General features: G+C 72.1%; 54 protein-coding genes and 1 pseudogene (2 of these 55 only partly in view). 29 read left to right on the top strand and 26 right to left on the bottom strand.

The genetic code is table 11. From position 1 onward, the window contains the following. Window positions 1-2,696: the 5' portion of a CHAT domain-containing protein gene (locus AB0K10_RS20375; protein WP_363685589.1), read on the bottom strand. The gene continues 103 nt to the left of window position 1, outside the view; 2,696 of the gene's 2,799 nt are visible here — the first part of the coding sequence; its start codon is at window positions 2,694-2,696; the stop codon falls past the left edge of the window. A gap of 72 nt (window positions 2,697-2,768) precedes the next feature. Here AB0K10_RS20375 and AB0K10_RS20380 point away from each other — a divergent pair, with 72 nt between their 5' ends. The 3 genes from AB0K10_RS20380 to AB0K10_RS20390 all read left to right on the top strand — a co-directional run bounded on the left by AB0K10_RS20380 (window position 2,769) and on the right by AB0K10_RS20390 (window position 4,503). Then, window positions 2,769-3,170 carry a hypothetical protein gene (locus tag AB0K10_RS20380; protein ID WP_363685591.1) on the top strand — a complete coding sequence of 134 codons (402 nt, stop codon included), beginning with the start codon at window positions 2,769-2,771 and terminating at the stop codon, window positions 3,168-3,170. Beyond that, a complete protein-coding gene (locus AB0K10_RS20385) occupies window positions 3,167-4,069 on the top strand; it encodes a hypothetical protein (protein ID WP_363685593.1) in 903 nt (300 codons plus the stop codon). The genes AB0K10_RS20380 and AB0K10_RS20385 overlap by 4 nt, the downstream gene beginning before the upstream one ends. Before the next feature lie 89 nt (window positions 4,070-4,158). Beyond that, entirely contained in the window at window positions 4,159-4,503 is a 345-nt protein-coding gene (locus AB0K10_RS20390; RefSeq protein WP_363685595.1) for a GlsB/YeaQ/YmgE family stress response membrane protein, read from the top strand. A 93-nt stretch (window positions 4,504-4,596) separates the two neighbouring features. On the opposite strand, the gene AB0K10_RS20395 is transcribed toward AB0K10_RS20390, so the two are convergent. From AB0K10_RS20395 to AB0K10_RS20410, 4 genes are all read right to left on the bottom strand, one after another. Further along, on the bottom strand, window positions 4,597-5,376 hold the full coding sequence (locus AB0K10_RS20395) for an alpha/beta hydrolase (protein ID WP_363685597.1): 780 nt from the start codon (window positions 5,374-5,376) through the stop codon (window positions 4,597-4,599). Window positions 5,377-5,853: 477 nt separating this feature from the next. Then, entirely contained in the window at window positions 5,854-6,276 is a 423-nt protein-coding gene (locus AB0K10_RS20400) for a hypothetical protein (protein WP_363685599.1), read from the bottom strand. 11 nt (window positions 6,277-6,287) lie between these two features. Next, window positions 6,288-6,545 carry a hypothetical protein gene (locus AB0K10_RS20405; protein WP_363685601.1) on the bottom strand — a complete coding sequence of 86 codons (258 nt, stop codon included), beginning with the start codon at window positions 6,543-6,545 and terminating at the stop codon, window positions 6,288-6,290. Then, entirely contained in the window at window positions 6,545-6,922 is a 378-nt protein-coding gene (locus AB0K10_RS20410) for a DUF2089 domain-containing protein (protein WP_363685603.1), read from the bottom strand. Before AB0K10_RS20410 ends, AB0K10_RS20405 begins: the two co-directional genes overlap by 1 nt. A gap of 333 nt (window positions 6,923-7,255) precedes the next feature. On the opposite strand from AB0K10_RS20410, the gene AB0K10_RS20415 reads away from it, so the two are divergent. The 3 genes from AB0K10_RS20415 to AB0K10_RS20425 all read left to right on the top strand — a co-directional run bounded on the left by AB0K10_RS20415 (window position 7,256) and on the right by AB0K10_RS20425 (window position 10,574). Next, window positions 7,256-7,840 carry a helix-turn-helix domain-containing protein gene (locus AB0K10_RS20415; protein ID WP_363685605.1) on the top strand — a complete coding sequence of 195 codons (585 nt, stop codon included), beginning with the start codon at window positions 7,256-7,258 and terminating at the stop codon, window positions 7,838-7,840. After that, entirely contained in the window at window positions 7,840-9,096 is a 1,257-nt protein-coding gene (locus AB0K10_RS20420) for an MFS transporter (protein WP_363685607.1), read from the top strand. The genes AB0K10_RS20415 and AB0K10_RS20420 overlap by 1 nt, the downstream gene beginning before the upstream one ends. A gap of 458 nt (window positions 9,097-9,554) precedes the next feature. Continuing rightward, window positions 9,555-10,574, top strand: a complete 1,020-nt coding sequence (locus AB0K10_RS20425) for a hypothetical protein (protein ID WP_363685609.1) — start codon at window positions 9,555-9,557, stop codon at window positions 10,572-10,574. Between the two features lie 102 nt (window positions 10,575-10,676). Here AB0K10_RS20425 and AB0K10_RS20430 read toward each other — a convergent pair whose 3' ends face one another. Beyond that, window positions 10,677-11,438, bottom strand: coding sequence for an SCO2525 family SAM-dependent methyltransferase (locus AB0K10_RS20430; protein WP_363685751.1), 762 nt, complete (start codon window positions 11,436-11,438; stop codon window positions 10,677-10,679). Between the two features lie 175 nt (window positions 11,439-11,613). Here AB0K10_RS20430 and AB0K10_RS20435 point away from each other — a divergent pair, with 175 nt between their 5' ends. Continuing rightward, on the top strand, window positions 11,614-12,510 hold the full coding sequence (locus tag AB0K10_RS20435; protein WP_363685611.1) for an SCO2523 family variant P-loop protein: 897 nt from the start codon (window positions 11,614-11,616) through the stop codon (window positions 12,508-12,510). Beyond that, window positions 12,507-13,475, top strand: a complete 969-nt coding sequence (locus tag AB0K10_RS20440) for an SCO2522 family protein (RefSeq protein ID WP_363685613.1) — start codon at window positions 12,507-12,509, stop codon at window positions 13,473-13,475. Before AB0K10_RS20435 ends, AB0K10_RS20440 begins: the two co-directional genes overlap by 4 nt. Here the strand turns inward: AB0K10_RS20440 and AB0K10_RS20445 are convergent. From AB0K10_RS20445 to AB0K10_RS20460, 4 genes are all read right to left on the bottom strand, one after another. Then, entirely contained in the window at window positions 13,454-14,398 is a 945-nt protein-coding gene (locus AB0K10_RS20445) for an SCO2521 family protein (RefSeq protein ID WP_363685615.1), read from the bottom strand. The genes AB0K10_RS20440 and AB0K10_RS20445 overlap by 22 nt on opposite strands. 25 nt (window positions 14,399-14,423) lie before the next feature. Then, a complete protein-coding gene (locus AB0K10_RS20450) occupies window positions 14,424-15,308 on the bottom strand; it encodes a S41 family peptidase (RefSeq protein WP_363685617.1) in 885 nt (294 codons plus the stop codon). Window positions 15,309-15,390: 82 nt separating this feature from the next. Next, a complete protein-coding gene (locus tag AB0K10_RS20455; RefSeq protein WP_363685619.1) occupies window positions 15,391-16,089 on the bottom strand; it encodes a DUF4396 domain-containing protein in 699 nt (232 codons plus the stop codon). A 94-nt stretch (window positions 16,090-16,183) separates the two neighbouring features. Further along, entirely contained in the window at window positions 16,184-17,275 is a 1,092-nt protein-coding gene (locus AB0K10_RS20460) for a winged helix DNA-binding domain-containing protein (RefSeq protein WP_363685621.1), read from the bottom strand. A 235-nt stretch (window positions 17,276-17,510) separates the two neighbouring features. Between AB0K10_RS20460 and AB0K10_RS20465 the strand changes: the two genes are divergently transcribed. After that, on the top strand, window positions 17,511-17,891 hold the full coding sequence (locus tag AB0K10_RS20465) for a hypothetical protein (RefSeq protein ID WP_363685623.1): 381 nt from the start codon (window positions 17,511-17,513) through the stop codon (window positions 17,889-17,891). A 13-nt stretch (window positions 17,892-17,904) separates the two neighbouring features. Continuing rightward, window positions 17,905-19,464: a hypothetical protein gene (locus AB0K10_RS20470; protein WP_363685624.1), complete on the top strand. Its 1,560-nt coding sequence runs from the start codon at window positions 17,905-17,907 to the stop codon at window positions 19,462-19,464. 19 nt (window positions 19,465-19,483) lie between these two features. On the opposite strand, the gene AB0K10_RS20475 is transcribed toward AB0K10_RS20470, so the two are convergent. After that, window positions 19,484-19,867 (bottom strand): hypothetical protein, encoded by a 384-nt coding sequence (locus AB0K10_RS20475; protein WP_363685626.1) that lies wholly within the window; start codon window positions 19,865-19,867, stop codon window positions 19,484-19,486. Between the two features lie 154 nt (window positions 19,868-20,021). Between AB0K10_RS20475 and AB0K10_RS20480 the strand changes: the two genes are divergently transcribed. Both AB0K10_RS20480 and AB0K10_RS20485 read left to right on the top strand, forming a co-directional pair. Then, the gene (locus AB0K10_RS20480; protein ID WP_363685628.1) at window positions 20,022-20,492 is read left to right on the top strand and encodes a hypothetical protein; all 471 of its coding nucleotides are present in this window, start codon (window positions 20,022-20,024) and stop codon (window positions 20,490-20,492) included. Between the two features lie 71 nt (window positions 20,493-20,563). Continuing rightward, window positions 20,564-21,007 (top strand): DUF5990 family protein, encoded by a 444-nt coding sequence (locus AB0K10_RS20485; protein ID WP_363685630.1) that lies wholly within the window; start codon window positions 20,564-20,566, stop codon window positions 21,005-21,007. A 602-nt stretch (window positions 21,008-21,609) separates the two neighbouring features. On the opposite strand, the gene AB0K10_RS20490 is transcribed toward AB0K10_RS20485, so the two are convergent. Together AB0K10_RS20490 and AB0K10_RS20495 are read right to left on the bottom strand one after the other, a co-directional pair. After that, window positions 21,610-22,428, bottom strand: a complete 819-nt coding sequence (locus AB0K10_RS20490; RefSeq protein WP_363685632.1) for an alpha/beta hydrolase — start codon at window positions 22,426-22,428, stop codon at window positions 21,610-21,612. Between the two features lie 26 nt (window positions 22,429-22,454). Continuing rightward, complete coding sequence (locus AB0K10_RS20495; protein ID WP_363685634.1) at window positions 22,455-23,120, bottom strand: DUF4097 family beta strand repeat-containing protein; 666 nt, start codon at window positions 23,118-23,120, stop codon at window positions 22,455-22,457. Window positions 23,121-23,360: 240 nt separating this feature from the next. Between AB0K10_RS20495 and AB0K10_RS20500 the strand changes: the two genes are divergently transcribed. Next, complete coding sequence (locus tag AB0K10_RS20500) at window positions 23,361-24,089, top strand: helix-turn-helix domain-containing protein (protein WP_363685636.1); 729 nt, start codon at window positions 23,361-23,363, stop codon at window positions 24,087-24,089. On the opposite strand, the gene AB0K10_RS20505 is transcribed toward AB0K10_RS20500, so the two are convergent. The 4 genes and pseudogenes from AB0K10_RS20505 to AB0K10_RS20520 all read right to left on the bottom strand — a co-directional run. Next, window positions 24,090-26,132, bottom strand: a complete 2,043-nt coding sequence (locus AB0K10_RS20505) for a glycogen debranching N-terminal domain-containing protein (protein WP_363685753.1) — start codon at window positions 26,130-26,132, stop codon at window positions 24,090-24,092. It lies immediately after the preceding gene. Between the two features lie 5 nt (window positions 26,133-26,137). Beyond that, window positions 26,138-26,509, bottom strand: coding sequence for an SCP2 sterol-binding domain-containing protein (locus AB0K10_RS20510; RefSeq protein ID WP_363685638.1), 372 nt, complete (start codon window positions 26,507-26,509; stop codon window positions 26,138-26,140). 102 nt (window positions 26,510-26,611) lie between these two features. Next, a complete protein-coding gene (locus AB0K10_RS20515) occupies window positions 26,612-26,878 on the bottom strand; it encodes a hypothetical protein (protein ID WP_363685762.1) in 267 nt (88 codons plus the stop codon). Window positions 26,879-26,880: 2 nt separating this feature from the next. Further along, window positions 26,881-27,057, bottom strand: a pseudogene (locus tag AB0K10_RS20520) (hypothetical protein); the annotation flags it as partial. A gap of 120 nt (window positions 27,058-27,177) precedes the next feature. On the opposite strand from AB0K10_RS20520, the gene AB0K10_RS20525 reads away from it, so the two are divergent. The 5 genes from AB0K10_RS20525 (at window position 27,178) to AB0K10_RS20545 (ending at window position 31,131) form a co-directional block, all read left to right on the top strand. Next, window positions 27,178-27,702 (top strand): DUF6584 family protein, encoded by a 525-nt coding sequence (locus AB0K10_RS20525; protein ID WP_363685640.1) that lies wholly within the window; start codon window positions 27,178-27,180, stop codon window positions 27,700-27,702. Window positions 27,703-27,795: 93 nt separating this feature from the next. Continuing rightward, the gene (locus AB0K10_RS20530; RefSeq protein ID WP_363685642.1) at window positions 27,796-28,746 is read left to right on the top strand and encodes an SRPBCC family protein; all 951 of its coding nucleotides are present in this window, start codon (window positions 27,796-27,798) and stop codon (window positions 28,744-28,746) included. A gap of 30 nt (window positions 28,747-28,776) precedes the next feature. Beyond that, window positions 28,777-29,949: a zinc-dependent alcohol dehydrogenase gene (locus tag AB0K10_RS20535; protein WP_363685644.1), complete on the top strand. Its 1,173-nt coding sequence runs from the start codon at window positions 28,777-28,779 to the stop codon at window positions 29,947-29,949. Window positions 29,950-30,033: 84 nt separating this feature from the next. Continuing rightward, window positions 30,034-30,600 (top strand): GNAT family protein, encoded by a 567-nt coding sequence (locus AB0K10_RS20540; protein ID WP_363685646.1) that lies wholly within the window; start codon window positions 30,034-30,036, stop codon window positions 30,598-30,600. 144 nt (window positions 30,601-30,744) lie between these two features. Continuing rightward, a complete protein-coding gene (locus AB0K10_RS20545; RefSeq protein WP_363685648.1) occupies window positions 30,745-31,131 on the top strand; it encodes a DUF2267 domain-containing protein in 387 nt (128 codons plus the stop codon). A gap of 13 nt (window positions 31,132-31,144) precedes the next feature. On the opposite strand, the gene AB0K10_RS20550 is transcribed toward AB0K10_RS20545, so the two are convergent. From AB0K10_RS20550 to AB0K10_RS20560, 3 genes are all read right to left on the bottom strand, one after another. Then, window positions 31,145-32,623 (bottom strand): glutamate--cysteine ligase, encoded by a 1,479-nt coding sequence (locus tag AB0K10_RS20550; protein WP_363685650.1) that lies wholly within the window; start codon window positions 32,621-32,623, stop codon window positions 31,145-31,147. A 172-nt stretch (window positions 32,624-32,795) separates the two neighbouring features. Further along, window positions 32,796-33,656 (bottom strand): alpha/beta hydrolase, encoded by an 861-nt coding sequence (locus AB0K10_RS20555; protein ID WP_363685652.1) that lies wholly within the window; start codon window positions 33,654-33,656, stop codon window positions 32,796-32,798. A 48-nt stretch (window positions 33,657-33,704) separates the two neighbouring features. After that, entirely contained in the window at window positions 33,705-34,253 is a 549-nt protein-coding gene (locus AB0K10_RS20560; protein ID WP_363685755.1) for a hypothetical protein, read from the bottom strand. A gap of 142 nt (window positions 34,254-34,395) precedes the next feature. Here AB0K10_RS20560 and AB0K10_RS20565 point away from each other — a divergent pair, with 142 nt between their 5' ends. Genes AB0K10_RS20565 through AB0K10_RS20575 form a run of 3 tightly spaced genes read left to right on the top strand, consistent with a single transcriptional unit; the run spans window position 34,396 to window position 38,423 of the window. Then, on the top strand, window positions 34,396-35,520 hold the full coding sequence (locus AB0K10_RS20565; RefSeq protein WP_363685654.1) for a Vms1/Ankzf1 family peptidyl-tRNA hydrolase: 1,125 nt from the start codon (window positions 34,396-34,398) through the stop codon (window positions 35,518-35,520). Next, window positions 35,513-37,267, top strand: coding sequence for a thiamine pyrophosphate-binding protein (locus AB0K10_RS20570; protein ID WP_363685656.1), 1,755 nt, complete (start codon window positions 35,513-35,515; stop codon window positions 37,265-37,267). The genes AB0K10_RS20565 and AB0K10_RS20570 overlap by 8 nt, the downstream gene beginning before the upstream one ends. A 49-nt stretch (window positions 37,268-37,316) precedes the next feature. After that, entirely contained in the window at window positions 37,317-38,423 is a 1,107-nt protein-coding gene (locus AB0K10_RS20575) for an iron-containing redox enzyme family protein (protein ID WP_363685658.1), read from the top strand. Window positions 38,424-38,572: 149 nt separating this feature from the next. Here AB0K10_RS20575 and AB0K10_RS20580 read toward each other — a convergent pair whose 3' ends face one another. Continuing rightward, window positions 38,573-38,860: a CDGSH iron-sulfur domain-containing protein gene (locus AB0K10_RS20580; protein WP_363685660.1), complete on the bottom strand. Its 288-nt coding sequence runs from the start codon at window positions 38,858-38,860 to the stop codon at window positions 38,573-38,575. 185 nt (window positions 38,861-39,045) lie between these two features. Here AB0K10_RS20580 and AB0K10_RS20585 point away from each other — a divergent pair, with 185 nt between their 5' ends. Continuing rightward, on the top strand, window positions 39,046-40,437 hold the full coding sequence (locus AB0K10_RS20585; protein WP_363685757.1) for a hypothetical protein: 1,392 nt from the start codon (window positions 39,046-39,048) through the stop codon (window positions 40,435-40,437). Window positions 40,438-40,658: 221 nt separating this feature from the next. Further along, complete coding sequence (locus AB0K10_RS20590; protein WP_363685662.1) at window positions 40,659-41,801, top strand: SigB/SigF/SigG family RNA polymerase sigma factor; 1,143 nt, start codon at window positions 40,659-40,661, stop codon at window positions 41,799-41,801. 66 nt (window positions 41,802-41,867) lie between these two features. On the opposite strand, the gene ctaD is transcribed toward AB0K10_RS20590, so the two are convergent. From ctaD to AB0K10_RS20615, 5 genes are all read right to left on the bottom strand, one after another. Continuing rightward, the gene (gene ctaD / locus AB0K10_RS20595; RefSeq protein ID WP_363685664.1) at window positions 41,868-43,859 is read right to left on the bottom strand and encodes a cytochrome c oxidase subunit I; all 1,992 of its coding nucleotides are present in this window, start codon (window positions 43,857-43,859) and stop codon (window positions 41,868-41,870) included. A 123-nt stretch (window positions 43,860-43,982) separates the two neighbouring features. Then, window positions 43,983-44,711 carry an STAS domain-containing protein gene (locus AB0K10_RS20600; RefSeq protein ID WP_363685666.1) on the bottom strand — a complete coding sequence of 243 codons (729 nt, stop codon included), beginning with the start codon at window positions 44,709-44,711 and terminating at the stop codon, window positions 43,983-43,985. A 112-nt stretch (window positions 44,712-44,823) separates the two neighbouring features. Further along, window positions 44,824-45,270, bottom strand: coding sequence for a DUF4383 domain-containing protein (locus tag AB0K10_RS20605; protein ID WP_363685758.1), 447 nt, complete (start codon window positions 45,268-45,270; stop codon window positions 44,824-44,826). A gap of 98 nt (window positions 45,271-45,368) precedes the next feature. Beyond that, on the bottom strand, window positions 45,369-46,526 hold the full coding sequence (locus tag AB0K10_RS20610; protein ID WP_363685668.1) for a glycosyltransferase: 1,158 nt from the start codon (window positions 46,524-46,526) through the stop codon (window positions 45,369-45,371). Between the two features lie 46 nt (window positions 46,527-46,572). Next, complete coding sequence (locus tag AB0K10_RS20615) at window positions 46,573-47,556, bottom strand: glucosyl-3-phosphoglycerate synthase (protein ID WP_363685760.1); 984 nt, start codon at window positions 47,554-47,556, stop codon at window positions 46,573-46,575. 223 nt (window positions 47,557-47,779) lie between these two features. Between AB0K10_RS20615 and AB0K10_RS20620 the strand changes: the two genes are divergently transcribed. The 6 genes from AB0K10_RS20620 to AB0K10_RS20645 all read left to right on the top strand — a co-directional run. Beyond that, window positions 47,780-48,790: a Gfo/Idh/MocA family oxidoreductase gene (locus AB0K10_RS20620; RefSeq protein ID WP_363685670.1), complete on the top strand. Its 1,011-nt coding sequence runs from the start codon at window positions 47,780-47,782 to the stop codon at window positions 48,788-48,790. Next, window positions 48,783-49,871, top strand: a complete 1,089-nt coding sequence (locus AB0K10_RS20625) for a zinc-binding dehydrogenase (RefSeq protein WP_363685672.1) — start codon at window positions 48,783-48,785, stop codon at window positions 49,869-49,871. The genes AB0K10_RS20620 and AB0K10_RS20625 overlap by 8 nt, the downstream gene beginning before the upstream one ends. Before the next feature lie 49 nt (window positions 49,872-49,920). Beyond that, on the top strand, window positions 49,921-51,699 hold the full coding sequence (locus tag AB0K10_RS20630; RefSeq protein ID WP_363685674.1) for an ABC transporter ATP-binding protein: 1,779 nt from the start codon (window positions 49,921-49,923) through the stop codon (window positions 51,697-51,699). Between the two features lie 88 nt (window positions 51,700-51,787). Continuing rightward, a complete protein-coding gene (gene secA2 / locus AB0K10_RS20635) occupies window positions 51,788-54,079 on the top strand; it encodes an accessory Sec system translocase SecA2 (RefSeq protein WP_363685676.1) in 2,292 nt (763 codons plus the stop codon). A 179-nt stretch (window positions 54,080-54,258) separates the two neighbouring features. Beyond that, on the top strand, window positions 54,259-54,999 hold the full coding sequence (locus tag AB0K10_RS20640; protein ID WP_363685678.1) for a GAF and ANTAR domain-containing protein: 741 nt from the start codon (window positions 54,259-54,261) through the stop codon (window positions 54,997-54,999). A 220-nt stretch (window positions 55,000-55,219) separates the two neighbouring features. Next, window positions 55,220-55,482: the 5' portion of a DUF2231 domain-containing protein gene (locus AB0K10_RS20645; protein ID WP_363685680.1), read on the top strand. The gene runs 229 nt beyond the window's last position; only the first 263 of its 492 coding nucleotides appear in the window; its start codon is at window positions 55,220-55,222; the stop codon falls past the right edge of the window.

Raw genomic sequence — 55,482 nt, forward strand, 5'->3', positions numbered from 1 at the left:
GTCGCGTCGCCGTGCGCGTAGAAGGCGGTGGTCAGGGCCAGGGAGATCGCGTCGTCGACCTCCCACAGGGTGCCGATGACATGCCGGAACCCGGCGAGCTGGAAAGCCCCGGTGATGTGCAGCGCCTCGTCGACAAGGGTCGGCGGGGCCTGGGCGGTCGCGCAGGCCGACAGGAAGACGAACTCCGCGTCCAGGTCGAGCCGGGACAGGTCGGCCACGGTGAGCGGGCTGGCCTGGTGGTCGTGCACGAGCAGCCGGCCCTGCGCCGGGTCGTGCGGATCGGCCACCGCGTGGCACGCGAAGTGCGCGTACGCCGAGTCGGCCAACCGGTCCAGGACCTGTTCCCGGGTGGCCGCCGCGTCCAGCCCGACCCACGCTCCGGGCAGCGCCCGCGCCGCCGACGCGGCCTCACGTTCGGCGCTGGGCAGCGCCCCCGGGCCGCCCGGGGTGGCGCGCATCGCCACGACGCACGACCGGGCGTCCGGCCGGGACTGGCGCGCTCCGGTGCGTTTGCGGGCGAGCGCGGTCACCGTCGGGGTGTAGGAGGAGACCACCCGGTCGAGCGCCGACCGGCCGGCGCCGGCCTGCGCGGCGTGCAGGGGAAAGAAGGCCAGCGGACCGACCGGGCACCACCAGACGCGCGGCAGCTCGCCGGCCGCCCCGGGCGCGTCGACCCGGTCCAGCACCGGCCCGACCAGGACAGACCACAACCATTCGAGTACGCCGCTGAGCGCCGACTGGGCGCGCAGCCTGCTCCGGGCGTCCGCCGCCGGGTCGTACGCCGTGGTGGTGGCCTCCTGGAGCAGCCGCAGCTGCGTCATCGCGTCGGTGAGCGACAGATCCGGCAGCGGCAGCACCGTCACGCGATGCCCCCGCAGGATGAGCGCGTCGCAGCGCAACTCGCTCGCGATCGGCACGACCACCGTGCCGTCGACCTGGTCGAGGAGCTGTCGGGCGCTGGGCGCCCGCAGGAAATCGCCCAGACCGGGCAGCTTGCGGATCGTCGCCAGCAGCACGGCCCACTCGGTCTCCCGGTCCCGGCCGAAGGTGGTGGGCCGCGACGTTTCGGGGGCGGGCGCTTCGAAGTCCTGGCGCATCCGCTGGAAGTCCGCCGCCAGACGCCCGTCGACGCGTTGCAGCGCCGCCCACTCGCCGTCCGCCGTCAACCGCTGGTGCAGCAGCAGGCCCCGGCCACGCTCCAGCAGCTCCAGGGCACGCTCCGGCTGCCCCGCGCCGATGGCGCACGATGCGGCGGTCGCCGCCAGCCCCGCCGTCGAGCCGAGATCGGCGTACTGGTCGTGTCGGGTACGCCCCCGCGACGCCAGCCGGGGCAGCAACGTGATGGCCTCGTCGAAGGCATCCGTCGCCTCCTCCCACCGGCCCAGCGCGGTAAGCGTGTAGGCCGCCTTGTCGAACGCCTGGATCCGGACCGGCACGGCCCCGGAGTCGATGCGCCCGGCGGCGCGCGCCCGCTCGGCGGCCTCGGTCAGCAGCGCCTTCTCACCGGTACGCAGGTAGGTCGCCCGCAACGCCTGGGCGATGGACAACCCGGTCTCGACACGGTGCGGATCGCGCTCGGGCAGGGCGTCCAGCGCCTGGCGCAGCAGGACGAGCGCCTCCTGGAGATAGGCGGGCTCCCCGGTGGCGTCGTAGAGCAGCCGCAGGCTGTAGCCCAACTGGTCCGAGTACAACGCGTGGTTGGGCTCCCCGCGTACGGACAGCGCGAGCGCCCGGCGCAGCAGACCGATCGCCGTCTCCAGGGCGGAGATGTCCCCGGTCAGCTGGTGCGTCTTCATGCCGACCGTGGAGAGGCTGGCGAGCGCCGTCCGATGGTGCGGATGCCGCTCTCCGACGGTGCTCAGCGCGGCGGCGAACTCCTCCCAGGCCTCGCGGAGCAGCTCGGCACGGCCGGTGCGGTCGACAAGGGTGAGTAACGTCTGCCCGGCCAGGAAACGCGCGTCGACGCTCTGCGGGTTGTGCTCCCGCAGCACCGCGACGGCCCGTTCGACATCTGCCGTGTGGGTAGTCCCGGACGCCCGAGTCAGCAGGCAGCGGGCGCGCAGCAGAACGATCTGCTCCTGGTTGGGCCCGGTGGCGTCCACCGAGGACACCAGCTCCAACGCCTCGTCGACGTAGTCCTCCACGCCGGTGAGCTGGTAGGCGCGCAACAGCGCCTCGGCGTGAATGCCCCGCAACGCGGGCAGATGCTCCGCGCTGATCCACTGCTCGGCCATCTTGGCGATGGCCGTGAGCCGGTAGAGCGTGTCGACCGAACCGTCGAAGTCGTGCCGGACCCGATGGACCTGGCAGGTCTTGAGCATCAGCACCGCGCTGTTGGCGAGGTCGGCCGAGGCGTCCTCGGCGAACCGCAGATACTGCTCCGCGATGTCCAGGAGCTGCGGCTCACTCTCGATGCGGGCTCGGGCCAGCAGCACATCCGTGTACGTGGCAAGCGCGCGCACACCGTGCGGCGTACCCAGATCCGCAGCCAGGAAGGAGTCGGCCATCGTGCGGATCGCGGCCTCCAGCACGACGGTGGCCTCGATCAGGTCCTGCCGCGCCTGGCCCGCGTGGTAGCGGTCGAGCAGCGCGGCCCCCAGCTCCACCTGGGCCTCGGCCCACCGCCTGTCGCCGCGCGGCCGGCCGGCCGCGGCACGACGCCAGTGGTCCACGGCGTCCCTCGTGAAGCGACCCACCGGCGCACCTCCCCGTCGCGGTTGCCCCCAGCCTGCCAGCCGCGCGCCACATCGACAGGAGATAATCAGCCGATGAGTCAATCGGCGCCGGACAGGCAGCTCGACGACGACCGGGCCACCCGGCTGGCCCGGGTCTGCGCCGACATCGCGCAGGTGGCTGACCTGCTCGGCCCGGAACCGGCTCGGGCCCTGGCGCGGCTGCGCGACCGGTCGGTGTCCGATGAGGGCGTGGACGCGGTGCTCGCCGAGGTGACCGAGTTGATGCGCCTCGGCGGCCTGGTCGGCGGCGACACGACCGTCCGGGGAGACCGCTACCTGCCGCTGGCCGGCATCCACGGCCGCCGCCCGGAGGTGGTGCGGGTGTGCCCCGGTGACCTGTGCGACCGGGTGGAGATTCCCCGGCCGGACGCCGGGCCGCCGCCGCGCTGCGCGGTGTGGGACTGCCCGCTGCCGACCTTTCGGATGGACCGGTGAACGCGGTCATCGCCTCGCTCGGCGGCAAGCTGGCCGAGCGGTGGCTCTCCGGCCTGGCGCTGCCCGGTCTGGTGTTCGTGGCGATGGCTGCCGTGGCGGTGCGGCTCGGCCACGCCCACTGGTGGGACCTGCGGCTGCTGCGGCAGGAGGTGGACCGACTCGCCCTCGGGTCGCCGTCGCGAAGCACCGGGTCCGCGCTGCTGATCGTGCTCGGTGTCGTGCTGGGCAGCGTCGTCGCCGCGCTGGCCGCCCAGAGCCTGGAACGCCTGATCACGGCCCTGTGGACCCAGGACTGGGGCCGGGCCGGCGAGGCCCTGACCCGCCGGCGGCGACGCCAGTGGAACGCCGCCATGGACCGCTACGAAAACGCCCTGCGGGACAAGGCACGCCGGTTGCGGTCCGCCGACGACACCACCGGGCCGCTGCCGGACACCCAGGCGCTCGCCCGCGCCTGCGACCGGATCGCGCTGACCGAGCCGGACCGGCCGACGTGGATCGGCGACCGCATGCTCGCCACGGCCGTACGGGTGCGCGCCTGCTACGGCCTGGACCTGGCCGCCGCTTGGCCCCGACTGTGGCTGCTGCTGCCCGAGGAGACCAGAGCCCCGCTCGCCCTCGCGCAGGCCGACTTCGCCGCCGCCGCCCGACGGGTGGGCTGGGGCCTGCTGTATCTGGTGCTCGGCCTGCTGTGGTGGCCGGCGGTGGTCGTCGGCCTCGGCCTGTGCCTGGCGGGATGGCGACGGGGCCGCGGCACGGTGTCGGTGCTGGCGGACCTGGTGGAGGCGGTCGTCGACCTGCACGTCCGCACCCTCGGCGCGGCGCTCGGGCATCCCACCGACGGCACCTTCGGCACGGCCGACGGGGAGGCCGTGACAGTCCTGCTGCGCAAGGACCGGTGATCCCCGGGGGTCGGTGTCGGCCAGGGCGGGTTTCCGGGACCGTGCGAATCGGGCATGTACCTCGGCACTGCTGGAGGGGAGAGACGGCAATGCTGGTAACCGGTTATCTCGGCGCGGTGCTCATCGGTGCGCTCGTCGGCCTGCTCGGCCGACTCATCCTGCCGGGCAGGCAGCGGATCGGCCTCTTCGCCACGTTCGTCATCGGCGTCGGCTCGGCGGTGCTGGGCACCGTGGTCGCCAGGGCGCTGCATGTCGACGACGGCGCCGGCGCGCGAGTGTGGGTGCTGCGCTGGGACTGGGTAGTGCTCGCGATCCAGGTCGGCCTCGCGATCATCGTCGTGGCGCTGGCGAACATGCTCACCTTCACCCGGCTTGCCGGCGGCGACGACAACACCCCCCGTCGGCGGGCCCGTCGCAGCCAGGCCAAGGGCTGACGAGCCGGGGATGCATTCCGAACCGGATCCCTCACCGGGAGCGAACCTCTACATCGAACTGTCGGTCGCCACGCCCGACACGGAGATCTGTCTCTAGAGGGCGCCTCGCCAACCCGTCCGGTCGAGGAGGAACACCGCCGTGGTGTCGATGACGTCGTCGAAGTGCGTGCTGTTGCCGGGGTAGTGGAATCCGTGTTCGGCGTGTTCGTACTCAAGGAGCGTGCACTCGTTGCCGGAGCGGACCATCGCGTCCCGAAACTGCCGCACCGAGCCGAGCGGCTCGACCTCGTCGCGGGTGCCGTGGTGGATCTGCGTCGGCGGATTCCCCGGCCGCACCAGCTCGATCAGCGAATAGTCGATGAGTCTGCCTGCGGCGACACCGATCTGCTTCTCGAGGCGACGTTGCGCCTCGGGCTCCATGGCGCGCAGGTGTAGCCCCGCCGGATTGAGGGCCACAAGGGCCGCGAGCTGCGGTGTCGTGGTGGACTCCGGGGTCAGCGCCGTGAGAAGCGCGAGGTGAGCGCCCGCCGAGCTGCCGCCCGAGGCTAGCTGCGGCGTTGCGAGCCCACGCGACGCCGCCAGCCGGCCGAACTGCTCGACCGCGCGTCGCACGTCCGCGAGGCAGTCGTCGATGCTGGCAGCGCCACGGCCGAACAGCCGGTACCCGGCCGACACCGCGAGAATTCCCCGCGACGCCAGTGCCCGGCAGTGCGGGACGAGCCCGTCGGGCGATCCGCCGCGCAGGGCACCGCCGTGGAAGAGGACGACGCCGGCGCGCGGCGGGGTGTCGTCGCCCGGCTCGAAGACCAGCAGGGGCAGCTCACTGCCGTCGGCAGCCCGATAGCGCGTCGAGAATTCCCGGCAGGCCCTCATGACGGCATCCGATCATCGGCCGCGTACGTCGGCAAGTCGGTCCGGACGCTTCGTCATGCCCGATCTGTCGCAGCCGACAGGGGTTACAGGGCCGTGGCCGGCCCGGGAGAGGCCCGTCGCGGCCGAACGGCGCTGCCCAGTCCACGCCGCAGGTGAAGGCCTGGTTGTTCGAGGTCGTTCGGGTGCGTCAGGGGGTGGTTTTCCGTTACGGCGGCTCAGCTTTCCAACCGCCGATCGAGATCGCCTGGCTGACCCGGCAACCATCCTCGGAGACGGCATCGCCTCAGCATGTCCGCCATGGGCGAAGGAACACGTGGACGGCGCGGAGGGACCACCCGTCCGAGTGGTCCCTCCGCTGGTCTGCTAGTGAGTGGCTAAGCTTCAGGTTGGCAGTTCACCTGTGCTCTGCTGCGGCAAGCGCAGACCTCGGGAGGGTGTTCCCGCACCCTCTCGAGGGGCCGTCCCATCAGACGGCGCCTACTCGCAGAAGACCCGCACGGTGGCATCGGGTGAATCCACCTCCACGGTCATCTCGTCGAGGTGCTCCACGAGCGCCTCCAACTGCTCGGGCTTGAGCTGCGTCAGGTCGATCGGCATGCCCGAGTCGCTGAGTGACGCGTTGGCCTTGACCAGGGCCTGCGGCGGGACCAGCGCCGCCAGCCGTACGCCGGCCCGCAGCAGTTGCAGTGGCACCCGGACGTTGACCCGCGAGGGCTCGCCGTTGTCGGTGGCGTCCACCACCACCCGCAGGTACTTCACCTTGCCCTTCGGCCGGGCGTCGAGACCTGCCGCCGCCGGTGCCTGATCCCGTTCGAGTGCGGCGATGAGCTGCTCCGCCTCCTCCGCGGTGATCTTGCCGGCGGCCAGCATGTCGAGGATGTCCTTGCGCTGTTCGGTCATTCGAACCTCTCCTATCGGATGGCCACGAGCACGGCCGTGCGGCCCTGCTCGATGTCGAAGCGGGCGCCGGGCAGCGCGGCGATGACGCGCCAACCGGCGCCGAGCGCCCGCACCGCACCGATGCGGAACATCAGGCAGGCCACGATCGCCGCCAGCACGACCAGGACCACGACCGGGAAGAGCAGGAGCGCCACCGGGAGCACCGGAACCCAGAAGCGGATGGGTCGGCGGTCCGGGCGGTTGACCCTGACGGTCACCAGTTGCGGCATCACGGCCGGCCTTCCAGCTCGGCCAGCGCCTGCTGGGCGGTGATCTCACCGCGGCGCAACCGGTCGATGATGTCGGCCCGCGACGGCGCCGGGTCGGTCTCGACGAAGTCGAGCATCTGCGTGATCCGATTGAGCCGTGACTTGATCGTCGGGTAGCTCACCCCGAAGATGCGTTCCATCTCCTTGATCGAACCGTGGCAGCGCACGAACGCCGTGACGAAAACCTGATCCTCGACGCTGAGCTGAGCCAGTTGGGGTGGCTCGAACTCGCCCTCGATCGCGACGCCGTTGCTCGTCAGGCGCACCCGCTCGACGACGAAGGGCTGCCCTCGCGTCAGGCTGGTGAGTTCCTGCCAGTCCATCGCCTGCTCTGTCATGCCTAAAGTTGTATCTTAAGAATGTTGAGATTCAAAGAGTATGAACTTAACTTTCTTGAGATTCAGCTCCCGCTGGCGAAGATGAGTGGCGGGGTGCGGCGGGCGGGAGGGGTGAGCTGGCACGTGATCCACTCGCCTTCATGGAAGTCGGGGTGTCCCGGCTCGGCGGACCCCCCGCCTTCAGGGAACCCGAGTTGATCTCTCGTCGCCGATCAGGAGCACGGGACCGCGGTGGCCAGGGAGAGGTCCCGTCTCGTTTGATGCGAAAGACTTCTTGCGTAAATCCGCTCCCAGGACGTATAACCGAAAGGAGTCTTTCACTAGGGAGTGCTGATGGAGCGGAACGAGCCGGAACGTCGGGTGCGCGTCCAGGACGCGACAAAGCTGCGGGCGCTCGCGCACCCGTTGCGCCTGCGGCTGCTGCGCTACCTGCTGGCCGGCGGCCCGAGAACCGCCGCGCAGTGCGCCGAGGCCCTGGACGACACCGGCTCGAACTGCAGCTACCACCTGCGTCAACTGGCCCGCCACGGCCTCATCGAACGGGCCCCCGCCGAGGGCGCCAACCGGCGTGACCGACCGTGGCGCGCCGCCGCCACCGGGCTCGAACTCGTCCCGGATCCCGATGACGCCGAGGGGCAGCAGATCATCGATGCGCTGACCGCCCTGGAGCTCGACGAGGGGTTCCGATCGTTGCAGCGCTACCAACATCAGCAGCACAAACTGGCCGACGAGTGGCGGGAGAGCGCCACGTTCCACAGCTACACGCTCTCGCTCACTCCGGAGGAGTTGCGACACCTCACGCTGACCCTGGACGCCGTCATCCGGCCGTACCTGCGCCCCTTGCGAAACGCGCCCCCGAGCGATGCCCGGCCGGTCAGCCTCAACCTTCAGGCGTACGCCACACCGGAGTTCATCTGATGGTGACGCTGCTGCGACACCGCGGATTCGCCCTGATCTGGGCTGCCGGGCTCTTCTCCAGCGTGGCGAGCTGGCTGCTGCTCACCGGGCTGCCGATCTACGTGTTCGGGGTGACCGGTTCGGCGCTCACCACCTCCGCCGTCTTTCTCGTCGAGCTGCTGTGCGGCATCACGCTGGGATCGTTCGCCGGCGCTCTCGCCGATCGTTACGACCGGTTCCGGCTGATGAGCGGCGTCGCCGTGCTCCAGGCCACGGTGGTGATCCCGCTGCTCGGCCAACCCGACCACCACCTGTGGGTCGTCTCCCTTGTCGCCGGGGCCCAGGCGGTACTGACGCAGACGTTCGACTCCGCCCGCAACGCCGTGCTGCCACGCCTCGTCGAGCCCGCCCACCTGGTGCGCGCCAACAGCGTGATAGCGCTCAACATGAGCGTGGGCCGGCTCATCGGAGGCTCGCTCGGCGGGTTCGCGATCACCCGCGACGGAACCCGCTATCTGGCCGTCGGCGCCACCGTGGCCTTCGTGATCACGGCAGCCCTGATCTCCGCCGGCCGCCGCGCCGCCCACCACGCAGTCGCGGAGTCGACGACCCCGGACCGTACGTCTTCGTTCCTCACCGCCTGGCGACACGGCCTCACGGCGATGCTGCGCAACCGCTCGGTACGCATGACGATCGTGAGTGTGGCACTGGGCGGCATCGCACAGGGCCTGTTCGTGGTGCTCTTCGTGGTCTTCGTCAGCCGCGCGCTGCACGCCGACGGCACCCTCACCGGTGTGCTGCGGGGCGTCCAGGCGATTGGAGGGGTGGCGGGTGGGCTCATCGTCGGCATGCTGGGCGCCCGGCTCAGCCCCCGACTGCTGATGAGCCTCGGGGCGACCACCTTCGCCCTGATCAGCCTGGTCATCTGGAACGGACCGGCGGTCACCCGTCAACCGGAGTGGTACGTCGGGTTGTTCATCCTGGTCGGTGCGCCTGGCGTCGCGTACGCCAGCGGAGCGTTCGCGCAGATCCAGCAGAGCGTGCCCGACACCGAGCTGGGCCGGGCCTTCGGCGTCTACTACGCGATCTTCAACGCGTCGCAGGGGCTGGGCATGGCGGGCGCCGGTCTGCTCGGCGACGTGCTCAGCGTCGTACTCGTGCTCAACGTGCAGGCCCTGCTGTACCTGGCCGCCGGCGCGGTCGCCTACGTAGGCCTGCGTGACGTCCGGCGGCAGCGCGCCGCCGTGCGGGAGCGCGCCACCGTAGACGTCGGGTAGAGAGCACAAGCGCGGCTGAGGTTCGATACGCAGAACCGCGACCCTGTCGCCGATCCGAACGATTTCCGAGCTCATGACAGCGGCTGGTCGCACGGGAATGGGCGGGACAGGCCTTCTGCGCTGCCGAAGCGTGTCGCATCCTCGCCCGAATCTGTCGGAAGTCTTACTCGGACCGATCGATCGAGGTGGCGGTGGTGCGGTTGGCGGGCGACCTATAACAGGCGCATTCGCCGACATAATCACGTCTCGGCGATTTGGCCGGCACGGTGGCGTTGATCACTGGTCCTGCGCTGGTGAAGCCGCTCGTCGCAACTCGATCAAGCGACCGACGGCCGGAAACGGCCGTCCGAGAATGTGGAGATCGATTCTCCGGACCTGCGGTGAGGGATGAACGTGGGGACGACTGCTCGCCAAGCGAGTGCTTGCCCTCCCTCAAGTAATGCGCTGCAATTTGGGGTATGGCGGCGGACGAGCAGGGACGACGGGGCTCTCGGGCGGGCGTTGGCACCCCGAGCGAGGAGGCCGTGACCGTGGTTGCCGCGCCGTCCAGCGTGACACGCAAGATGGCCGTCACCGCCGCGACGGGTGCTGCCACCTTTCTGATCACCAATGCGTTGAAGCAGCCGGTGACGACGAGCATTACTCTGTCCATTCTCATCGGCGGAATCACGCTACTGGTGCGTTTTCTCGTGGACTTCGAGCAGCGGCTGGCCGTCGTGGAGGCCTCCTCACGCAGTGGCCAGGTGCGCATGGAGAGGCTGGTCGGGGACGCGTTCGCGAAGATCAATGACGCGACCCGATTGTTTGGGTCGATCGAGGCGTCGGCCGTGCAGACCGACCTGGTGACTCAGTTCGTGCAGCACTCGACCGAGATCAGCCCCGATTCGCCTCCGCTGATCTACAATTTCGTGCGTACTCAGATCCGCGACATGTCCGACTTCATCAAGGAGATGGCCGAGGGCGGCGACGTCACCTATTACGGCGAGGACCGGGACTGGCTGCTGGGGCTGACCCGGCACGTGTGCGAGTCGATCGACGCGATCAGCCTCGCCTCGGTGGACGGGGGGCTGTGGCGCAGCGAGTTCGGCCAGCGCTATCTGGATGCGCAACGGCAGGCGGTCGAGGAGAACGAGGCCCGCATCCGGCGGATCTTCATCGTGGACGACCGCAGGGACCTGGCGCATCCCGACATGCAGCGCGCCTGCCGGCAGCAGGAGGAGTTCGGCATTCAGGTGCGGGTGCTCGACCGGGAACGGACCCCGCCGGTGCTGCGGCCGCAGGTCGTCGACTTCATCGTCTTCGACGGGGTGCTGTCCTACGAGACCACCCCGGCGTCCTCGCTGGTCAACGACGCCATGCCGGTCATCGCGGAGACGCGCCTGGTGCTGCGCACGCCCCGGGTGATGGAACGCGTGCAGGTCTTCCGTGCGCTGTGGGCCGCGGCCTACCCCATCGACGAGGAAGAACGGCCGCAATAGGTGCAGGCGGTCGGCGGCGAAACTCTCGACCGACGGCCGCGCCTCCGGCGGCACGGTGATGGCGTTCGCGCCGCGTGCGCTCCCGGGGCTCCGGAAGGGGCGCTAGCTCTTTGTCGAGGCGCCCCGTGAATGCCCGAGCGCGAGGACCATGCCGACGTTCGGGCGCAACGGGTGCTCGGAGTCGATCGGGACCACCTTGACGTCGGTGGCCAGCGGCTGCAGCGTCTGCTCGACGATCACCGCGTCGACCGGAACTGCCGGGAAGCGCACGCCATCGACGTCGTAACCGTCGGAGCCGGTCATGAAGGCCGTCGCGAACGGCGCGTCGGGCCGCAGAGCACGGGTGAAGCAGCGTACGGCCCGGTCGAACTCGTCACGGTCGGCCGACAGGGAGCAAGCCACGAAGAACATGGTGCCGATGTCCCATCGCTGCTGTGGCAGGTCGAAGATGCTGCCCTGCGTGACCGTGGCTTTGGCCCGGAACTCCGCGAGCGGGCGACGGCCGCGCATCGCCGCGGCGTAGCGGTCCCGCTCCGCGTAGAGCTGCCAGAACTCGTCCCACCCGTGATCGAAGCGCCGCCATCGACTCTGCCGGGACCGCAGCCACCGGACGTTGGCCGGCGAGTGTTCGACGAGGTCGACGTGTTCGCAGAGAGGCATCATGGCGAAGGCGGGATAGAGGTTGGCGCCGGCACCCACGTCGAGGCCGCGGGCGGGATGCGAGGGCAGGTTCGCCGTGGCGAAGAAGTCTCTGGTGGCACGGACGATCTGAAGGTCGTCGGGACGCACCGAACGGTAGTTGTGCGCGTGATAGGCGCGTGGCTGGAACGTGTTCCAGTCGACGTCGTTGTTGCGGGTCGGCATTGGCTGCACCTCGTACACCTCGGCCTCCAGGGCGCCGGTCCGCTCCAGACAACCACGACCCGGCGCAGTCGTAGCCCGAAGGCCGCGGACTTCGTGCAATTCGCGGGAGCAGACATTTACCACTGTCATTGGGACTGTGTGGCCGGGTTAGCCTGTGCCGGGGAAGGGGGTGGCTGTGTTCATCTTCGCAACCTCCGGCAAGGGCGGGGCCGGCCGCTCGGTGGTCGGCGCCAACGTGGCCTATCGCAGCGCCCTGACCGGGCGGGACACGTGCTACCTCGATTTCAGCTTCGCGTCGCCGACTGCCGGCACTGTCTTCGCCGTGTCCGCTGTCGCGGGCGGCACGTCGCGTGGGGGGACGCAGTCGTACCTGCTCGCCGAGACCAGTGCACCCGACCGCGTCGACGTGTGGGCCGGATCGGATCACCCGGCCCTGCGCCGTCGACCGCCGGGCGCCGGTCAGCTCGTCCTGTTCCCCGGTGACCGCAACGGCTCGGAATTCGTCACCACGCCCACGATCGACGAGCGGTGCGCCAAACTGCTCCTGCATCTGGCGGAGGAGTTCCAGGTCGTGATCGTCGATCTGAGTGCAGGCCGCTCCTTCGCCGTCGACATGGCCCTGGCCGCCACGGCGATGCCGGTAGTCCGGAAGGTCCCATCGCGGTGGCTCGTGTTCCACAAGTGGACCCGCGACCATGTGACGGCGGCCGCCGGCCTTGTCCACGACGATCGCGGCCTGCTCAAGGTGGCTCGCCAGCGCGGCCACGACGCCGAGGCCTTCGAGGAGGGTCTGCACTTCGTACGGACCGGGGTGATCGATCCGTACGCCGAGGGGGCGACGCTCGGCCAGGTGCAGACGGAGTTCCTGCGGGCCTGTGACCGTGATCTGACAAGGCTCGCCGGCGGCATGGGAGCCGATCGGACGACTGTGCCGTTCGATGCGCTGCTGCACGGGCGTGAGCAGCTGATCTGCGACGACGACCAGCACGAGCAGAAGATCGCCGGAGCCGGCACGGTCGCCTCCTTCGAGCGGCTCCTGACGATCGTGGTCGAGGGCGAGGAGGCCGGATGATGGGTGTGGAGGTCACGTTCGCCGAGGCGACGGCCGGGCGGCGTACGGAATCCGTTCCGCTCTCGCACCTGTCCGTTGAGGTGGGTCATCTCTACGCGGAAGGTTTCGTGCCCGGCGACGGCGAGATGCTGCGGCATCTCGCTCGGAGCGAGCCGTGGCTCCGGGCGGCAGGCGAATCCTGCCGCCGCCGGTTGCCACCCCGTGTCCGACCCCGCGTGAGCACCTGCATCCTCGTCGACGACTACGCGAACGAGATCCCGCCGCCGGACGAGGTGATCAAGCAGCTGAACGTCGCCTGCGAGCAGACGGGAGTCGTCATCGACTACCTCGCTCGCGAATCTGCGTGCGCCGAGGCGGACGGGGTCAGGCTCGCCCGGCTCGTCGCCGACCGCCTGGTGCCCGACCCGGCTTCCCGGGTCACCGGTGCCGGCTCGCTCACCACCGAATCAGGCTGGCTCTGCAACGGACGGCGCTCTCCGGACGAGATCCGGCCAGCCATGCGCCCGCCCGTGCCCTGGGCGCCGCCCGTGGAGAGCACCGCCCCCCGGCACAGCATCTTCGTCGACGTCGAGCTGTGGTCGCAGGACGCCGGAGTGCCGACGTGGTCGTGCGCCCTGTTGGCCTCGGTCTGGCAGTTGGTGCGGCTTGGGCTGCTCCGCCGTCACGGCGCCGTGGTGGCCCGTCCGCAGCGGTTCGATCCGGCCGCGACGCTGCCGCCCGACTGGACCACGATGCCACCGGTTCTGCAGCTCAACCCCGACGCCGAGGCGTTCACCGCCTATCAGACGTGCTCGGTGCTCCGCTCGCCGTTGCTGCCGGTGGAGCACGCGGTGCGGACCATCCTGAGCCAGATCGCCGTGGACACTGGCCTCCTGAACGAACTGCGGCACCGGAGCGCGGCGGAGGACATCGAGCTGCCGCAGCGGATCGTTGATCGGATCGCCTACATCTTCGTCAACGACTGAACGGCGGTGGCAGCGGCGAGCTGGTCGCGGATCCACTGCACGCAGGCCGTCCACTGGCGGGTGAGGCCCGCCTGCCGGTCCAGCTCCTGCGCCAGGGCACTCATCGAACCAGGCACTCGGGCGCCGGGCATCCACAGGCGCGTGAGGTGTTCGACGAGCAGGTTGAGCCGCCGGACCCGGACCGGCGTTGGCCACGAGGTGGCGGCGAGGTCGTCCACCACCGATGACACAGTGGTCACCAGCCAGTCGTGCAGCGCCAGGTCCTCGCAGAGGAGTCGGGCGGCGGCCAGGTCATGCCGGCTCAGCGTCACCTCGAGGGTGCGCGCCTGTCCGGCCCCGACCGTGAAGCTCGCCCGGTCGTCCACCGATGACCGGTCGTCCACCATGATCGACCAGCGCAGGGTCGTACGCGGAGCCCGCAGCGGTGGCCGCCGGTCCAGCAGGTCGCCACGCTGCACCCGGTCGAGCAGCTGCATGGCCACGGCGTCCAGGTCGAGGCTCGTGTGCGGGACCTCGGGGCGGCCAGCGCCGCCACGCAGGTACCCGTCGACCACGGCGGGCGCGCTCACCTTGCCGATCGCGTCCAGCTGCCCGGGCCGGCCGAGGTAGATCTGCCACGGCAGGCGAGTGCTGATCGCGGCCCGTTGCAGCCGGGTATCCACCGAGGACTGCGCGATGCGGCCACCGGTGACGCTCACCCGGCCGATGACCGTGCCGACGACCCGTACGCGACGTCCGGTGCTGCTGGGCGCGTCACAGTCGACGCCGGTGAGCATCTCGGGTGAGGTCGTGCAGGCCATCGGGCGGCGGACCGACACCACGGCGGCGCCCTCGACGAGGTCGAGCAGTTCGGCCGCACGGTCGAGCGGCAGCGCACCGGAATGCTGCACAATACCGGTGTGGACCGCGCCGAGGGCCAGCATGTGTCCATTGTGCCGCCTGATCCGGCTAGGCGCCCGCGATGGCCTTGAGTGCCGTGTCGAGCGCTTGGTCCGCCGGGACGGGCACGTCGGGCACCACTCCGACGCCCTCCCAGTTGGTGCCGGTGACGCTGTTGATGGTCCGGGCGGTCGGCACGGTCACGAGGATGTGTTCGGTGACGGGGTGGCGGGCCGTCGGATGCGCGCCGCCACGCGTCGTCTCACCGACGACGACAGCACGGCCGTGCGCCTGCAGGGTGTACGCCACGTCCTCGCCCCCGGAGAACGTCATCGCGCTGGTGAGCACATGGACCGGACGCTCCGCGTAGCGCGGCGCGGGAAGGTGCGCGGTCGTCCAGAACTGGCGCGTGGCGCCGGTGGACCGCTCGTAGAAGTCGTTGAGGTGCACCTGGTCGTCGCGGAAGAAGTAGCTGCACCACATCGCGGCGCCCTCCGGTGTTCCGCCGGAGCAGGCGCGCAGGTCCAGGATGAGCGCGGAGCTGAGGGCGACGAGCTGCATGGCCGCGCCGATCGCGGCGGCGCCGTCGTCGGCGTACGCGATGCGCCGCACGTCGACGAGCCCGACGTTCCCGTCCAGGTGCTCGACGCGGCGGATCCCCTGGTTCTCCGCGCGCAGCAGCGCGCGGAACGCGGCCTGCCCCCCGTCCTCGTCCGCCGGATCCAGTGACTGCGGCCGGTCCGACCACAGCAGCCGCAGATGCCTGTCCGGGCAGGCCTGCTGGAGGTGAACGGTCACCGTCTCGCAGAGCGCCGGCCCGTCCAGGTCGTCGTAGTCGCCCGCCGCGAGATGGCGCCGGATCGCGGCGTCGATGTCCGCGACCCGGTCCGGAAAGACGTACCCTGCCTCGATCCGGTCCAGGGCCTGTCCGATGATCTTTTCGTTGGGGAGCACGGCGGGCACGCTAGACCGCCAACGGCCTCCTGGCCACCGAATTTCACCCAGCCGCCACGATCCACTCGCCGTCGGGTCGCGGTCAGTCGTGGGAGAGGCGCCGTTCGATTCTCAGCCCCCGACCGAGCTGCCAGGAGGCGGTGGGCCACGCCGCGACGAAGCCGGCGATCAGCCCCAACTGGCCGGCGAACCAGAAGATCGGGCTGTCGGGTCGCAGGGGTGGCTCCGGAAAGACCACGCGGTGCGCGAGCGTCAGCCACCCGAACAGCGCCAGCTCGAACGCGGTGATGGTCAGCAGTTCGACCCGGGCGACCGTGGACAGCGCGTGCCAGACCTTCGTGCCGCTGCGACCGGGCGCGCCGACGTACCGGAAGAGCACCGCTATCACCACCGCCGCCAGGTAGTCCCCGGCGTAGTCGACCCACAGGGTCTCGTGGGCCGGGTCGGATCTCATCAGGTACAGGACCACCTCGGCGACGACGAAACCGAGGGCGCAGTGGGCGCCGCAGCGCGACACCTGGGTGACGACGATGCCCCGGTGCGGACTGCGGGGCTGGTCCTCGCGCCGCCGGCGGGAGAACGCCTCGGGCCTACCCCAGTTCCAGTAGAGGCGCACGGCCGCCGGGCCGATGTAGAGGACTGTCACCAACCAGACGATCTCCATGACCCGGACCGGCTGACGGTGCCCGCGAAGGTAAGTGTCGGTGATGACGATCGCGCAGCTGACGACGCCGACCGAGAGGGAGACCCAGGCCAGCACCAGGAGCCAGGTCGGTTGCATCCTCGCCCCTCTCCGCGCGTCGGGCGTCGGCGCGTTCCGCAGTCGAGTGCCGAGGGGTCTCCGCAGTCTCTCAGCCCGTTCGACGCGCGGGGACCTAACTGCCGAAGTCGACGCCGGTGAGGGAGACGGCGCGGTGGGCGGCAAGACGTTCGGCCTGTGCGGTGACGGCCGCGCGCGCGGTACGCGACAGCGGCTGCCAGGGCTGGACCGCGACCGTGAACGTCCTGCCGGACTTACGTGGACGCCAGGTGCCGACGAGGTCACCGTCGACCAGGACGGCGCCGGGGCGACCCAGCACCGGCCACAGCTCCTTGGCGCGGGCGGCGGCCGGCACCAGGGTCGCCCGGTCCTTGGCCTGGAGGAACAGATCGAACGGGCCGAGGAGGTGGGTGCCCACGGCGTCGGCCGAGTCCAGCGCCTCCGCGTCGGCGGCCAGCAGCGAGCGCGCCTCCCCGTCGACAGTCACCTCGATCACGTCGTCGGGCCAGCGGGCCTTCACGTCCTTGACCGGGGCGTCGAGATAGTCGGCCACGTGTTTCGGGGTGGCCGGGCCGAGCAGGCGAAGGTAGGCGCGGACGAGGTCGAAGCGGTCGCCCGCGCTGGCCGCCCTGCGGAACCCGGTGATGCGTCGCAGGACCGGTGGTGACGTGTCGAGCTCCAACTCCAGCCCCGCGCGCACGGCGGCGAGCCGGAACGGCATCTCGTAGATGTGTGTGGCGTCGCACGGCCGGCAGAACCGCTGATACGGCTCGGGCAGCATCGCGGCCAAGCGGCCGGACACGTCACCCTTGACCGTCGGCCTGGTGACGATGGCCCGCATGCGGGTTGCCACCTCGTCCAGGGCCGCGAGGTTGGCGATGCCGGCCGCCTTCAACGGCTTGGCGGCGTCGTAGATGCGCTTGCCCGCGTCGGCATCGGAGAACGGTTCGAGCGCTGCCACCACGCGCCCCACGTCGGCCCGCCGGTAGAGGTGCGGGGCGCCGCGCACCGTCCACAGCAGGACCACGTGCTCGTCGGACAACGCGGTCACGTCGACCCCGCGCGCGGCCAACGCCCACCGGGCGCCGTCGGGGCCGGTGTTCTGCACACCGATGGCCAGGACGGCGGTGTCGGCGAGCGTGCCCTCAGCCCTGTCGAGCTGCTGGGCCCGGACACGGAAGCGCAGCACCTGACGACTGTCAACCATGCCTGCACCCTAGGGCCTCCCGCGGCGGTGGCTGTTCCGGTCGCGCCATCGCCGCGATGGTGACCTCACCGGGCCTGTCGTCATCCGGACACCAGGTGGCGTGCCCGCCCGCCACCTGCGTGGACGATCGCCGCCGCACCCACCACCCGGCGCGGGGCGTCGGCGTGGGTGCCCACGCGCGGTGTCCGGATGGTGCAATAGGGGCACGTTGCTGGCGTCGCTGACGGAGGTGCTCGTGGACGGTGTGGAACTGCTTCTCTCCGCGCTGGCGCTCGGTGTGTCGACTGGCGTCACCGACGCGACCAGCGTCGCGGTCCGCGACGCCGCCGAGAGCTTCCGCAGCCTGGTCCGCCGCCGGCTGACGGGCGACGGCCAGGAGGCGCTGCGGTCGTTGGAGGCCGAGGGCACCGAATCGGACGTCTGGCAGATACGCCTCGCCGACGAACTCACCCGAGCGGGCGTCGACCGGGACGAGCAGATCCTCCGCCTCGCGCGGGACCTGTTGGCGCGCGCCGAGGCGCCCGCTGCCCGCACCGAGATCGGGCCGGTCGACGCGCGCGGGGCACAGGGCGTCCAGTTCGGCAGCGCCAGCATCCAGCACATCACCTTCAACTGAGGCAGCCGGGCGGATGGGCGACAGCGGGCAGCCGGAGGACAACCGGTCGCGCGGCATCGACGCCCGCCACGCCCGGGGCGTGCAGTTCGGCGACAACAGCCTCCAATACATCAACTTCGGCCCGATCGTGCGATCGGCGTACCTGGCGGAGGTGCAGCGGATCACCCCGGCCGAGCTGCTCGACCGGGATGCCGAGCTGGCGCGGCTCGCGGCCTTCTGCACGGCTGACGGGCCGGGCGCGTACCAGCGGTGGGAGGCCGAGCCGGGCGCCGGGATGACCGCGCTGCTGTCCTGGTTCGTGCTCCACCCGCCCCCGGGCGTACGGGTCGTGTCGTTCTTCGCCATCGCCCGCCGCGCCGAACAGGACACCCGCGACGCGTTCGTCGACGTGGTGCTGGAGCAGTTGGTCGAGCTGACCGACGGGTCCATGCCGGGTCATCTCACCAGGGCCACTGGGGAGGCGCACCTGTTGAGCCGGTACACCGAGGCCGCCCGGGCATGCGAACAGCGGGGCGAACGGTTGGTGCTCGTGGTCGACGGCCTCGACGCCCGGCGCAACGCCTCGGGTGTCGCGACGCTCCTGCCCGACCGACTGGTCGGTGAGATGCGGGTGGTGCTCGGCACCGACCTCGGGTGGCGGGTCCCGGCCGACCTGCCACCGCGGCACCCGCTGCGGGAACGCACCCGCCCCCACCCGCTGCCGCCGTTCGTCGGCCCCGCCGAGAGGGCCCGGCGAAAGGCGGAGGCCGCCCGGCGGAAAGCGGACGCCGCCCGACGGGCCGACGAGCGGACCCGACGCGAGGCGGAGGCCGCCCGACGCGTCGAAGAGCAGGCGCGACGGAAGGCGGAGGCCGCGCGGCTAGCTGAGGAGCAGGCGCGACGGGACGCGGAGGCCGCCCGGCGGCAAGCCGATGAGTCGGCCCGGCGGGAGGCGGAGCGCGAGCGGGCGGCCGCCGAGAAACGCCGCAACGTACAGCGGCAGATCGACGCGTTGCAGGCCGCCGAGGCGCAGCGGGTCAGCCTGGCCGCTCGGGCGGCAGCCGTGGGTCGGGCGCTGACGTTCGTCGTCGGGTGGACGGGCCTCTTTGTCCTTCTCACCTGGCTGGCCCTGGGCTGGACCCATCCGGGGGTCGCGGGCATCCTGAGCGCCCAGCTCGTGGCGGGCGGGCTCGCCGCCGCGATCGTGCTCGTCCCGGCCGCGTTCCGGCTCGGCGGGGCGTACGCGCCGGCGCCGGCCTCGCCCGCCGCCTGGATCGACCGATCCCGGTACGGCCTGCTGCTGCAGTTGATCGCCTTCCCGGTGCTCGTCGTCGTGGGCGGAGCTATGGCGAGCGACTACCTCGACTTCCGCGACCACCGGCAATTGGAGCGTTCCCTCGGCATCGCCGGGGCCCTGCCCTCGTTCGACGAGGTGGTGGCCGCGTTCTTCCTGCTGCTCGTCGCGGGCGGCTGCGTCTGGGCCGGCTGGTGCCTCGCCGCGAGGTCCGTCCGGCCCTGGGAAGAACGGCACCGGGAGCAGCAACGCGCGTACCGGGAAGCCGTCGGCGGCCGCGGCACCCGCCCGCGCCGCTGACGGCGACCCGGACCGTCCGTCAGGTCGTCCGCGCTCCGCGTCGGGCCAGTACGTCGCGGATGGCGAAGACGACGAGCGACAGCGGCACGAAGACCCACAGCTGAAGGACGGTGTAGCGGCGGAGCTCCCGGTCCGTGTCGGCGCCGGTCAACTCGGCGTCGAGGGCGCCGCGCCGCGTCAGCATGATGGCGTACGCGGACAGCGGAGCGTAGTTGAGGCCCGCCCCGACGAGCCACAGGCCGAACACCCGGGCGCCGAGGTCGTCGGAGGACGCCAACAGCCAACTGCCCCACGCCACCATGGCGACCACACCGACGAGGAACTCGGCCAGGATGATCCGCCGTCGGCGGGTGGTGCCCCGGCTGCCGTACATGTCGATGGCCGCCAGACGACGAACGTTCATGAGGCGATGATGCCACCGGCGAGCAACCTCCGGAGTCGGCCGATTCCGCTCAGGCGACCCGGCCCTGAACCGGGCCGCGGGTCGGGGCACGGCCGTGGTGCCGCGCGCGGATCACCCGAAGATGGTCCGGTGGGCGCCGGACTACAGTTCGAGGGTGATCAGTGCACCACGGGAGGCGCAGGCGCGGGTCGGTCCAGTCGGCGCGTTGCTCTTCCGACTGGTGTTCCTGGCCATCTGCCTGCCCGGCCCGATCCTGCTCGCCGTCGCCGTGACGCCGGCGCCACCGCGGTCGTCCGCCGAGTTCTGGGGCCTTCTCGCCGGCGGCATCCTCGCGACGATCATCGGAGTCGGCTTCGGCGTCCTCGGGTTGCGGCTGGTCACCCGTTCACGCCGCGACGCCCGTCGGCTGTCCAGCGGCGGTGTCGCGGCGACGGCGGAGATTCTCGCGGTGACGAACCAGCCGGGCGGCGAGGAGCCCGCACTGGAACTGCGCCTGCGGATCAGCGGACCCGGATTCGCTACGTTCGAGGCGGAATCGATCCGACCGGTCGATCCGGCTCTCGTGCCGGGCGCGGCGCTGGCTGCCGTCGTGCATCCGGCTGACCGCCTTTTTACGATCGTCTAGCGGCCACCCGGGGATGGGTGCGCCATCCGTCGGCGCAGCAGGCGGTCGACGTGGGAGAAACCGGAGGCGCCGTGCGCGTTCGAATCGAGGGCAGCGACCTCCCGGGTCGGCGCGGTGGCGCGGGCGCCGACGCGCTGCGGCTCGGCAACGTGCACGTAGGGGTCCAGCGCAAAACCGAGGTGATCGATCGCGTGCCGGCCGACGCGATCACCGCCACCTGGACCGTCGAGGTGTCCAGCCGGGAGGTCGACGGGATGCTGGACGTCGGAGGGCCGTTCGTGCACGGCCGTCCCGGAGCGCGGTTTCTGTACCTGAGCTGGGGCACGGTGACCGAGGACAGGTTCGCGATGTTCCGACGAGCGAAGCTGATGTTCACCGACGTCCCGACCGCGCTGCTGCGCGCCGCACACGACGACGGCGGGCTCCTGGTCGGCAGACTGGGGCTGACGGACGCGACCGGGGAGCCGGTGTGCGCCCGGGTCCAGCCTCCCGCCATCACCTGGACGGTGGAGTAACAGGCGGTCGCGGCAGCTGGCACCGGCCCGCGCGCAGCCCCCTGTCACGGCGAAGGGGTGCTGGCCGGCGGCGAGGCCAGCAGAGGGGCGGGACAGGTGGGGACGTGCCACGAGTTGGCGGGGCGGCCGTGGCGGTGACGGTGTGGCGACGGCTGCACGATGCGGCTGCGGCTGCGGCTGCGGCTGCGGCTGCGGCAGTGCGGTGCGGTGCGGCTGGGGGTGGTCTGGCAGCGGCTGAGGGGGTGGATGGCTCCTATGGAGCTGATGTCGTGAACGAATCAACGCGCTTTCCGGCCGTCGACTGTGGTCGCGACCCGTGCCACGCCCCGTGCGGCCGGTGATGTCGCAAACGAATCAGCTCCAAAGGACGCGACCGACACCTCGCCCACCGGGCGTGACCCGGCCCCGACCGCCAGGGTCGCCTCTGGCCGTCCGGGTCGTCTCTGGCCGTCCGGTGGTCGTGGCCGTCCGGGCCGTCCCTGGCCGCCGGGCCGTCCCTGGCCGCCGGATCGTCGCGGCTGTCCCGGCGGCGCCTGCCGTCCCGGCTGCCCGGTCGCCGAGGCGACGGGGGAGCCGGGACCGGGTGAGCGGCGGCGTGGTCGTCAGCGTTTCGTGGGGTCGAGGGCCGCGACCTCGCGTACGGCTGTGGCGACGGCCGCGAAGTCCTTCTTGAGGATGGCGCCATGGTTGCTGGTGACCTTCGCGCCGACGCGGATGTTCGGGTTGCGGGCGGTCACCGCGTCCAGGCTGGTGCGGATGCGTTCCTGCTCGTCGCCCTTGCTGCCGAAGGACGTCCCCGACGCGACCACGTACCGCACCGGGACGGTGATGGCGTCCAGCACCGGACCCAGCTCGCGCTCGCTGGAGAGTCGCCCCAGCTCGATGTTGCTCTCCGCCTGCTCGTCGGCGTTCATACGCGGCGCCAGGCCCGTCGGGCGCAGCAGCGGCAGGAACCAGCGCATCCGCCGGAACAGCTTGCGAATGCGCTGCTCCATGGCCTCGTCCAGCCAGTCGTAGGGGAAGGCGCCGTCGACCAGCACCGCGCCGATGGCGCGGTGTGGGTTGCGGTGGGCCCAGTGCGCGCCGACGACCGCCCCGTAGGACCAGCCCACGAGCACCGCACGGTCCACGCCCCGGGCGGCGAGGACGGCGTCGACGTCCCGGACGGCCGCCTCGAACGAATAGTCCGCCGAGCGTCCCGACTTTCTGCCCCGGGCTCGTTCGTCGTAGGTGATGTGCCGCCACCCGGCGCCCAGGTCGGCGATCACGTGCCGCCAGTATCCCTGCGTGGCGAACTGGCCGTTGAGGAAGACCACCGGGATGCCGGGACCGCCGGTGTCGGTGACGGCCAGGGCCGTGTCGTCGACCGGCACCATGCCGGTCCACGTCGAGCTGGTCGAGGAGGGGTTGTTCGTCGTCATTGTCGTACTCCTGAGGGGTTGGGGGTTCAGAGGCTGCGGGCGGTGATGTCGCCGCGCGCGGTGGTGGCATGGATGTCGAGGTCGGCGTTGCCGGTGTTGGTGAGGGCGTTGCGGACGCGGCCGTGACCGGTGCCGGCGTCCAGGGCGGCCGAGACGCCGGCGGCGGCGGCGACCGAGATGTCTCCGGACTGGGTACGCAGCACGACCGTGCCGCGCCAGGCCTCGGCGACGTGGATGTCGCCCCGCGTCGTGCTGATCTCGGCCGGGCCGTTGAGCCGACCGACCTCGACGTCGCCGTCGATCGCGGTGAGGCGCACGCTCGCGGCCTCGTCGATTTTGATGTGGCGGTACGCGCCGTCGACGGTGACGTCGCCGAGGCGTCCGACGCCGCGCAGTTCGGCGCTGGCGGCCCGAACCTCGACGCGGGAGTCGGCGGGCAGTCGCACGGTCACCTCCACCGAGCCCGAGGGGCCCACGAGCCGGTTGGTGGCAGGCGCGGCCGTGACGCGCAGAACGCCGTCGGCGTACGCGATGGTGGTCCTCTCCGCGGCCCGGGTGTCGCGGTCCCGGCCGGGATCGGTGGGCCGGACCTCGACCGTGGTGTCCGCGCGGTCGGCGGCGATGACCTGGACGCGACCGGCGGGGAGGTCCAGGACGGCGGAGATGGGGGCGGGGGTCGGAAAGCTCTGCATGGTGTGCTCCGGTGCTCGTTCGGCTTTTCTGATACACGAAACGCTACGTTGCTTTCCAGTAACCGGCAACAACCTCGTTGCGTACCAATAGCATATTCGCAGCTAGAACAGCTAAAACCGTTGCAATGGTCCATTGGATAACGCAACGCAACGAGCGGCCGCCATTGCAATCGGATGTCGGTGAACGCTATGGTGGGGGCGCGCGGGGCCGCTACGACAACCACCACGGAGGAGATCGCGATGCCGGGAGGCAGACTCACCCAGCAGGAACGCCAGCAGATCGCGCTGGGGCTGGCCGACAGCCTTCCCTACGCCGAGATCGCCCGGCGGCTCGACCGTCCGACGTCGACGGTCACCCGTGAGGTGCTGCGCAACGGCGGCCCGAACGCGTACCGCGCCGACCTGGCCCACCGCGCCACCGAACGTCGCGCCCGCCGACGCGCGCCCGCCTCCACCCGCGCGGCGGAGTCGGCCCCGCAGCCGCACGGCCGGGACGCCGAGGCCGTCGCCGAGTACGCGGAGACGTTCACGACAGTCCTCATGGCCTCGGGCCTCAACAAGATGCCGGCCCGGGTGCTTACCTGCCTGTTCACCACCGACACGGGCAGCCTCACCGCGTCGGAGCTCGCCCAGCGCCTCCAGGTCAGCCCGGCGTCCATCTCCAAGGCGATCGCCTTCCTCGAGAGCCAGAGCCTCGTGCGCCGCGACCGCGACGAGCGCCGCCGCGACCGCTACGTCGTCGACAACGAGCTCTTCTACCAGGCGACGATCGCCAGCGCCCGCGCCAACGACCAGGTCGTCGAGACGGCACGCCAGGGCGTCGCCGTCCTCGGCCCGCACACACCCGCCGGCACCCGCCTGGAGAACATCGCCCGATTCCTGGACTTCATGAGCGAGAGCATCACCCGCGCCGCCGAACAGGCCCGCGAGGTCCTGCACGCGAGGCTGGAGGCCGGCCCCACCGGCTGATCAGCGCTGCTCGGTGCGATGCCGGGCGAACGCGTCGACCCGGCCCCACCGGCCGGGTATGTCCAGCAGCGCCACCCGGGCGAAGGCGGACGGCAACGCGGGGTTCACGGCGAGATGGTCGTCGTGCGGGTCGATCCCGAGCATCGTGCGCAGCAGCAGCATCGGCGCTCCGCTGGACCACGCCTGCGGGCTGCCGGCGGTCGGGTACCGGACCGGGTACCGGGTGGTGCCGCGGTCGAACCCTCCGAACGCCTCGGGCAGCCGACCCTGGAAGTAGGTCGCGGCGGAGAGGATGCTCTCCGCGATGCGACCCGCCTCGGTGGCGAACCCGTAGCGACGCAGACCCCAGGCGATGAACGAGTTGTCGAACGGCCAGACCGTGCCGTTGTGGTATCCGAGCGGGTTGTAGCGGCCCTGCCCCTCGGCGAAGGTCCGCACCCCCCAGCCGGAGAACAGCGCCGGCCCCATCAGATGTTCGACAACCCGCGTCGCTCGCTCCGGTGGCACGATGCCGCTCCACAGCAGGTGCCCGATGTTGGAGGAGAGGCTGTCGACCGGGGTCCCGTCGTGGTCGAGCGCGAGGGCATAGTAGCCCTGGTCGTCGAGCCAGAAATCGCGGTTGAAGCGGTCGTACAGCGCCGCCGCCTCGCGTTCCAGCCGGTCGGCGTAGTCCGGGTCACCCCAGAAGGCGCGCGCCATCCGCGCCCCACGGATCTTGGCGTCGTAGGCGTACCCCTGCGTCTCGCAGGTGGCCCTCGGGAACCCGGGCAGCCGGCCGTCGGCGTAGGAGATGCTGTCCCAGGAGTCCTTCCAGCACTGGTTGTCCAGCCCGGTGGCGCGGTTGCGTTTCTGGTACCAGACGTAGCCTGTCGACGTCAGGTCGGCGTACGTGTCGATCCAGGTCAGTGCCGCGCGAGCCTCCTGCTCCAACTCCATCACCAGCGCGGTGTCGCCGCTCCACCGCTCGTACTCGTCGAGCAGCACCACGAACAGGGGTGACGCGTCGACCGTGCCGTAGTACGGCGAGTGTGGCTGCTCCTCGAACGCGGCCGACTCCCCGTAGCGCAGCTCGTGCAGGATCCGGCCGGGATCCTCCTCCAGGACGTCGTCGGTCCGGGCGCCCTGCAACGACGCGAGGATCCGCAGGGTCGGCGGGGCCAACGACGGTGTGACGGGCAGGGTCTGCAGGCAGGTCAGCAGACTGTCGCGGCCGAACAGGGTCATGAACCAGGGCAACCCGGCCGCCGGTACGGTCGCGCCGCCGAGCGAGAGCGGCGCGAAGCGCAGCGCCGCCAGGTCCACCAGGCTGCGGTGGTACACCTGCTGCAGCGCCGCGCTCTCGGTGTCCAGTGTCGGGGCCTGCGCGACCCACTCCCGCACGCTGTCCGGCAGGGTCGAGTCGTCCGGCCGCTGCGCCCGCAGGGCGTCACGCAGGTCGACGCCGTCCGGGCGCAGCGTCCGCATGGCGGCCTGCAACTGCGTGGTCCACTGGTGCCCGGGCTCCAGGCGCACCGCGAACCGGAGGCCGCCCGGGTCGATGGTGGCCTTCTCGCTCGCCGACACGACGACCTCCCGGCGGTACGTGCCGCGCCGATAGCCCAACCGCAACTCGCCCCCGTCGACCTGGGTGTAGCTGGTGCCGGCCTTGTCGTGGATGTCGAACTTGATCTCGAAGATGTCGGCGAAGTCGGCCGCCACCTCCAGGCGTACGTCCAGGTCGACAACCCCCTGGCCGTAGTTGAAGATCGTCAGCGACTCGGTCAGGTCCGGACCGATGCGTCGCCGCCGGATGCCGGACACGTCCGCCTCGACGTAGTCGACGGCCCCGCCCGGCGCCACGAAGAACGTGACCTCGTAGTACTGGCTGTCATCCACCGACAGGGCGGCCATGCGCTCACCGTTGACGGTGAGCACCCAGCGGGACAGGAAGCGCGTGTCGGCGGCGAACAGCCCGACCGGAGTGGCCGGGGAGGACTCCACGTCACCACTGGCGTCCGACACGATGAACGTGTTCCCGTCGATACACGACACGGTGCCCGGGATGTCCCTCACGACGCGCCGCTCGGCGTCGGCTGTTCGTTCTGTTCCCCGCCGCTGTTCGCGCGGGGAAACAGCCGACCGAGCCGCAACGCCAGGCCGAGGTCACCGTCGACCAGGATCTCGCCGCGGGTGATCGCCGCCAGCCCGTTCACCTCACCCCGCGCCATCGCGTCCGCCACCGGCACGGACACCCTGATGACCGTGTCCGCGGGATCGGGGCTCCTCGTCACCTCCATGCGGCCGTGGTCGATGATCAGAAGCCACTGCTCCAGGTCGTCCCCGTCACCGATGTCGAAGCGCACGCTCCCACACACCTTGCTGAAACGCGGATCCTGGCAGGCAGCGGCCAGTCGCGAGAAGAAGTCACTGGTCGCCGTCATCCGACCTCCCCAGCCGCTGGTAGGAGCGCATGCGGTTACCCGGTCGGCGGCACTCCATTCCTCGCTCGGAAAGGCTTCCGTCGTCACCGGGCATCCGGCCCGTCACGGCGCGAGCGTGAAGCGGGCCCAGGTGGTCGCGTCAGTGGTGAGCAGCAGGTGGTCAGGCTCGTCGACCGATCCGACGGCACGGCCGAAGAGCCAGGCGTACCCGGGGGCGACGCAGACCGACCCGACGACTGGGCCGTACTCCCGGGCGACCAGGAAGGTCCGCCCGTCGTCCCGGCTGACCAGCAGTCGCGCCGTGCGGTCGGACGCCGGCGGCGTCGGTAGCGGCTGCGGGCCCAGTTCACCGCCACGCGACGCAGCCACGCCTCCGGATTCTCCAGCCCGGCAAAGCGCCGAGGCGACACCAGTGCCCGGGTGAACGCCTCCTGGACCGCTTCCTGCGCCTCACTCAGGTCGCCGGTCACCGCGTACAGCTGGACCACCAGCCGCCGGAAACAGCCGGCGTAGAGCTCGGAGATCAGATCGCCCTCGGACACCGTCACCTCCCCTCTCCACCACTCTCACCAACGGGCCGGGGAGAAGGTTCCGGTGGCCGGTCGGAATATGGGGCTCGGCCGAATTCGAGTGTCGGCGCGGCCCGCGTACCGCTCACAATGTCGGCCATGGCGCGGGAGCACGTACTGGCGAAGATCGAGGACGACCTGCGGCGTGGGCACGTCCACCCGGCGATGCAGCGCCTGGCGAGCCTGAACGCCGCGTACCCCGACGACCTGGAGCTGCGCTCCCGGCGTGCCGCGCTGTACCGGCAGGTCGGCAACCCGGCCGAGGCCGGGCGGTGGGGGTTCCTCGACGAGGACGCCAGCGCGCAGGAGATCGCCGCGTTCGAGAGGTCCTACCCGCAGGCATGGCAACGCCTGCGCGCACTGAAGATGATCGACGACCCCACCGACCGGCTCGGTCCGGTCGCGGGCGCGCGGCTCGCCCGCCTGGTCCGGCAGATCGAGCGACAGGGTCCCTTCGCGGTCGCCTGGACCGAGGACGGACCCCGGGCGGGAGCACCCACCTCGTGGCGGGAGGCGGGGGGCTGCCTGGTCACGGCGCTGAGCGGTCTGGCCCTCGTGGCGCTCACCGTCGTCGGCCTGATCACCGTGGTCCGCTGGGTGCTGTCATCGCACCTTCTATCCTGAACCGGGCGCATGGGGTGGGAGTACCGCATAGCGTCACGAGGGCGGGACGACCGCCGCCCTACCGGCGGTCACACCGACCGGAAGGGACCGAGCATGAACCGCGTCGACGATGTGCTCCTGCCCGAGCTGGACGGGCCGGTGCCGGCGACCCTGCCGAGGGCGCTGGGCCTCGTGAGCCTGGCCCTGGGCGTGGGCGCCCTGGCCGCGCCCCGATCCCTCGCGCGACTGACCGGCGTGGACGACTCCTCGGCGGCGCATGCGGTCATTCCGGCCGTCGGCGTACGCGAGCTGGTGCACGCCGTCGGCCTGCTCACCGGCCGTCGCCCCGCCGGCTGGGCGTGGACGCGGGTGGCAGGTGACGCGCTCGACCTCACCCTGCTGGGCCGGGCCATGGCCGACCGTCGCGGTGAACGACGACGGCGCGTGGCGCTGACGACCGCCGCGATCGCCGGCATCGCCGCCCTGGACACGGCCGTCGCCATCACCGCCGGCCGCGCCCGACGGGCCCGCGCCCGGGTGATCCGGATGGAGATCGCGGTGACAGTGAACCGGTCGCCCGCCGAGGCGTACCGGTTCTGGCGTGACATGGAGAACCTGCCGAAGTTCATGGCGCACCTGGAGTCGGTACGCGCCGACGACCTGCGTCGCTCCCACTGGGTCGCGCGCGGCCCGGCCGGACGCCACGTCGAGTGGGACGCCGAGATCATCGACGACCAGCCGAACAGGTCGATCACCTGGCGCTCGTTGCCGGGCACCCGGGTGGCAAACGCCGGGCGGGTCCTGTTCGTGCCCGCGCCGGGCGACCGGGGCACCGAGGTGCGGGTGCGCCTGCGCTACGCGCCGCCGGCCGGCGCGCTCGGCCGGGCGGTGGCGAAGCTCTTCGGCGAGGAGCCCGAGCAGCAGGTCCGCGACGACCTGCGCCGGTTCAAGCAGGTGCTGGAGGCCGGCGAGGTGGTCCGCTCCGAAGGCAGCCCGAACGGCATCTCCGTACGCCAGCAGGCCATGCAGCGGCCCGCGCAGCCGCTGCCGGCGTCCCGTCGCTGACCACCCACGCCGTCGAGAGGGATCCCGCAGATGAAGGCAACCGCCTGGATGGGCACCGACCGCGTCAAGGTGATCGACGTGCCCGATCCGACGATCATGAACGCCCGCGACGCGATCGTGAAGATCAGCACCACCGCGATCTGCGGCTCCGACCTGCACCTCTACCACGGCTACATCCCCGCGATGCGCAAGGGAGACATCCTCGGTCACGAGTTCATGGGCGAGGTGGTGGAGGTGGGCCCGCAGGTGCGCAACCTCAAACCCGGCGACCGGGTGGTGGTGCCGTTCCCGATCGCCTGCGGGCACTGCTCCTCCTGCCAGCGCGGCCTGTACTCGGTGTGCGAGAACTCCAACCCCAACGCCGGGATCGCCGAGAAGGTCATGGGCCACTCGCCGGCCGGCATCTTCGGCTACTCCCACCTCCTCGGCGGGTACGCGGGCGGCCAGGCCGAGTACGCCCGGGTGCCGTTCGCCGACGTCGGCCCGCTCAAGGTGCCCGACGACGTCCCCGACGACCAGGCGGTCCTGCTCGCCGACGTCTTCCCGACCGGCTACATGGGCGCCGAGATGTGTGACATCAAACCGGGGCAGGTCATCGCCGTCTGGGGCGCGGGGCCGGTCGGGTTGCTCGCCGCCGCCAGCGCCCGGCTGCTCGGTGCGGAGCGGGTGATCGTCATCGACCGGTTCGCGTACCGGCTGCGGCTCGCCGAGGAGCACGCCGGCGCCGAGACGATCAACTACGACGAGGCCGACGTGCTGGACACCCTCAACGAGATGACCGCAGGCCGCGGACCCGACGCGTGCATCGACGCGGTCGGCCTGGAGGGCCACCACGGCAACGCGGCCCTGTACGCGTACGACCGGGCGAAACAGGCCACGCGGACCGAGACGGAACGGCCGTTCGCACTGCGGGAGGCGATCCTGGCCTGCCGCTCCGGCGGGGTGGTGTCGGTCATCGGCGCGTACGGGGGTGTCGTCGACAAGTTCCCGATGGGCGCGTTCATGAACCGGTCGCTGATCATGCGGACCGGCCAGTGTCACGTGCAGCGCTACACCCGGCCCCTGCTGGAGCGCATCCGGCGCGGCGAGATCGACCCGAGCTTCATCGTCAGCCACCGCCTGCCGCTGCGGGACGCCCCGAAGGGCTACAAGATCTTCCAGAAGAAGCAGGACGACTGCACGAAGGTGCTCCTCACGGTCTGACCGGCCGTCCACACCCGACCGGCGGCGCCCTCCCGGGGTGAGCGGGACCCCACACTGAGCGTCGATGTGGCTAGCGTGTCCGAGATGGAGAGTGCGGACGGCGGTACGACGGGGCCCGGGATCGACGTGGATATTCGGCTGCGGCCCGCTGCCGAGCCCGACCTGGCGATGATGCGGCGATTCTGCACCGAGCCGGGGCTGATCGGGCTGGACTGGGCCGGTTTCCGTGACGCCGGGGCGCCGGCCCGCCGGTTCGCCGTCGACGGCTGGCTCGGCGCCGACGACGGGAGGCTCGTCGTCGAGGTCGAGCAGGATCCGGCCGCGGCCGGCGTCGTCAGTTACACCTCCGGCCGCTACGCCGGGCTGGCGTCGTACTGGGAGATCGGCATCGTGCTGCTCCCCGAGTGGCGGGGCAGGGGCATCGGGTGGCGAGCCCAGGCGATGCTCTGCGACTACCTGTTCCACCACACACCGGCGCAGCGCATCCAGGCCGGCACCCACCCGGAGAACGTCGCCGAGCAGCGGGCGCTGGAGAAGGCCGGCTTCCAGCTCGAAGGTGTCATGCGGGCCTGCGAGTTTCGGGCCGGTGCGTGGCGCGACGGGTATCTCTACAGCCGGCTGCGCGACGATCCGCCGCCCGCCGGTGGGTGAGTCCGTGCCGGTCTGCCGCCACCTGCGCGCCGTCGTCCCCGGCCACCGCTTTCCGGCCCCCCGTTTGTGCCCGGCGAGCCGGGGAAACCGCCCCGTTCGCCCGGCAGGCCGCACGGCCGGTCGAGGAGACGAAGGGAGCGGTTCATGGAGTACGAGCAGATGATCGCCACGGTCCGGCAGCGCGCCGACCTGGGGGAGAACGAGGCCGTACGTTCCGTGCAGGCCGTCCTGTCGGTGCTCGGCGAACGGCTCGCCGGACAGGAGGCCGACCACCTCGCGGCCCAGCTACCGGACCGACTGAACGGGTCGGTGACCCGCAATCCGCAGGGCCGCCGGTGGGACATCGGCGACTTCCTGAAGCACGTCGGCGACCGGGAGCAGGTCGCGAACGCCGACCAGGTGCGTCAACACGCTCAGGCGGTGCTGCGTACCGTCGCCGAGGCCCTCGACGACGACCAGCGACACGACCTGCTCGCCCAGCTCCCCGGCGGCATCACCGACCTCTTCGGTGTGCCCACGCCGCGCGGCTGAGGTTGGCCTCGCGTCAGGGGATCGGCCACTCGTGCACCGGCCGGTTGCTGTGCATGAGCTCCACATAGTGCCGGACCACCTCGCGCAGCGCCTCCGGCCGGTCCAGGTGATCGGCGGACTCCAACCGGTGCAGCGTCTCCACCTGCCAGGTCGCGCCGTTGCGACTCGTCAGGCAGCGCTGCTCGATGACACCGAGCAGCCGGTCGCGCTCCACCGGGTCGAGGCCCCACCGGTCCAGGCCGTGGTGCGCCATCGGCAGCAGCCGGCGCAGCACCAGCTCGGTGACCGGCAGATAACCGAGGCCGGGCCAGAAGACCTGCGCGTCGATGCCGTGCCGGGCACAACTGGTGAAGTTCTCCTCGGCCGCGCTGAACGACATCTGTGACCACAGTGGCCGGTCCGACTCGGCCAGAGCGCGGACCAACCCGAAGTAGAAGGCGCCGTTGGCGATGGTGTCCAGCACTGTCGGCCCGGCCGGCAGCACCCGGTTCTCCACGCGCAGGTGCGGCCGGCCGCGCGACACGTCGTACACCGGGCGGTTCCAGCGGTAGATCGTGCCGTTGTGCAGCCGCAGCTCGGCGAGGTTGGGCACCTCGCCGGCCGCCAGGGTCTGCGCCGGGTCCTGCGGGTCGCACACCGGTAGCAGCGCCGGGAAGTAGCGGACGTTCTCCTCGAACAGGTCGAACACGCTGGTGATCCACCGCTCGCCGAACCAGACTCTGGGGCGTACACCCTGGGCTTTGATCTCTTCCGACCGGGTGTCGGTGGCCTGCTGGAACAGCGGGATGCGGGTTTCGCGCCACAGCTCCCGGCCGAAGAACAGCGGCGCGTTCGCGCCCAACGCCACCTGGATGCCGGCGACCGCCTGGGCGGCGTTCCAGTAGTCGGCGAACTGCGCCGGGCTGACCTGGAGGTGGAACTGGGTGCTGGTGCAGGCCGCCTCCGGCGTGATGGTGTCGGCGGTGACCGCCAGGCGCTCCACGCCGCTGATGGCGATCGGCAGGTCCTCGCCCCGCGCCGCGAAGATCTGCTCGTTGAGCAGCTTGTAGCGCGGGTTGGCCGAGAGCGTCTCGGCGGTCAGGTGCTCGGGACGCAGCGTCGGCAGGATCCCGATCATGACCATGTGCGCGCCGACCGTCCGCGCCTTCTCCTCGGCGGCGTTGAGGCTGGCCCGCACGTACTCCTCGAAGCCGGCGGTGCCGGTGCCGGTCAATCGGCGCGGCGGCACGTTGATCTCGATGTTGAACTGGCCCAGCTCGGTCTGGAAACTCGGGTCCTCGATGGCCGCCAGCACGTCGGCGTTGCGCATCGCAGGGTTCGACGCCTCGTCGACGAGATTCAGCTCGATCTCCAGGCCGGTCATCGGCCGGTCGATGTCGAACCGCGACTCGCGCAACATCTCGGCGAAGACGTCCAGGCAGTTGCGCACCTTCTCGCGGTACCGGGCCCGATCCTCCCGACTGAACGTCCGAACGCCGACATCCTCGCCCATGGTCACCACCCTGTCACCGCTGGTACCCCCCCAACCTCGCACGGGGCCGGCGGGCGGGGGAGGACCCGAGGGTTCTTTCCTACCCAGTGGGGGGCCCGGTGATAGCTGTCGCGTCCGCCCGTTCCGCGGCGACGTCGCCGGCCCGCGCCGCTGGCAGAGGTCGGCTGAGCGCTCAGTCGGTCAGGAAGTCGCCCAGCACGGCCGCCAGGGCCTCCGGCGCCTCCTCCGCCATGTGGTGACCCGAGTCGACAGACGCGGCCCGCACGTCGTCAGCCCACTCGCGCCAGATCGCCGCCGGATCGCCGTGCAACTCCACCATGTCGTCGCGCTCGGACCAGACGAACAGCACCGGGCAGGAGATCTTCCGCCCGGCCGCCCGGTCGGCGTCGTCAGCCGCGCGGTCCGGCCCCAGGCCCGCCCGGTAGTCCTCACACATCGCGTGCACAGTCGCCGGGTCGTGGATGGCCCGGTGGTAGTCCGCGTACGCCTCCTCGCCCATCTCGGCGGGGGAGCCGCCGTACCAGGCGTCCGGGTCCGCGTTGATCACCCGTTCCGCCGGCTTGTCGGTCTGGCCCAGGAAGAACCAGTGCCACCAGCGGGCGGCGAACCGGGCGTCACAGGTGGCCAGCGCCGCCCCGATCGGCACCCCGTCGAGCACACCGAGACGACTGACCCGCTCCGGATGGTCCAGGGCGGTACGCATCGCCGCGTACGACCCACGGTCGTGGCCGACCACCGCGGCGCGCTCGTGACCGAGCGCGTCGAGCAGCGCGACCACGTCGCGGGCCATCGCCCGCTTCGAGTACGCGGAGTGGTCGGCCGTCTCCGCAGGCTTCGTCGAACCGCCGTACCCCCGCAGGTCCGGGCAGATCACCGTGTGCCGCTCGGCGAGCAGCGGCGCCACCCGGTGCCAGGTCGCATGGGTACGGGGATGACCGTGCAGCAGCACCACGGGCGAACCGGAGCCGCCGTGGCGCACCCGTAGGCGTACCGGGCCGACGTCGATCTCGTCCAGGGCGAATCCGGGGAACATGCGCTGCCGGTGCCCGCCGGGGCGGGCCGGGAAACGTCAGCCGGCGGCTCAGGTGAGCGTGGAGCAGGCCACCACGCCGGCGAGCAGCAGCGCGCCCAGCACCGCCTGCAACAGCAGCGGCGGGCCGAGGTGCGACCAGAGCGTCGCGGTACGCGGGGTGAGCAACTGCCCGGTGGTGAGGTTGACGATCCGCTCGATGCGGGGCGGCAACTCCGGGTCGCGCTGCGGGCGCAGGGTGAGCTGCACCTGATCGGCCGGGTGCAGGGCGCTCTGCGGCAGGTGCCCGTGCATCTCCACCTCGCAGAGCTGACCGGCGGAGTTACGCAGCCGGACCGGGGTCACCAGATACTCCGGGCCCTGCTTCAGCTCCTTCCAGCGCCGCCGCGTGCCCCCGCCGCCGAACGAGAAGAGCGCGCGCAGCAGCAGGGCCGGCAGCCGGGCGAACGCCGCCGCGGCGAGCACCGCGACCAGCACCGGCTGGCCCACGCGTATCTCACGTGTGTAGCCGTCGAGCAGGCGGACCAGCCGCCCGGTGACGATCCGCTCCGTCGGGTGCACGATCCGTCGGGTATCGAGTCCGCTGTCCATCCCCACCACCGAGAGTCCGCTTGTGTTCACTGATCGTATCGATGTCCCCGGTTGAACGACGTGAATGAAACCTGGTCACGGGCTCACGGCCACGAGGTGACATCCCGGGCGAGCAGGGTAAGCGGGGGGCCGAGCTGGAAAGGGGTCGAGCATGCAGCTGTCCTTCCTGCGCCCGCTCTACGACCGACCCGGGCCGTGGTGCTCGGTGTACCTGGACGCCTCCGCCGACACGGAGGACGCCCACCCGGCACTGGACCTGCGCTGGCGTGCCCTGGAACGGCGCCTTGCCGAACAGGGCGCCGACGAGGCGAGCATCGCCGCGCTGGACCGGGTGATCCGGGGTCACGACCCGATGGTCGGGGACTACGGCCTGGCCGTCTTCGCCAGCCACGGGCGGGTGGTGCTCTCCGAGTACCTGTCCGCTCCGCCGCTGCGCGACCTGGCCAGTTTCGACCCGTTGCCGCACGTGATGCCGCTGCTCGCCCAGCGGGGCGAGCAGGTGGCCTGGGTCCGGGTGGTGGCCGACCGCACCGGCGGCGACGCGATGGCGGTCAGCGCGGGCGGGGTGCCCCGACGGGCGCACGTCGCCGGCCGGGACAGCTTCCCGCTGCGCCGCGTGCAGCCCGGCGGCTGGTCCCAGTCGCGCTACCAGCGGGCCGCCATGGAGGCGTGGCACCAGAACGCCGGCGACGTCACCGCCGCGACTGTGGAGCTGGCCGACAGGGTCGGCGCGGACGTGGTGGTGGTGGCCGGCGACGTCCGCGCCACCGGGATGATCGCCGCCCAGATGCCGGAGCGCTGGCAGGACCTGGTGGTGCGTACCGACGCCGGGTCCCGGGCCGGCGGCGCCGACCAGACCATGCTGGACGACCTCACCGTACAGACCATCGCGGAGGTCGCCGACCAGCGGATCACCGCCGCGCTGGACCGGTTCGGCGTGCAGGAGGACGTCGGCGCCGGCCTCGACGCGGTCGTCTCCGCCCTGCAACGCAACCAGGTCGACACCATGCTCATCGTCGACGACCCGTCGGCGAACGGCGAGCTGTGGATCGGCCCGGAAGCGACCGAGATCGCCGTCGACCCGGCCCAGCTCAGCGCGATGTCGGTGAACGACCCGCAGCGGGTACGCGCCGACGCGGCGCTGGTGCGGGCGCTTGTCGGCACCGACGCGGCGCTGACCGTGCTGGGCGCGGACGAGGCGCCCCAGCTCACCGACGGCGTGGGCGCGGTGCTGCGCTACGTCGACGAGGGCACCCCGGGGCGCGGCAATGGCTGAGCGTCGCGTCGCGGACCTGGTGGTGGAGCGGCTACGGGCGTGGCGGGTCCCGCGCGCCTTCGGCTACCCCGGCGCGGCGATCGCCCCGCTGGTCGAGGCGCTGGACCGCTCCGGCGGCGACCCGGCGTTCGTCCCGGCCCGGCACGAGGAGACCGCCTCGTTCATGGCCACCGGGCACGCCAAGTTCACCGGCGGCATCGGGGTCTGCCTGGCCACCCAGGGGCCCAGCGCGGTGCAACTGCTCAACGGCCTGTACGACGCGAAGCTGGACAGCAAACCGGTCGTGGCGATCGTCGGCGAGGACGTCACCGGGCCGCTCGGCGGCGCGCACCAGCAGATCGGGCTGAGCCGGCTCTTCGGCGACGTGTGCAACCAGTTCGTCCAGTACGGCCGCAGCCCGGAGAGCGTACCGGCGCTGCTGGACCAGGCGTTCCGCACCGCGGCGGCGACCCGCAGCCCGACCTGCGTGGTGCTGCCGCGGCACCTGCAGGAGGCGCTGGTGCCCGACCTGGGGACGTACGCGGCCGGCGTGATCACGGCGACCCCGGGCGAGCCGCTGGCCCGGGTGCTGCCGCACGAGGCGGACCTCGACGCCGCCGCGCAGGTGCTCGGCACCGGCCAGCGCACCGCGATCCTGGTCGGTCAGGGGGGCCGGGGCGCGGCCGCCGAGATCATCGAGCTGGCCGACCGGCTCGGGGCCGGCGTGGCCACGTCACTGCTGGGCAAGCCGGTCCTCGACGAGCGGCTGCCCTTTCACACCGGGGTGCTCGGCGAGGTCGGCACGCCGGCCGCCGCCGAACTGATGGGCGGCTGCGACACGCTGCTGCTGGTCGGCACCAACGACCCGTGGACCGACTACTTTCCGATGCCCGACCAGGCCCGCACCGTGCAGATCGACATCGACGGCACCCGCATCGGCAGCCGGTATCCGGCCGACGTGCCACTTGTCGGTGACGCCGCCGAGACGCTGCGGGCGCTGCTGGCCCGGGTGCCCTCCCGACCTCAGCAGCACTGGCGTTCCACGGTGGAGAGCGCTGTCGACAGGTGGCGTACGACCGCCGCCGACCGGGCCGCCGCGCCGGCCGAACCGATCAACCCGCAGCTCGTGCTCCAGGAACTCTCCACCCGGGTGCCGCAGAGCGGCTCGGTCGCGGTCGACGTCGGCTCGGTTCTCTACTGGTACGCCCGCCACCTCGTCCTGCCACCCGGGGTGAACGCGCAGCTCTGCGGCACCCTCGGCTCGATGGGGTGCGCCCTGCCGTACGCGGTGGCCGCCAAGCTCGCCGCGCCCGACCAGCCGGTGATCGCGCTGCTCGGCGACGGAGCCATGCAGCTCAACGGCCTCGCCGAGCTGATCACGGTGTCGCACCACTGGCAGCGGTGGACCGACCCACGGTTGGTGGTGCTCGTGCTCAACAACCGCGACCAGAACGGCATGGGCGGCGGCCGGGAGCCGTCGTCCGACCCCACCCACCGTCGCCCGGACGTGCCGTACGCCGGCTGGGCCCGGCTGCTCGGGCTGCACGGTGTCCGGGTGGACCGCCCGGAACTGGTCGGCGCCGCCTGGGACGAGGCGCTCGCCGCGGACCGCCCGTGCGTCCTGGAGGCGGTCGTCGACCCGGCGGTGTCGTTGGCGCCCCCGGAGCCGGCCTTCGCCGATCTGCGCGGCCTGTACGACGAGGGGGAGCCCGCCCGGCGGGTCCGCGAGCAGGTGGAGCAGGCCGTGGCCGTCGAGGATCTCGTTTAGGCGTACCTCATCAGGGCATCAGTAGCGGCCCGACGACGCTGGAGGTCACATGCCGGAGCCCGCCGACCGCCGCTACGGTCCCGCGCGCCTGCCGCAACCACGCGGTCCGCTGTCCGCCGCGGTGACCGACGCGCTGCGCCGACCGCCGCACGACCTGCCGCCCGACCTGGGCGTCGACCTCGACCCGGCGGACCCGTTCAGCGACGAGGACCTGCAACTGACCCTGTTCCTCTGCTACGAGCTGCACTATCGGGGTTGGCACGGGGTGGACGAGGACTGGGAGTGGCAGCCCACGCTGCTGGCTCTGCGGGCACGCGCCGAGCGCCCCTTCGAGGCGGCGCTGCGCCGGCTGGTCGGCGCGCCGGCGATGCCGGCCGGCGGGGTGGCGGCCGGGCTGGGCGACCTGGTCGCGGCCGACGACGGTCCGCCGCTGGCCGCCACGCTCCAGCGACGCGCCGACCTCACCCAGTTCCGCGAGTTCGTCGCCCACCGCTCCGTCTACCACCTCCGCGAGGCCGACCCGCACAGTTGGGCGCTGCCCCGTCTCGGCGGTCCCGCCAAGGCCGCCCTCGTCGAGATCCAGACCGACGAGTACGGCAACGGCAGGCTGGACCGGATGCACGCCGAGTTGTTCCGGCGCACCCTCGACCGCTTGGGCATGGACACCGGCTACGGCGCCCACCTGGACGCGGTGCCCGCCGTGACGCTGGCGACCAACAACCTGATGTCGCTGTTCGGGCTGCACCGACGGCTGCGCGGCGCGCTGCTCGGGCACCTGGCGGCCTTCGAGATGACCTCGTCCCTGCCCAACCGCCGCTACGGCAACGGCCTGCGCCGGCTCGGCTTCGACGAGGTGGCCACCCGCTTCTACGACGAGCACGTGGAGGCCGACGCGGTGCACGAGCAGATCGCCGCGCACGACCTGTGCGGCGGGCTGGTCCGTGCCGAGCCCGCACTCGGCCCCGACGTGCTGTTCGGCGCGGCGGCGGCACTCGCGGTGGACCGGCTGTTCGCGGCGCACCTGCTGGACAGTTGGTCCGCCGGCCGCAGCTCACTGCGGTCACCCGTGCCGCCGGCCGTGCCGCCGACCGTCTCGCTCGCCGTGTCGGCGTCCGCCGCTGTGACGCCGCCGGCTGCCCGGCCCGTCGTCGTCTGACGGCCTCGACGGGCCTGCCGCAGTTGGGCCGGCGAGGCGCCCTGCCCGGCCTCCGTGTGCGTCCAAGGACGCGGCACAGGCGGTGGCCGTTCATCCTCGCTCCGTCGTCATGAGCGCGCTCGTGCGTCACGAGGCGCGGCGCCGTCGCGTCACGCCTCGCGGCCGGTGCCCGCGCGGAAGTTGACCACCTTGTGGGTGCCGTCGCAGAACGGCTTGAGCGCCGACTTGCCACACCGACACAGCGCCACCGTGCCGCGGCGGGCGTCGATCCGCTCGCCGTCCGGGGTGACCAGGGAGAAGTCGCCGCGGACCAGCAGCGGTCCATCCTCGTACGGGGTGATCGTGGCGGCGGAGTCGCCGGTGTCCTCGGTGTGCATGGGCCCGGAAGTGCCCGCCCCGGCGGCGACGAAACCCCGTGCGGACGCGGTGTGCCCCACCTGTCGGATCGTCCCCGCCGGCCCGCTCCCGCCGCCCGGGGCTGATCGTCGCCGAACGCCGCTGACCTGTGGATTGTTGCCGCCGGGTGGGTGATGCCCCGTTTGAACCCCATCGGGACGGGAAGCCGGGCCGCGTGGTGAGCGAACGAGGCAAGGTGGGCCCGGTGCACAAGGTGCACAAGGGGCTGACGGCCGACGGCGCCGGTCTGGCCGGCGACCGGGTCGTGGCCCAGGGCAGCGCCGCCCGGGTGCTGGTCGCCGCCACCGCCCGGGCGCTGCGCGGCGTGGACTGCGCCGACCTCGGGCACACCGGACCCGCGTCACGGTTTCCGGGCACCCCCGAGCCGGTACGCCGCGCAGCGGTGAGCCGGGCCGCCGGGCGGGTCGCCCTCACCGTCGAGCAGGTCGGCGAGGTGGATGCGGCACGCGTGGCCCGCTGGTTCGTCGACCAGTACCCGCGCCGGAGCTACCCGGGCGTACTCATCGGTTCGCCGCACGGCGCGGCGGCCCACCTCGCGGTGGCCCTCGGGGTGCCGTGGCTGCCCGCCGGCTTCGAGATGACCGCCCACTGGAGCGACGGCGCCGTGGACCGCCCGGATGCGGCTGTCGAACACGGCGGCGTACTCGCCGAGCGGCTGCTCGTCGGCAACCCCGACGTGCACGTGCGTCAGGTGCACTGCCCGGCCAGCCGAGGATCGCTGACCGGGGTCACCGTGTCGCTTGTCGCCCGCTGGCGGGCACTGCCGGCCGCGTACGCGCAGTTCCTGACCGACCGGCTGGACGCGGGCGCCCCGGTGCTGCTGGTACGCGACGCCCGCACCTGGCCCGTGTCGGAGCGCGGCCCGGGGCACAGCTACCAGGTCGGCTGCCCGGCCAGTGGGCTGGACCCGGTCGACTTCCACCCCGACAGCCACGCCCTGCGGCAGGTCCTGCGCGCCGTGGGCGGGGACGCCGCCGGGTGGACGCCGCCGGAGGTGTCGGCGCCGTCCGGCGACGCCGAGCACGGCATGGAGTCCGGGTTCGAGCTGGCGGCGCGGGACTTCGCGACCCGGCACGGGCACCCCTTGCACCGGGTGCTGACGCCCCGGCCGGCGGCGCTGAGCGCGGGTGTGGCCGACCTGTACCGGCGGTGGCTGCGGGCCGCCGGCAAGACCGGTGACCGGTTGGTGGTGGAATGCGGCCGACTGCTCGATCCGTGGCAGGTGGTACGGGCGGGGATGGTGCCGTACTGGTGTGAGAACGCCACCCGGCGCACGGTCGACGAGGCCGAGTGGTGGCTGGCCGGCAGCGAGGCGTTCAGCTCGGTGGACGTGCTGCCCGAACCTCCCGGGATGCGCTCACCCGCCCTGGCCGGGCTGCCGCAGTGGTTGGCCGTCGCGGGCTTCGGCAGGCGGCGGCGGGCGCTGGACCGGACCTCCGCCCGGGGTTATCCGGTGACGTCCGTGCCGACGCGCCGGGCCACCGAGGTCCTGCGCGCCCAGCCGTACGACCTGCCCGCTCCGCCCCCGCTGGGGGCCGTCGAGGCCCTGTCGGTGCTCCGCGACAGTGGCGGCCACCAGGGGTTGCTCGTCTCCTGAGGGGAGGACGCCGAAACTTCCTCGCGAACCCGGGGTCCCGTGATTGAGTACCTACGGAGCGGGAACATCGCTGGCTGCGACGGCCTGATTGCGCCGCGTACATGCGTTGTCGCCCGCTGGCATCCCAGTCACTGACCCACTTTCCGGCCCGGTGCGTGGCTCGACCACGCGCACGACCGGTTTCCCGATCCGGGCGGGGGACCTTCCTGAGGGAGGCGCGGATGTTCGGACAGACGAGCACGACCACGACCACACCACCACCCACCGAGCGCGGTCTGGAGGATCTGGACGCGGCGGCGCTGGCGTACGCGGCCCGCATCGCGGGGCTGCCGCCGGAGCGGCGGGGGGAGGCCCGGGACGACCTGGTGCGCTTCGCGCTGCCGTTCGCCGGGCGACTGGCCCGCCGCTACCGGGGCCGGGGGGAGCCGCTGGAGGACCTGGAGCAGGTGGCCCGCCTCGGGCTGGTCAACGCCGTCGACAGGTACGACCCGGAACGGGGTTCGTTCACCGCGTACGCGGCGATCACCATCGTCGGGGAGATCAAGCGGCACTTCCGGGACCGCACCTGGGGCGTGCACGTGCCCCGGCGGCTGCGCGACCTGATCCTCGAGGTGGGGCAGGCCACCGCCGCGCTGACCAGCGAGCTGTCCCGGGCGCCGTCGGTGGCTGAGCTGTCGGCCCGACTGGAGACGCCGCAGGAGGAGATCCTCGCGGCGCTGGAGTCGGCGGCCGGGTACAGCCCGGCGTCCCTGAACGCGCCGGTCGGCGGGGAGAGCTCCGCGGAGTTCGGTGACCTGGTCGGGGAGTCGGACAATGCGCTGGAGTCGGTCGACGACCGGGTGACGGTGAGCGGCCTGCTGCACCGGCTGCCGTGGCGCGAACGCCGCATCCTCGCCATGCGCTTCTACGGCAACCAGACCCAGGCGGAGATCGCCGCACGGTTCGGCATCTCGCAGATGCACGTCTCGCGACTGCTGTCGCGGGCGCTGACCTGGCTGCGGCAGGCGATGCTCGCCGACGCGCCGCCGCCGTGGCAGAACGGGGCCGCCGAACCGGACCCGGGCAAGACCCGCATCTCGATACGGCAGGACGGCGACGGGGTCGTCGTCGAGGTCGGCGGTGAGATCGACCGGGACGGTGCGGACCAGCTGCGCCGCGCGATGCTGGAGGCCGTCAACGGCCAGCCGAGCGAGGTCGTCGTCGACCTGGTCGGCGCGGGTGGCTTCGACGCCGGCGGGATCGCCGCGCTGATGGCGGGGCGGGACGCGGCGGAGCGTACCGGCGTGCCGATGCGGTTGACCCGGGTGCAGCCCGCGGTGCGCCGCTCGCTCACCGCCGCCGGCCTGGCGCCCGCCCGGGACTGACCGCACACGGACGAGCAGAAGGGCCGACACCCCGCGGGGTGTCGGCCCTTTCGCGCGTACCGGAGGTCAGTGCTCGTCGGTTTCGCCGTCGCTGTGCGGGTGCCGCCAGCGTTCGTGCGGTTTCGGCGCGTCCTCGGCGTCCTTCGGCGCGTCGCTCTGCTCGAAGCTCGGCCGGCGTACGCCCTCGGGCTCCGGCACGTCGACCGGACGGGCGCCGGACTCCGGTGCCGGTTGGTACGCGACCGCGTCCCGGGCGCCGTGCGCGCCCTCGGCGGCGGGCGACTCCGGCGCGTGGTGCTCCAGGTGAATCTCGTCGCCGAATTGCTGCGGCGGCTTGGTGGTGCGCTGCGGCAGGTCCCGGCCCAGGTCGGCGACGAGGGGACCGTACTTCAGGTCGAACGCCGGGCGTTCCGAGCGGATGCGGGGCATCTTGTCGAAGTTGCGCAGCGGCGGCGGGCAGGTGGTCGCCCACTCGAGGGAGTTGCCGAAGCCCCACGGGTCGTCCACCGTGACGATGGCGCCGTATCGCCAGGACTTCCAGGCGTTGTAGATGAAGAAGAGCGTGGACAGGCCCAGGATGAAGGCGAAGATGCTGGAGACGGTGTTCAGCGTGGTGAAGCCGTCGCTGGGCAGGTAGTCGGCGTACCGGCGGGGCATGCCCTCGGCGCCCAGCCAGTGGTGCACCAGGAAGGTGCCGTGGAAGCCGATGAACATCGTCCAGAAGTGCGCCTTGCCGAGCCGCTCGTCGAGCAGACGGCCGGTCATCTTGGGCCACCAGAAGTAGTAGCCGCCGAAGAGGGCGAAGACCACGGTGCCGAACACGACGTAGTGGAAGTGCGCCACCACGAAGTAGCTGTCGTGGGTGTGCCAGTCGACCGGAGGGCTGGCCAGCAGCACCCCGGTGAGGCCGCCGAGCAGGAACGTGACCAGGAAGCCGATGGCGAACAGCATCGGCGTTTCGAAGGTCAGCTGCCCCTTCCACATGGTGCCGATCCAGTTGAAGAACTTCACGCCGGTGGGCACCGCGATCAGGTAGCTGAGGATGCTGAAGAACGGCAGCAGCACCTGGCCGGTGGCGAACATGTGGTGCGCCCAGACCGTCATGGACAGCACGGTGATCGCGATGGTGGCCAGCACCAGACCGGTGTAGCCGAAGATCGGCTTGCGGGAGAAGACCGGGATGATCTCGGTGATGATGCCGAAGAACGGCAGCGCGATGATGTAGACCTCGGGATGGCCGAAGAACCAGAACAGGTGCTGCCAGAGCATCGGGCCGCCGGTCACGGCGTCATAGACGTGCGCGTTGAGCAGCCGGTCGGCCGACAGCGCCAGCAGCGCGGCGGCCAGCAGCGGGAACACCAGGATCACCAGCACGCTGGTGAAGAGCATGTTCCAGGTGAAGATCGGCATCCGGAACATGGTCATTCCGGGCGCGCGCAGGGTGAGGATCGTGGTGATCAGGTTGACCGCGCCGAGGATGGTGCCCAGCCCGGAGAGGATCAGGCCGACGACCCACATGTTCGCCCCCACGCCGGGGCTGTTCTCGACACTGCTCAGCGGGTTGTACGCGGTCCATCCGAAGTCCGCCGAGCCACCCGGCGCGAGGAACCCGCCGACCACCATGAGCCCGCCGAACAGGTACAGCCAGTAGGCAAGCGCGTTGAGGCGGGGAAACGACACGTCCGGCGCGCCGATCTGGATCGGCACGATGAAGTTGGCGAACCCGAAGGCCGCAGGCGTGGCGAACAGCAGCAGCATCACCGCGCCGTGCGAGGTGAAGAGCTGGTTGTACTGCTCGGACGAGAGGAACTGCAGGCCCGGGCGGGCCAGCTCGGCGCGCATCAGCATCGCCTGCAGGCCGGCCAACAGGAAGAACCCGAAGGACGTCAGCAGATACAGCAGGCCGATCTGCTTGTGGTCGGTGGTGGCGAGGAACTTGATCAGGGAGTTACCCGGGACTGGCGCCCGCAGGGCTCCGGGGAAGCCCCCGAAGCGGGCCGGTGCCAGGATCGCCGGGCCCCGATCGCGACCGGGTTCCGTGGTTACCCGCTTGGGCATGGCTGCTCACCCCGTCGTGACGGCAGAAAGGACGGGCGTGCCTACCCGACCCTCGCACCATGTAACCAGGCTGAAGCGGTAATTTCGGTCAGATCGCCGGTACCGGTCGAAGCACCCCGTGCCTCAGGTCGCCGGCAACATCGCCCAGACGGCCTTGCCCTGACCCGCCGGCACGCTGCCCCACCGCTGCGCCAGCTCGCGGACCAGCAGCAGCCCCCGGCCGCCCTCGGCCCGCAGATCCAGACCGGCGGGCTGGGCGGCGGCGCGACTGCCGTCCACCACGGCCAGGTGTAGGTACGGCCGGCGCAGCGTCACCGTCACCTGCATGGGGGTGCCCGCATGCCGGACCACGTTGCCGACCAGCTCGCTGAGCACCAACGCGGCCGGGCCCGCCGCGCCGGGTAGGTTCCACCGGGCGCAGGCGTCGCCGACCAGCTCCCGGGCCCGCCGGCAGGCCCCGGCCACCGGCTCCAGCCGGGCCCGCATCCGCAGCGTGCCTGTCGCGCCGGCCACCCGGGTCGCCTCGGCGCAGTCCTGCGACACCGGCACCACCCGGCACGTCGTCGACTCGGCAAGCCAGCGCGCGGCGACCGGCGGCGGCGCGCACAGCACCACCGGCACGGCCGGCCACTCCTCGGCCCGGCGGGCCGTCGCCGCGAACACCGACAGCGCCAGACGGTCCCGCACGGTAACCCGCGCGAGGTCGACCACCAGCGCCTCCGGCTGTGTGGCGAGGGCCCCGTCCAGCGCCTGGTGCACCGAGCGCATCGTGCCCAGGTCGAGGGCGCCGGTGAGCCGGACGACCGCCACCGGCGCGGCCTCGCGCACCTCGCAGGTGATCCGGCTGGTCATCGGCGGGCCCTCGATTCGCTGGTCGGGTCGGGATCTGCCCACTACCCGAGGCCCCGAGGCACCAAACCGCAGCGGTCCGACGGGCGATGCAGGTCACGCCCGGATGCGCAGGTCAGCGGCGTGCCCGCCCGGTCAACAGACCCAGCGCGATCAGGCCCAGGCCGAGGCCGAGGTGCAGCCAGCCGTCGGCGGCGTTGACCGGCAGGACGTTCGCGCCGGTGTCGTGGTCCACCGCCAGGCCGTAGAGCCAGAGGACCAGGTAGACGGCGCCGCCGCCGATGAGGAAGGTCCGGGCGCCGCTGACCGTGCGCGCCAGCGCGAGGCCGACCACCCCGAACAGCAGGTGTACGAGGTTGTGCAGCACCGACACCTGGAAGACGCCGAAGAGGAACGCGCCCGAGGCGTGCCCCGCGAAGCGCAGACTGTCCGTACCACTGGTGATCCCCGGGACGAAGCCCAGCACGCCGACCAGCAGGAAGAGCACCGACGCGGAGCTCGCCGCCCGGCGTACCGGTGGCTTGCCGTCGGCCGGGTTGGCCCGGGCCCGGGAGTGCGCCATCGGTCCGACCATCACCGGCTCCTCGCTGCGCGACGGGCGTGAGCGACGCGTCTACCCGTTGCCGCCGACGCGAAACGCGCCGACGGCAACGGGCGCGCTCAGACCGGTTGCAGGCGGGGCGCGGTGGCCAGGTCGCGGACCCGCTGGTACAGCTCGACGTAGCGCTCGGCCATCACCGCGGGCGTGAACCGCTGCGCGGCCACCCGTCGGCACTCGTCCGGGTCGAGCAGGTCGGCGGCGAGCACGAGGTCGTCCAACTCGGCCTCGTCGGCGGTGAGCAGGCCGGTGCGGCCGTGCTCGATCAACTCCGGCAGGCAGCCCCGACCGGTGGCCACCACCGGCGTGCCCAGGGCCAGCGACTCGACCACCGCCGTGCCGCCCGGCTCCTCCCAACGCAGCGGGAACAGCGACGCGCGGGCGCTGGCCAGCAGGTCGTCCCGCTCCTGCCCGGCCACGGTGCCGATCCAGCGCACCAGATCACCGTCGACGTGTGGCGCCACCTCGTCGAGGAAGAACCGCACGTCCGGGTTCTGCCGGGCCTCGTCGCCGGCCGCGGCCAGGTCGGCCGGGCGATGATACGGACCCACCGGACCGGCCAGCACCAGCGGTACGCCGATCCGCTGTGCGAGCCGCGCGCCCACGTCCTGCCCCTTGCCCGGGTTGATCCGCCCGAGGATGAGCAGGTGCTCGCCCTTCTCCGGGCGGGGCCGGCGGTCGGCGTCCACGGCCAGCGGCGTGGACAGGTGCACGTGACCGACGGAGTGCTCCCGCAGCGCGAGCGGCGCCCGGGCCAGCTGCGACGCCGAGACGCCGTTGACCCGGACCCGGTCGCCGCCGTCCAGGTTGCCGTACAGCGCGGGGTGCTTGGCCAGGTCCCAGTGCAGGGTGTGCAGGGTCGGCGGCCCGGACGGGCCCATCGCGGTGAGGGTGGCCAGCCCGACCGCCTCCACGTGGTCGTGGACCAGGTCGATGTCGTCGCGGGAGTGCAGCTCGCGGACCACCCCGGCCAGGTGCGCCTGGGCGATCCCGCAGACCTGGTTGTACGGCCGTTGCAACGCCGCGAACTGCCCGTCGGCGAAGACCGACACCTTCTCGTCCACCGGCAGGTCGCTGCTCTCCACCGAGGCGAGCACCACCCGTACGCCGAGTCGCCGCAGCTCCGGCACCAGGGTGGCGATGACGTTCTCGATGCCGCCGTAGCCGGGTGGGGGCACCGACAGCCACGGGCCGGCGTTCATCAACACGGTGAGACTCATCGGGGGCACTCCCGTACCGCGGTGGTCCGCGGGCGTACCTCGGCGCTCACGCCGCGGCCACCCGTCGGCGGGGGACCCGGTGGCGCAGCTCGGCCAGCGGGGGACGCTCCTCGATGGAGACGTCGCTGACCACGATCTCCCGGTCCAGGTTCGGCAGCGTGTCCGATCCGCCGCGGCGGAACTGTGTGAGCAGCGCCTCCGGCATCATGCCCGGGCTCGCCCAGCCGCGTCGTTGCAGCCGGGACCAGGCGGTCAGCATGATCTGCGCGGACATCCTGCCGAGCGCCGCCGTGTCCTGGTGGCGGTGCTTGCGCTCGCCCAGGTCGACCTGCGCCAACGCGTCCAGGCCGACCAGGTCCAGGAGGTCGATCATCATCGCCGTCTCCACGCCGTACCCGGAGACGAACGGCACCTGCGACAGCACGTCGCGGCGACCGGCGTACTCGCCGGCGAGCGGCTGCACGAAGCCGGCCAGCTCGGGCCAGAAGAGGTTGAGCAGCGGTCGGGCCATCAGCTCGGTCACCCGGCCACCGCCGTCCTGCTCCACGCTGGCGGTTCCCACCAGGGGCCGGTGATAGAAGCCCTTCACGAAGTCCACCGACGGATCGGTGAGCAGCGGCCCCAGCAGACCGGTGACGAAGTGCGGGCGGAACTCCCGCAGGTCGGCGTCGATGAACGCCACCACGTCGCCCTCGGCGGCGGCCAGCCCGGCCCAGAGCGCGTCGCCCTTGCCGGTGAGCCGGGGCAGGCCCCGGGTCATCGCGTCCTGGCTGACCACCTCCGCGCCGGCGGCGCGGGCCACCTGCGCGGTGCGGTCGGTCGACCGTGAATCCACCACGATCAGTTCGTCGACGAGAGCGACCCGATCCATCAGGTGTTCCCGGATGGTCGACACGATCGCGCCGACGGTCGCCTCCTCGTTGCGTGCCGGCAGCACCACGCTGACCCGGCTCTCCCCCTTGGCGCGCAGCAGCCGGCGTGCCGGCCAGTCCGACGCCGAGGTGGTCCGGTACGTGGCCCACGCCTCCACCACCGGTGACACGGTCGTATCCCGCACGGGCACCCCTCCGTTTCGTGCGTGGAACAAGCAGAGCTTCTAATTCCCACTCGCCACCACGCGCTAACCGTTCCCAGCGCAACAGCTTGATCACGATGGTGACATCGTGGCGTTCCCAGGGGATGAACGTTTGATTGCGCGCACCCCAGGGGACTGCTCCCAGCGAAGCCGAAACGTTCTCGAAAGAGGTTGTCGAATGGGTCGATGCCGGGTGGGTCTCGTGGGAGCCGGCGGGGTGGCACAACGTCACGCGCGGGTGCTGTCCGGGTTCGACGACGTCGAACTGGTCGGGGTGACCGACGTGGTGCCGGACGCGGCGTCCGCGCTGGCCGCCCAGCACGGCGGGCAGACCTTCCGCGACGTCACCGAGCTGCTGGCCGCCGCCCCGGACGCGGTGTACGTCTGCGTGCCGCCCTTCGCGCACGGCCCCGCCGAGGAGGCGGTGATCGACGCCGGGGTGCCGATGTTCGTGGAGAAGCCCGTCGCCGTCGACCTGGTCACCGCCGAGCGCGTCGCCGACCTCGTGGCCCGGCGTGGGCTGCGCACCGCGGTCGGGCACCACTGGCGCTACCTGAGCGTGCTCGACCAGGCCCGCGAGTTGCTCGCCGACCGTCCGGTGCGGATGGTCAGCGGCGCCTGGCTGGACAAGGTGCCGCCGGTCGCCTGGTGGGCGCGCCGCGACCGCTCCGGAGGCCCGGTGGTCGAGCAGGCCGCCCACGTGCTGGACCTCATCCGGGTGCTGGCCGGCGAGGTCACCGAGGTCACCGCGTACGGCAACGGCACGCCACCGCCTGTCGACGGCGCCGACATCGACTCGGTGACCACCGCCGCGCTGCGCTTCGCCGACGGGGCGGTGGGCACGCTCAGCGCGGCCTGCGTGCTGGGCTGGAAGCACCGGGCCGGGCTGGAGATCCTGGCCGACGGGCTGGCCCTGGCGCTGACCGAGGACGGTCTGCTGATCCGCGACGCCGACGGCGAGCGACACGTCCCCGCCGATCCGGAGGCCGCCCGGGTCGCGGTGGACCGCGCCTTCGTCGACGCGGTACGCGGCGTCGGCGACGACGTGCGCGTCCCGTACGCCGAGGCGCTGAAGACCCAGCGACTGGCCCTCGCGGTGGCCGACTCGGCCCGCACCGGTCAGACGGTACGCCTCGGCGCGCCCGCCGAGTCGGTCGCGCTGACCAGCGGGGTGAGCGTCGATGCGTGATCGGGTGGTCACGGTCACCGCCCCCGGCCGGGTGGAACTCGTCGAGCAGGAGGCCGCGGCGCTGCGCCCCGGCACCTTCCGCGTCGAGACGCTGTTCAGCGGCGTGTCCGCCGGCACCGAGCTGAGCTACGTCAAGGGCACGAACCCCTACCTGAACGTCACCTGGAACGCCGACCTGGGGCTCTTCCAGCCCGGGGAGGCCAGCACCCCGTACCCGGTGACCCGACTGGGGTACATGCAGGTCGGCCGGGTGGTGGAGAGCGCCACGCCAGCGGTCCCGGTGGGTGCCGTCGGTGCGATGACCTACGGGCACCGCACCGGCTGGCTTGCCGACCCGGTGGCCGAGCGGTTCGTGCCGCTGCCCGACGACCTCGACCCGCTGCTCGGCGTCTACGTCGCGCACATGGGCCCGATCTGCGCCAACGGCCTGCTGCACGCCGCCGCCGACCTGCACGGCGGGGACGTCCGCTCGCTCGGCGACGGTGTACGCGGCCGGCGGGTCGCCGTGGTCGGCGCCGGCGTGGTGGGTCTGCTGACCGCGCTGCTGGCCCAGCGGCACGGCGCCGCCTCGGTGGTGGTGCTCGACCCCACCCCGCGCCGCCGCCAGGTCGCCGAGGCGCTCGGCCTGGAGACCCTCGACCCGGACGCGGACGACCCGGCAGTGGTGCTCAAGACCCGGTGGGCCCACACCGCCGGTGACCGGGGCGCCGACGTCGTGTTCCAGTGCCGGGGGCAGGCGTGGGCGCTGCAGCTCGCGCTGCGGACGCTGCGCCCGCAGGGCACCGTGATCGACCTGGCGTTCTACCAGGGCGGCGCGGACGCGGTCCGCCTCGGTGAGGAGTTCCACCACAACGGGCTGGCGCTGCGCTGCGCCCAGATCGGGCGGGTGCCGCGCGGACTCGCGCCCACCTGGGACCGGGAACGGCTCTCCGCCGAGACCATCGACCTGCTGCGGGCGTACGGGGACGTGATCCGCAAGCATCTCGTCTCGGCGGTGGTGCCGTTCGACGAGGCGCCCACCCTGCTCACCGACCTGGCCGAGCGTCGCCGCCAGGAGTTGCAGGTCGTCCTGGCCACGTGACCCGCCGGAGCGCGCCCGCCGGGTGACACGGCGGGCTACCGTTCCCGCCATGAGCACCCCGAAGGACCGGCCGGTCGGCGACGCACCCGCGAGCCGACCGGTCGGTCTGAGCGCGTTGCTGCCGTACCTGCGGGAGCACCGCGGCACCCTCGTCGCGGTGGGCGCGCTGTCGCTGGCCGGCTCGGCGGCGTCGCTGGCCCAGCCTCTGCTCACCCGCTCGGTGCTCGACCGGATCGGCGCCGCGCACCCGGTGTCCGGGCTGGTGGCGGTGCTGGTGGCGCTCGTGGTGCTCGGTGCGGCGATCGGCGGGCTGCGCGACTACCTGCTGCAACGCACCGCCGAGGGGCTGGTGCTGGGCACCCGGCGACGGCTGGCCGGTCACCTGCTGCGGCTGCCCATCGCCGAGTACGACAAGCGGCGCACCGGCGACCTGCTCTCCCGGGTCGGGTCGGACACCACCCTGCTGCGGGCGGTCGTCACCTCCGGGCTGTTCGAGACGGTCACCGGGGCGGTGATGGTGCTCGGCGCCGGCACCGCGATGGTGCTGCTCGACCCGCTGCTGTTCGGCGTCACCCTGCTCGGGGTGGCGCTGGGGCTCGGCTTCGCCGCCACCTTCGCCCGCCGGGTCCGTGCGCTGGCCCGCCTCGCGCAGGAGCGGATCGGTGAGATGACCTCGGCGGTGGAGCGGGCCATCTCGGCGGCCCGGACCATCCGGGCCAGCCGCGCCGAGAGCCGGGAGGCGGAGACCGTCACCGGCAGCGCCCGCCAGGCGTACGCGGCGGGGCTGCGGGTGGCCCGGGTGCAGGCGCTGATCGGCCCGATCGGCTCGGTCACCGTGCAGGGAGCGTTCCTGCTGGTGCTGGGCATCGGCGGGGCGCGGGTCGCCGCCGGGGCGATCTCCGTCGGCGACCTGGTCGCCTTCGTCATGTACCTGTTCCTCCTGGCCCTGCCGCTGGGCCAGGTGCTGCGCGCGTACACCCAGTTGCAGTCCGGTCTGGGGGCGTTGCAGCGGATCGAGGAGATCCTGGCCGTGCCGGCGGAGGGCGCGGCGGACCGGCCGACGGCCCGGACCGCCACGACGACCCCACGCCGGCCCGCCCCGATGATCGAGTTCGACCGGGTCGGGTTCGGCTACCCGGGCGGCACTCCGGTGCTGCAGGACGTCAGCTTCGCGGTGCCGGCCGGCACCCGTACCGCCCTGGTCGGTCCCTCGGGCGCCGGCAAGTCGACGCTGCTGGCCCTGGTGGAGCGCTTCTACGAGGTGAGCGCCGGCGCGGTCCGCGTCGACGGGACCGACGTGCGGGAGCTGCCCCGCGACGCGCTGCGCGCCCGGCTCGGGTACGTCGAGCAGGAGGCGCCCGTGCTCGCCGGCACCCTGCGCGAGAACCTGCTGATCACCGCTCCGGACGCCACCGACGACCGGCTGCGCGAGGTCCTCGACGAGGTGAACCTGCGCCACCTGGAGCAGCGCACCGCTCAGGGCCTGGACGTGCAGGTGGGGGAGGGCGGGGTGCTGCTCTCCGGGGGCGAGCGGCAGCGGCTGGCCATCGGGCGGGCGCTGCTGGCCGGCCCGCCGGTCCTGCTGCTCGACGAGCCGACCAGCAACCTCGACGCGCGCAACGAGGCCGCGCTGCGCCGGGCCATCGACGCGGTGGCCGTCCGCCGGACACTGCTGATCGTGGCGCATCGGCTCGCCACAGTGGTGGACGCCGACCAGATCGTCGTGCTCGACGGCGGCCGCGTGGTGGCGGTGGGCACCCACGCCGAGCTGACCGCCACCGACCCCCTCTACCGGGAGCTGGCCACCCACCAACTGCTGGTCGCCTGACCCCACGAGGACCCGGAATCGACATGCCGGCGGATACCCGACCGGCCGGGCCGCGCAAGGCGGCCGGAATCGCGTACCGTTGCCGCTCATGGGTGTGTCGCAACGGTTCAAGAGCAAGTTCCGGCGGTTCCTCCAGCGCCCGGGATCAACCGTGGATCTTGCTCCGCTGGAGAAGCTGCTGCCGGCGATCGAGGCGCGCGAGGATGACCTCGCCGCGCTGGACGACGCCGAGCTGACCGAGGCCGCCGGGGCCGCCTCCGGCTACGAGGAGATCTGCGCCGTCGGCCGCGAAGCCGCCCGCCGGGGCCTCGACCAGCGACCGTACGACGTGCAGCTGCTCGGCGCGATGGCGCTGCTCTCCGGCAAGGTCGCCGAGATGGCCACCGGTGAGGGCAAGACGCTTACCGCGGCCATCGCCGCGTACGGGCATGTCCGACTCGGCAACGGGCCGGTGCACGTGCTCACTGTCAACGACTACCTGGCCCGCCGCGACGCCCAGTGGATGGAGCCCATCTACACGCTGCTCGGCCTGACCGTCGGCTGGGTCAACGAGGCGTCCACGCCGCAGGAGCGGCGCGACGCCTACGGCTGCGACGTCACCTACGTCTCGGTCAGCGAGGCGGGCTTCGACTACCTGCGCGACCAGCTGGTCACCGACGTGGCCGACCGGGTACAGCCCGCACTGACCACCGCGATCATCGACGAGGCCGACTCGATCATGATCGACGAGGCCCGGGTGCCGATGGTCCTGGCCGGCGCGGTGCCGGGCGAGCAGGATCCGGTGCACGCCGCCGCCGCGCTGGTGCGGGGCCTGCGCAAGGGCAAGCACTACACGGTCGCCGAGGACGGGCGCAGCGTCGCCTTCACCTCCGCCGGCCTGGCCGCCGTCGAGGCCAAGCTCGGCATCGACCTGTACGACGAGGAGCACGTCGAGCAGCTCTCCGCGGTCCACGTGGCGCTGCACGCCCAGGCTCTGCTGCACCGCGACGTGGACTACATCGTGCGGGACGGCTCGGTCGAGCTGATCGACGAGATGCGCGGCCGGGTGGCCCAGCGTCGCCGCTGGCCCGACGGGCTCCAGGCGGCGGTCGAGGCCAAGGAGGGCCTGGACGCCACCGCCGAGGGTGAGGTGCTGGGCACCATCGCCGTGCAGGCGTTCATCGCGCTCTACCCGAAGGTGTGCGGCATGACCGCCACGGCGGTGCTGGTCGGCGACCAGTTGCGCGAATTCTTCGGCCTCGAGGTCGCGGTGATCCCGCCGAACACCCCGTGTGTCCGCGAGGACGAGCCCGACCGGATCTACGCGACCCGCGCCGAGAAGGACGAGGCGCTTATCGACGAGATCCAGCGCTGGCACGCCAAGGGGCGGCCGGTGCTGGTCGGCACCCTGGACGTGAAGGAGTCCGAGGGGTTGGCCGCCGGGCTCAACGCGGCAGGCGTGTCCTGCGTGGTGCTGAACGCCAAGAACGACGACGAGGAAGCGGCGATCATCGCCGAGGCCGGCGCGTACGGCGCGGTGACCGTCTCCACCCAGATGGCCGGCCGGGGCGTCGACATCCGGCTCGGCGGCAGCGACCAGGCCGACCAGGAGCGGGTGACCGAGCTGGGTGGCCTCTACGTGATCGGCAGCGGCCGGCACGACAGCCGCCGCGTCGACGACCAGCTACGCGGCCGCGCCGGCCGCCAGGGCGACCCGGGTGGCTCGGTCTTCTTCGTCAGCCTGGAGGACGACCTGGTCGTCCGGCACGCCGCCGACGCGATTCCCCCGTCGCCGCGGATGAACGCCGACGGCCTCGTCACCGACGAGCAGGTCGACTACGCGGTCGAGCACGCCCAGCGGGTCGCCGAGGGCGTCAACCACGAGATCCACCGCAACACCTGGCGTTACAGCGTGGTGATCGAGCAGCAGCGCATCGCCCTGGCCGCCCGTCGGGAGCGGCTGTTGACAAGCGACGTGGCCGCGCTGATGCTGCTGGACAAGATGCCCGAGAAGGCCGGCGAGATGGACGAGGATCTGCTCGCCCGGGTGGCCCGCTCGATCGCGCTCTTCCACCTGGACCGGCTCTGGGCCGAGCACCTGGCCGAGCTGTCCGAGGTCCGCGAGGGCGTGCACCTGCGCGCGCTGGGCCGGCTCGACCCGCTCGACGAGTTCCACCGGGCAGCGGTGCCGGCGTTCAACAACCTCGTTCCGGAGATCGAGGCCCGCACCATCGCCACGTTCACCGAGACCGAGTTCGACGAGGACTGGACGCCCGAGGACGGCACCCTGATCCGGCCGACCGCCACCTGGACGTACCTGGTGCACGACAACCCGTTCGGCTCCGAGCTCGACCGTTTGATCGCCTCCATCGGGCGGCGGCTCAGCGGCGCGTCGCGCTGACCTCGCCTTCGGGGCCTCTGCCACACCGCTGAGGTGTGGCAGAGGCCCCGCCTTACGCCGTTTCGATCCCGGTTTGCGAGGGTAGTAGGGCGGGTCGGTCACGGCGGAAGAGAGCAGACCATGGCACAGGTGACGATGTCGGCGGGATGCACGCGAGGGCGTACGAGGGCAGTGGAACGGTGAACGTGGACACGCGGGAACCGGTGGTCGAGCACCTCGGCGTGCTGGAGACCGCCGCGCTGTTGCGGGAGCTGACCGCCGGCCTCATCGCGTTGACCGATTTCGACGAGGCGTTGCTGGCGCTGGTCCGGGTCACCCGCGACGCGGTGGCCGGGGTGCGCTGGTGCGGCTTCACCGCCCTGCGGGCCGGCGAACCGGCCGGCGTGGCCGCCTCCGACGAGCGGCTGGCCGGCCTCGACGACCTGCGCCACGGGCCCGACTCGCCGGCGATGAGCGCCATCAGCCGCCGCGAGATGATCCTCGCGGCGGACCTGGCCGGCGAACCACGCTGGCCGGCCTGGACGCCACGGGCCCGAGACCTCGGCGTCCGCGGGGTCATCTCCGCTCCGGTGGACATCGACGACCAGGTCATCGGGGCGATCAACCTGTACGCCGCCGCGCCCGACGTCCTCACGCCTCAGCACCAGTTGACCGCGATGCTGCTCGCCGAGCACGCTGGTCTGCTGCTGGCCGCAGTCCGCGACCGGAGCCGCCGGCAGGCGCTCGTCGGCGAGCGGGACGCCGCGCTCCTGCACGACGGTGTGGTCGGGCAGGCCATCGGCGTGATCATGACGCAGCGCGGGTGCCCGCCGGCCGAGGCCCTCGACGTGCTGCGCACCGCCGCCTCGTCCCTGGACATCCCGCTGCGCGAGGTGGCCGAGCGCCTCATCCGGACGGTCTCCCGCCCCCGTGAGACCTGACCGGCCCTGTCGCCGTGGCGGCGCGCGTTGATCGACTCGGTTTCCGGGAAGTCGGGGTGTCCGAGCCGTGCGGACAGCGCGATTTCCTGGAACCCGAGTGGATCAGGCTGCCGGGTGCCCGTTCTCCCGGTCGGCGGCGAGTCGGGCGGCGTCGTTTCGTGCGGCGGGGGGTCGGGTAGCACCCTGGAGTCGTGAGCTGCGCCGACCCCGGGGAGGACCGATGCAGAGCCGGCTGCGCGTGCAGGGGCATCCCATCCAACCGATGCTTGTGACGTTCCCGCTCGGCCTCTTCGTCAGCGCCACCGTCTTCGACCTCACCGACGTCGCCGGCGGGCTGACGTTCCTCGGCGAGGTCGGCTACTGGACCGGCGTCGCCGCCCTGGTCGCCGCCGCGATGACGGCGGTCGCCGGCATGGTCGACCTGTGGGACGTGCCTGTCGACGGCACCCGCCGCACCGCCATCGCCTTCAACCTGGTGAACGC

Source organism: Micromonospora sp. NPDC049274 (assembly GCF_040678875.1).
Classification (GTDB): Bacteria; Actinomycetota; Actinomycetes; order Mycobacteriales; family Micromonosporaceae; genus Micromonospora.

Coding starts and splice junctions, on each gene's coding strand:
- AB0K10_RS20445 (WP_363685615.1), bottom strand. CDS start 14,398: ATGCTGGCCCTCGGCGCGGTCCACACCGGTATTGTGCAGCATTCCGGT.
- AB0K10_RS20475 (WP_363685626.1), bottom strand. CDS start 19,867: ATGAACGTTCGTCGTCTGGCGGCCATCGACATGTACGGCAGCCGGGGC.
- AB0K10_RS20620 (WP_363685670.1), top strand. CDS start 47,780: ATGGGTCGATGCCGGGTGGGTCTCGTGGGAGCCGGCGGGGTGGCACAA.
- AB0K10_RS20590 (WP_363685662.1), top strand. CDS start 40,659: ATGTTCGGACAGACGAGCACGACCACGACCACACCACCACCCACCGAG.
- AB0K10_RS20600 (WP_363685666.1), bottom strand. CDS start 44,711: ATGACCAGCCGGATCACCTGCGAGGTGCGCGAGGCCGCGCCGGTGGCG.
- AB0K10_RS20490 (WP_363685632.1), bottom strand. CDS start 22,428: ATGACGACGAACAACCCCTCCTCGACCAGCTCGACGTGGACCGGCATG.
- AB0K10_RS20430 (WP_363685751.1), bottom strand. CDS start 11,438: ATGCCGACCCGCAACAACGACGTCGACTGGAACACGTTCCAGCCACGC.
- AB0K10_RS20400 (WP_363685599.1), bottom strand. CDS start 6,276: ATGACCGAACAGCGCAAGGACATCCTCGACATGCTGGCCGCCGGCAAG.
- AB0K10_RS20455 (WP_363685619.1), bottom strand. CDS start 16,089: ATGCAACCGACCTGGCTCCTGGTGCTGGCCTGGGTCTCCCTCTCGGTC.
- AB0K10_RS20405 (WP_363685601.1), bottom strand. CDS start 6,545: ATGCCGCAACTGGTGACCGTCAGGGTCAACCGCCCGGACCGCCGACCC.
- AB0K10_RS20440 (WP_363685613.1), top strand. CDS start 12,507: ATGATGGGTGTGGAGGTCACGTTCGCCGAGGCGACGGCCGGGCGGCGT.
- AB0K10_RS20470 (WP_363685624.1), top strand. CDS start 17,905: ATGGGCGACAGCGGGCAGCCGGAGGACAACCGGTCGCGCGGCATCGAC.
- ctaD (WP_363685664.1), bottom strand. CDS start 43,859: ATGCCCAAGCGGGTAACCACGGAACCCGGTCGCGATCGGGGCCCGGCG.
- AB0K10_RS20550 (WP_363685650.1), bottom strand. CDS start 32,623: ATGGGCGAGGATGTCGGCGTTCGGACGTTCAGTCGGGAGGATCGGGCC.
- AB0K10_RS20610 (WP_363685668.1), bottom strand. CDS start 46,526: ATGAGTCTCACCGTGTTGATGAACGCCGGCCCGTGGCTGTCGGTGCCC.
- AB0K10_RS20575 (WP_363685658.1), top strand. CDS start 37,317: ATGCCGGAGCCCGCCGACCGCCGCTACGGTCCCGCGCGCCTGCCGCAA.
- AB0K10_RS20545 (WP_363685648.1), top strand. CDS start 30,745: ATGGAGTACGAGCAGATGATCGCCACGGTCCGGCAGCGCGCCGACCTG.
- AB0K10_RS20570 (WP_363685656.1), top strand. CDS start 35,513: ATGGCTGAGCGTCGCGTCGCGGACCTGGTGGTGGAGCGGCTACGGGCG.
- AB0K10_RS20415 (WP_363685605.1), top strand. CDS start 7,256: ATGGAGCGGAACGAGCCGGAACGTCGGGTGCGCGTCCAGGACGCGACA.
- AB0K10_RS20420 (WP_363685607.1), top strand. CDS start 7,840: ATGGTGACGCTGCTGCGACACCGCGGATTCGCCCTGATCTGGGCTGCC.
- AB0K10_RS20565 (WP_363685654.1), top strand. CDS start 34,396: ATGCAGCTGTCCTTCCTGCGCCCGCTCTACGACCGACCCGGGCCGTGG.
- AB0K10_RS20530 (WP_363685642.1), top strand. CDS start 27,796: ATGAACCGCGTCGACGATGTGCTCCTGCCCGAGCTGGACGGGCCGGTG.
- AB0K10_RS20500 (WP_363685636.1), top strand. CDS start 23,361: ATGCCGGGAGGCAGACTCACCCAGCAGGAACGCCAGCAGATCGCGCTG.
- AB0K10_RS20510 (WP_363685638.1), bottom strand. CDS start 26,509: ATGACGGCGACCAGTGACTTCTTCTCGCGACTGGCCGCTGCCTGCCAG.
- AB0K10_RS20625 (WP_363685672.1), top strand. CDS start 48,783: ATGCGTGATCGGGTGGTCACGGTCACCGCCCCCGGCCGGGTGGAACTC.
- AB0K10_RS20605 (WP_363685758.1), bottom strand. CDS start 45,270: ATGGCGCACTCCCGGGCCCGGGCCAACCCGGCCGACGGCAAGCCACCG.
- AB0K10_RS20460 (WP_363685621.1), bottom strand. CDS start 17,275: ATGGTTGACAGTCGTCAGGTGCTGCGCTTCCGTGTCCGGGCCCAGCAG.
- AB0K10_RS20525 (WP_363685640.1), top strand. CDS start 27,178: ATGGCGCGGGAGCACGTACTGGCGAAGATCGAGGACGACCTGCGGCGT.
- AB0K10_RS20535 (WP_363685644.1), top strand. CDS start 28,777: ATGAAGGCAACCGCCTGGATGGGCACCGACCGCGTCAAGGTGATCGAC.
- AB0K10_RS20555 (WP_363685652.1), bottom strand. CDS start 33,656: ATGTTCCCCGGATTCGCCCTGGACGAGATCGACGTCGGCCCGGTACGC.
- AB0K10_RS20380 (WP_363685591.1), top strand. CDS start 2,769: ATGAGTCAATCGGCGCCGGACAGGCAGCTCGACGACGACCGGGCCACC.
- AB0K10_RS20425 (WP_363685609.1), top strand. CDS start 9,555: ATGGCGGCGGACGAGCAGGGACGACGGGGCTCTCGGGCGGGCGTTGGC.
- AB0K10_RS20410 (WP_363685603.1), bottom strand. CDS start 6,922: ATGACAGAGCAGGCGATGGACTGGCAGGAACTCACCAGCCTGACGCGA.
- AB0K10_RS20395 (WP_363685597.1), bottom strand. CDS start 5,376: ATGAGGGCCTGCCGGGAATTCTCGACGCGCTATCGGGCTGCCGACGGC.
- secA2 (WP_363685676.1), top strand. CDS start 51,788: ATGGGTGTGTCGCAACGGTTCAAGAGCAAGTTCCGGCGGTTCCTCCAG.
- AB0K10_RS20630 (WP_363685674.1), top strand. CDS start 49,921: ATGAGCACCCCGAAGGACCGGCCGGTCGGCGACGCACCCGCGAGCCGA.
- AB0K10_RS20390 (WP_363685595.1), top strand. CDS start 4,159: ATGCTGGTAACCGGTTATCTCGGCGCGGTGCTCATCGGTGCGCTCGTC.
- AB0K10_RS20540 (WP_363685646.1), top strand. CDS start 30,034: ATGGAGAGTGCGGACGGCGGTACGACGGGGCCCGGGATCGACGTGGAT.
- AB0K10_RS20495 (WP_363685634.1), bottom strand. CDS start 23,120: ATGCAGAGCTTTCCGACCCCCGCCCCCATCTCCGCCGTCCTGGACCTC.